This window comes from Pseudomonas sp. TH08 (genome assembly GCF_016651275.1).
GTDB lineage: Bacteria > Pseudomonadota > Gammaproteobacteria > Pseudomonadales > Pseudomonadaceae > Aquipseudomonas.
This window is the reverse complement of record NZ_JAEKEE010000001.1, coordinates 1382501-1440171: the sequence shown is the minus strand read 5'-3', so window position 1 is coordinate 1440171 and position 57671 is coordinate 1382501. Positions and strand designations below refer to the sequence as shown.

At 60.0% G+C, this 57671-nt stretch carries 30 protein-coding genes, 3 rRNA genes and 1 pseudogene (2 of these 34 running past the window's edge); 13 read left to right on the top strand and 21 right to left on the bottom strand.

Going from position 1 to position 57671, the window contains the following annotated elements:
- The 3 genes in view from JFT91_RS06710 to JFT91_RS06700 are tightly spaced (each overlapping or abutting the next) and all read right to left on the bottom strand, a layout consistent with a single transcriptional unit that may run on beyond the window.
- Positions 1-1228, bottom strand: the 5' portion of a protein-coding gene (locus tag JFT91_RS06710; protein ID WP_201231891.1) for an efflux RND transporter periplasmic adaptor subunit. It extends 869 nt beyond the left edge of the window; only the first 1228 of its 2097 coding nucleotides appear in the window; its start codon is at positions 1226-1228; its stop codon lies beyond the left edge, outside the window.
- Positions 1229-2548 carry an efflux RND transporter periplasmic adaptor subunit gene (locus tag JFT91_RS06705; RefSeq protein ID WP_201231890.1) on the bottom strand — a complete coding sequence of 440 codons (1320 nt, stop codon included), beginning with the start codon at positions 2546-2548 and terminating at the stop codon, positions 1229-1231.
- Entirely contained in the window at positions 2545-3324 is a 780-nt protein-coding gene (locus JFT91_RS06700) for an efflux RND transporter periplasmic adaptor subunit (protein ID WP_201231889.1), read from the bottom strand. Before JFT91_RS06700 ends, JFT91_RS06705 begins: the two co-directional genes overlap by 4 nt.
- 486 nt (positions 3325-3810) lie before the next feature.
- On the opposite strand from JFT91_RS06700, the gene JFT91_RS06695 reads away from it, so the two are divergent.
- Positions 3811-4500 (top strand): NYN domain-containing protein, encoded by a 690-nt coding sequence (locus JFT91_RS06695; protein WP_201231888.1) that lies wholly within the window; start codon positions 3811-3813, stop codon positions 4498-4500.
- Here JFT91_RS06695 and JFT91_RS06690 read toward each other — a convergent pair.
- From JFT91_RS06690 to JFT91_RS06640, 11 genes are all read right to left on the bottom strand, one after another.
- The gene (locus JFT91_RS06690) at positions 4481-6064 is read right to left on the bottom strand and encodes an efflux transporter outer membrane subunit (RefSeq protein WP_201231887.1); all 1584 of its coding nucleotides are present in this window, start codon (positions 6062-6064) and stop codon (positions 4481-4483) included. The genes JFT91_RS06695 and JFT91_RS06690 overlap by 20 nt on opposite strands.
- Complete coding sequence (locus JFT91_RS06685; protein WP_201231886.1) at positions 6061-7131, bottom strand: HlyD family secretion protein; 1071 nt, start codon at positions 7129-7131, stop codon at positions 6061-6063. The genes JFT91_RS06690 and JFT91_RS06685 overlap by 4 nt, the downstream gene beginning before the upstream one ends.
- A gap of 27 nt (positions 7132-7158) precedes the next feature.
- On the bottom strand, positions 7159-8697 hold the full coding sequence (locus JFT91_RS06680; protein WP_201231885.1) for an MFS transporter: 1539 nt from the start codon (positions 8695-8697) through the stop codon (positions 7159-7161).
- A 221-nt stretch (positions 8698-8918) separates the two neighbouring features.
- Positions 8919-9836 (bottom strand): LysR family transcriptional regulator, encoded by a 918-nt coding sequence (locus JFT91_RS06675; protein ID WP_201231884.1) that lies wholly within the window; start codon positions 9834-9836, stop codon positions 8919-8921.
- 200 nt (positions 9837-10036) lie between these two features.
- Positions 10037-10903, bottom strand: a complete 867-nt coding sequence (locus JFT91_RS06670) for an ABC transporter permease (protein WP_201231883.1) — start codon at positions 10901-10903, stop codon at positions 10037-10039.
- A 20-nt stretch (positions 10904-10923) separates the two neighbouring features.
- Complete coding sequence (locus JFT91_RS06665; RefSeq protein ID WP_201231882.1) at positions 10924-11784, bottom strand: ABC transporter ATP-binding protein; 861 nt, start codon at positions 11782-11784, stop codon at positions 10924-10926.
- Positions 11785-11789: 5 nt separating this feature from the next.
- The gene (locus JFT91_RS06660) at positions 11790-12815 is read right to left on the bottom strand and encodes an ABC transporter substrate-binding protein (protein WP_201231881.1); all 1026 of its coding nucleotides are present in this window, start codon (positions 12813-12815) and stop codon (positions 11790-11792) included.
- 18 nt (positions 12816-12833) lie between these two features.
- Positions 12834-13730 (bottom strand): TauD/TfdA dioxygenase family protein, encoded by an 897-nt coding sequence (locus JFT91_RS06655; protein ID WP_201231880.1) that lies wholly within the window; start codon positions 13728-13730, stop codon positions 12834-12836.
- 376 nt (positions 13731-14106) lie between these two features.
- Complete coding sequence (locus JFT91_RS06650; RefSeq protein ID WP_201147924.1) at positions 14107-15474, bottom strand: HlyD family type I secretion periplasmic adaptor subunit; 1368 nt, start codon at positions 15472-15474, stop codon at positions 14107-14109.
- Entirely contained in the window at positions 15464-17620 is a 2157-nt protein-coding gene (locus tag JFT91_RS06645; protein ID WP_201231879.1) for a type I secretion system permease/ATPase, read from the bottom strand. Before JFT91_RS06645 ends, JFT91_RS06650 begins: the two co-directional genes overlap by 11 nt.
- A 34-nt stretch (positions 17621-17654) precedes the next feature.
- Positions 17655-19007, bottom strand: coding sequence for a TolC family outer membrane protein (locus JFT91_RS06640; RefSeq protein ID WP_201231878.1), 1353 nt, complete (start codon positions 19005-19007; stop codon positions 17655-17657).
- Between the two features lie 357 nt (positions 19008-19364).
- On the opposite strand from JFT91_RS06640, the gene JFT91_RS06635 reads away from it, so the two are divergent.
- Together JFT91_RS06635 and JFT91_RS06630 are read left to right on the top strand one after the other, a co-directional pair.
- Positions 19365-36512, top strand: a complete 17148-nt coding sequence (locus tag JFT91_RS06635; protein WP_201231877.1) for an immunoglobulin-like domain-containing protein — start codon at positions 19365-19367, stop codon at positions 36510-36512.
- A gap of 148 nt (positions 36513-36660) precedes the next feature.
- Complete coding sequence (locus JFT91_RS06630) at positions 36661-36999, top strand: hypothetical protein (RefSeq protein WP_008087037.1); 339 nt, start codon at positions 36661-36663, stop codon at positions 36997-36999.
- Positions 37000-37124: 125 nt separating this feature from the next.
- Here JFT91_RS06630 and lapD read toward each other — a convergent pair whose 3' ends face one another.
- Complete coding sequence (gene lapD, locus JFT91_RS06625; protein WP_201231876.1) at positions 37125-39071, bottom strand: cyclic di-GMP receptor LapD; 1947 nt, start codon at positions 39069-39071, stop codon at positions 37125-37127.
- A gap of 14 nt (positions 39072-39085) precedes the next feature.
- Positions 39086-39778: a cysteine protease LapG gene (gene lapG, locus JFT91_RS06620; protein WP_201148189.1), complete on the bottom strand. Its 693-nt coding sequence runs from the start codon at positions 39776-39778 to the stop codon at positions 39086-39088.
- 194 nt (positions 39779-39972) lie between these two features.
- On the opposite strand from lapG, the gene JFT91_RS06615 reads away from it, so the two are divergent.
- The 5 genes from JFT91_RS06615 to JFT91_RS06595 all read left to right on the top strand — a co-directional run bounded on the left by JFT91_RS06615 (position 39973) and on the right by JFT91_RS06595 (position 47054).
- Positions 39973-40683, top strand: a complete 711-nt coding sequence (locus JFT91_RS06615; protein WP_201231875.1) for an FCD domain-containing protein — start codon at positions 39973-39975, stop codon at positions 40681-40683.
- Between the two features lie 769 nt (positions 40684-41452).
- Positions 41453-42229 (top strand): DUF3050 domain-containing protein, encoded by a 777-nt coding sequence (locus tag JFT91_RS06610; protein ID WP_201231874.1) that lies wholly within the window; start codon positions 41453-41455, stop codon positions 42227-42229.
- Positions 42226-43155, top strand: coding sequence for a diiron oxygenase (locus JFT91_RS06605; protein WP_201231873.1), 930 nt, complete (start codon positions 42226-42228; stop codon positions 43153-43155). Before JFT91_RS06610 ends, JFT91_RS06605 begins: the two co-directional genes overlap by 4 nt.
- 13 nt (positions 43156-43168) lie before the next feature.
- Positions 43169-46564 carry a non-ribosomal peptide synthetase gene (locus JFT91_RS06600; protein ID WP_201231872.1) on the top strand — a complete coding sequence of 1132 codons (3396 nt, stop codon included), beginning with the start codon at positions 43169-43171 and terminating at the stop codon, positions 46562-46564.
- 22 nt (positions 46565-46586) lie between these two features.
- Positions 46587-47054, top strand: coding sequence for an SRPBCC family protein (locus tag JFT91_RS06595; protein WP_201231871.1), 468 nt, complete (start codon positions 46587-46589; stop codon positions 47052-47054).
- A gap of 126 nt (positions 47055-47180) precedes the next feature.
- Here JFT91_RS06595 and JFT91_RS30085 read toward each other — a convergent pair whose 3' ends face one another.
- Entirely contained in the window at positions 47181-47966 is a 786-nt protein-coding gene (locus JFT91_RS30085; RefSeq protein WP_371857642.1) for a methyl-accepting chemotaxis protein, read from the bottom strand.
- A gap of 69 nt (positions 47967-48035) precedes the next feature.
- Positions 48036-49061 (bottom strand): annotated as a pseudogene (locus JFT91_RS30080) (HAMP domain-containing protein); the annotation flags it as partial.
- On the opposite strand from JFT91_RS30080, the gene JFT91_RS06585 reads away from it, so the two are divergent.
- From JFT91_RS06585 to JFT91_RS06565, 5 genes are all read left to right on the top strand, one after another.
- A complete protein-coding gene (locus JFT91_RS06585) occupies positions 49041-49319 on the top strand; it encodes a hypothetical protein (protein WP_201231870.1) in 279 nt (92 codons plus the stop codon). The pseudogene JFT91_RS30080 and the gene JFT91_RS06585 overlap by 21 nt on opposite strands.
- Positions 49320-49373: 54 nt before the next feature.
- The gene (locus JFT91_RS06580) at positions 49374-49874 is read left to right on the top strand and encodes a sigma-70 family RNA polymerase sigma factor (RefSeq protein ID WP_201199439.1); all 501 of its coding nucleotides are present in this window, start codon (positions 49374-49376) and stop codon (positions 49872-49874) included.
- Entirely contained in the window at positions 49874-50875 is a 1002-nt protein-coding gene (locus JFT91_RS06575; protein WP_201199438.1) for a FecR domain-containing protein, read from the top strand. Before JFT91_RS06580 ends, JFT91_RS06575 begins: the two co-directional genes overlap by 1 nt.
- A gap of 88 nt (positions 50876-50963) precedes the next feature.
- Positions 50964-53468 (top strand): TonB-dependent siderophore receptor, encoded by a 2505-nt coding sequence (locus JFT91_RS06570; protein WP_201199437.1) that lies wholly within the window; start codon positions 50964-50966, stop codon positions 53466-53468.
- A 76-nt stretch (positions 53469-53544) separates the two neighbouring features.
- A complete protein-coding gene (locus tag JFT91_RS06565; RefSeq protein ID WP_201229664.1) occupies positions 53545-54723 on the top strand; it encodes a PepSY-associated TM helix domain-containing protein in 1179 nt (392 codons plus the stop codon).
- 72 nt (positions 54724-54795) lie between these two features.
- On the opposite strand, the gene rrf (JFT91_RS06560) is transcribed toward JFT91_RS06565, so the two are convergent.
- From rrf (JFT91_RS06560) to JFT91_RS06550, 3 genes are all read right to left on the bottom strand, one after another.
- A 5S ribosomal RNA gene (rrf, locus tag JFT91_RS06560) occupies positions 54796-54911 on the bottom strand.
- Positions 54912-55016: 105 nt separating this feature from the next.
- A 5S ribosomal RNA gene (gene rrf / locus JFT91_RS06555) occupies positions 55017-55132 on the bottom strand.
- A gap of 157 nt (positions 55133-55289) precedes the next feature.
- A 23S ribosomal RNA gene (locus tag JFT91_RS06550) occupies positions 55290-57671 on the bottom strand (it continues 511 nt past the right edge of the window).

The window sequence follows — 57671 nt, the reverse complement described above, 5'->3', positions numbered from 1 at the left end:
GGCCGTGCGCCTGCTCTCGACGACTCCACCACTGGCGCCACTCACGCATGATCGGCAAAAAGATGAACCACACCAGCTCCACCAGCATCAGGAAGATCCCCAACACTTTGAAGAACAGGTGATAGACCGCCAACGCGATCCCGAAAAACAACGCTGCACGCCACAACCACGAGCCATACCCCCAGATCAGCAAACGCCGTTGCATCTTCGGCGACCAAGGCTCCGGCGCGGGTGCGCCATAACCGAACAAAAACTCGCGTAAACGCCAGCGACACAGGGCAAACGCCCGGCCCTGCAAGTTGTCGACTTCCCAGAAATCACTGATCAGAAAATAACCGTCAAAGCGCATGAAGGGATTGAGGTTGACCACCAGCGTGGTGATCCATGTCGCACTGGCGAGCATGAACGCCGCCGTGCGTCCCGGCCCGTCCGGCAACAACGACCATGCCAGCAACGCGATACAGGCCAACAACAATTCGGCCAGCACCCCGCCAGCACCGATCAGCAATCGCGCGCGCCGATCATTGACCCGCCACGCATCGCTGACATCGGTGTAGAACATCGGCAACAAAACCATGAACGCCACGCCCATGCTCTGCACCCGACACCCTGCGCGTTTGGCCATGAATGCATGACCGAACTCATGACAGAGCTTGGCAAAGAACAACGCCACGCCAAACGCCAACGCGCCGCCAAGGCTGAACAGGTGCGGAAACGTCCCGACAAAACGCTGCCAGTCCCGCGAGACCAGAAATACGCCCAATGCCAATGTTGCCGGCAAACCGTAGCGCAGCAGGCGCGGACCGAAGCGCTCCAGCCACGGCCATGCGCGATTGAGAAACGCGTCCGGGCGCCATAGTGGAATGCGGAAAAAAAGGTATTGATGCAGCAGGATTTGCCACAGGCTCTGCTTCTGCGCCAAAGCCTTGAGCCGGTAACTGGCGCGCTGCTGATCGTCCATGGCGCTGATCAAATCGTGACCGCGCAGAAACTCCAGCAACTGCTCAAGCTCCGTGCCGTCCAGCGGCAGGCCCGGTTCGCGATTGGCCGCGCGCAAGATTTGCTCGGCATCGCCCAGTGACCAGTGGCGCAACAGGCGCATCGCCGCCGTGCCTAGTTTGAAATAACGCCCGCGCACCGGATCGGCCAACGTCCAGCGCGGCGAGCCGTCCAATGCCGGCGCCGCGGGCGACAATTGCAGGTCGGCACGCAGGCTCGGCAGATGCATTTACAGGCCCACGCTCTGACGCAGGCCGGCCAGTGGCCGACGCAGCAGGTACAACGCCAGCGGTGCGCGATCGCCGAAGATTTTCGCCGTGCCGCGCAGGCCGATGCGCGGTGGGGCATCGGTGAAATTGGCGTCCAACCGGTACGCAAGCTGCCCGCCGGCGGTCGGTTGCGCCTCGTAGGCCGAGCGCTCCAGCGTGGCGAGGTGGCGCTTCAGCGGATCGCTGTCGAGAAACAGCGAGATTTCGGCCCCCGGTTCCAGCGAGATCGCGTCGCCCACCGCCAGTTCGATGCGCAATTCAGCCTGGTTCGGATCGGCAATTTCCATCAAACGTTCGCCGGTCTGCACCGGTTTGCCGGTCAAGCGTTCGGCATCGGCAAACACTGCGATGCCGTCGCGTTCAGCGCGCACTTCACTGCGATTGAGCAACTCGCGGGCGTAGTCGCGTTCGGCGCGTTTCTGCTCGGCGCGGGCGGCGAGCAAATCCACGCGTGAACTGGATTCGGCATCGGCAAACGAGCGCTGGGAATTGGATTTCAGTTCCGCCTCGGCCACGCCCAGTGCGCGTTCAGCGACATCGGCCTGAGCCTTGAGCGTGGTGCTTTCAAACCGCACCAGGACGTCGCCGGTTTTCACCGTCTGATTGGGTTTGACCAGAAACTCAGCGATCACTCCGTCCAGCGGCGCTGCCACCACACGACCGCCCAGCGGCACCACTTCGGCCGGCGCCAACACTGATTGGCGCACCGGAATCAACAACCCGAGCAACAGCACGGCAACCAGCGCCACCTGACGTTTGCGCGTCCAGCGCAGTCGCCACGGCTTGCGCGGTTGCAGCGCCAGCCAGGCATGGCTGTAGGTGTCGCCGAGTTGCGATAACAGCACTTGTTCGGAGGGATTCCACGGCACATCACGCGCCAGCCACAAGCCGCCGAATACCTGCGCGTCGCGATCAATCAGCGGCAGCCAGAACACCTGCGCGGCGGACAGACTGCGCCAGTCGGCCTGGAGGCTGTCGCTCAGCAATTCGGGGGCAATCACTCGCGCCTGCTGGAGCACATCCTGCTTGAACAGCTGCGCCACGGCCTGCTCGACGAATGCCACAAACGGCGCATTCGGTTCGACCGCGCTGACGCCGGTCACCGCTTGCACCTTGCCGGCAATCAACAACGCGGCATGACGAAAACCGAACAGCGACTGGCCGTCATTAACCAGACTGTAGGCCAGTTGCGCAGTATCACGGGCAGCGCGGGTCTGGCGTTCAAGATCGAGAAACCGCGCGAATACCTGCTCGGCGCCGCCGCTCACCGGGGCGTTCACTTAAGCTCCGGGAAACGTGCGGTGCCGCTCATGCCGGCCAGCAAACCTTTGGCTTCGGGGAGTGTTGCGACCAGCAACAGCGTTTGGCTGCCCTCGTCGATTCGTGCACCAAGACGCTTGACGGTGGCGTCGATCGGCTGACCGGTTTCATCGGGAACGAAGCTGAAGGTCTGACCGGGCTTGAGCCGGGCCATCCAGCGCGACGGCACCAGCAAGTGAATTTCCAGGGTGCGATTGTCGACGACATCGAGCAGCGGCGCGCCGGCCGGCACGCTTTCATAGCGCTGAACCTTGCGTTCCACCACTTGCCCATCGAACGGCGCGATCACGCTGCAGCGTTTGACCTGCACCTGATAAACCTGAGATTGCGCCTGGGTCTCGCTGACCTTGGCCTCGGCCCGCGCCACTTCGAAGCGCCCAACTGAATTGAGCGCGGCCAGTTGCTTATTGTGCGCCAGCTCTTCACCGGCACCACGATTGGCGGCCTGCGCAGCATTGAGCTGGGCCTGATAGGCCGAGCAATCGAATCGCGCCAGGGTATCGCCCTTCTTGAACGACTCACCCTCGCTGAACGGCAACTCGACAATCCGCCCGGAAAGCTCACTGGCCAGCGTCGCCTGATCGCGAGCGCGCAACACACCCCGCGCCTCACTGCTCGGCGCAGCTGCGCCGGTCGCTGCGTTATCCAGCAGCGGATCGTCTGGCCCGGGCGTTTGCGCCTGAACTGCACACGTAACTAAGGTCAATCCGACAACCCAACCACGAAAACGCTGCATAACCGCTACTCCCTGACGGATGTGCGGAGTCTACGACAGCGGAAGTTAGCGTCAAGCGAAAGGCCATCACTCCATGGAAATGTAATGTTTCAAAAGAGAGGGCTGCTCCATGGTTGTTTAAGAAAGGTAGGCAAACACCGACTTCCTACACGAGTTGAGGAAGCTACCAATTGCTCATTGCGAAAGGGGTGATAGACAAGCGACCTAAGAGAATGAACGCAGGGCAAATGTACCTCTCCCTGCAACAACCTCTAATACAGAAGCCCCTAAATGGCTTGACCCCGGTTGGTATCAGCAACCAAAACTGGCGAGCCGGTGCTGGAGATAAACCAGCGGAGTGAGCCTGCAATTATTTGGTGGTTGACCTGCATGACGCGCTCAATCTAGGATTGCCTTACTCAACCCCGTACGTAGCGATTCAGTTCGCTGGCAGTTGGGGATGAAAAAACCGGCTTAGGCCGGTTTTTTCGTTTCTGAGGATTTTTTGTGCGTACCGCATTTTTCGTTGATGGCTACAACCTGTTTTACGGCTTGCTCGCTGGTACACCCTATAAATGGTTGGACCTGCGCAGCCTGCTGACGCACATAACCTTCATAGAAAACCCTCAAAGCTCAATCGTATCGATTGACTACTTCACTTCTCCAATCAAACCCCAGTTGGCAACCCGTGGCCGCGTTTCCAAAGAGGCTCAGGATGCATACATAAGGGCTTTGCGTGCCAGCAAGGTCGCCGTGCATTTCGGAAGACATCAATTAGAGCCAGCCAAAGCGCCAAGGTTTGTAGATAAAAACACCCATGCGTCACGTCAGGACAAAGTCGATATCTGGAAGTTGGAAGAAAAAGAAACCGATGTTCATATAGCAATCAGCATGTATCGCACTGCCTGCCAGCAAGTGTTGTTCGCAATGGAAGAGCGTGTCGAACAACTCGTACTGGTTTCGAGTGACACCGATATCACCCCCGCATTGAGAGCCATACGCGCAGATTTCCCTCACCTGATCGTTGGCGTCATTCTTCCCCACAGGGCCGGTTTGAACCGGCCCACTCCAGGCTCCCTGAAAGATCACTCTCACTGGCTGCGACGAGTAATCACTGCGGAAGAATTGCTCCTTAATCAGTTTCCAAACCGAGTGCCCACGCACAAGAAACCGGCGATCAAACCGGATTACTGGTAGCAAGTTTCGCTATCGGATAAACCGACTCCCAACCTCCACCCAACGCTCGGTACAACCCTACCATCGCCAGCGAAACCCCCGTCGAGCTTTCCACCCACTGCTCCTGCGTGGCCAGCAACGCGCCTTGCACGGTGAGGACGTTGACGAAATCGACCACGCCTTCGACGTATTGCTGTTGCGCGGTGCGCAGGGCGATCTGGTTCTGCCGTACGGCTTCGGCGAGGCTGTCGCGGCGGCGTTGGCTGGCGTTGTAGGCGGTCAGTTGATCGTCGATTTCATGCCAGGCGCGCAGCACGGTTTGCTGGTAGCCGATGGCGGCTTCCTGCTGTTGGGCTTCACGCAACTGCAACATGCCGCGCAGCCGTCCGCCGTCGAACAGCGGCAAGCTGAATTGTGGGCCGATGCCGAAAGCACGCGAGCCCCAGGAGCCGAAATCACTGAGCTGCATGGCCTGCGAGCCGAGGTTGCCGGACAGCGTGATGCGCGGATAGAAATCACCTTTGGCCACGCCGATGTTGGCAGTGGCGGCGTGCAGTCGCGCTTCGGCCTGACGGATGTCGGGGCGGCGCTCGGCCAGTTGCGACGGCAGGCCGATAGCGACTTGCGGCGGCGACTGCGGCACGGCGGCGTCTGTGGATAACTCTCTGGCCAAGGCTTGCGGTGGCTCGCCCATCAACAGGCTGATCGCGTTGATCAGTTGCGATTGGCGTTGCTCCAGCGCCGGCAGCCGCGATTCGATGGCGGCGACTTGCGCGGCGGCTTCGGCGACGTCCAGATCAGTGGCCACGCCATCGTTCAGCCGCAGTTGCGAAAGCTTGAGGCTGTGGCGGGCGACGTCGAGATTCTGCTCGGTGACGGCGCGGGTGTTTTGCACGCCGCGCAGTTGAATGTAGTTCTGCGCGGTGTCGGCGAGCACAGCCAACAGCACCCCGCGACGGTCGTTTTCGGCGACTTCGAGGTTGGCGTCGGCGGCTTCGGTTTCACGGCGCACGCGTCCCCAGAAATCCAGCTCCCATGAGGCGGAGAAACCGGCGTCCCACAGATTGAAAGCGGAATCGCCGTTGTTACCGGAAGGATCGGTAAGGCCTTCGCCGCTGTTGCGTTTGCGCGCGTAGCTGCCGGTGGCGGCGGTGTTCGGGTAACGATCAGCGCTGATCACCTGACGCGCGGCGCGGCTTTGTTGCAGGCGGCTGCCGGCCAGTTGCAGGTCGAGGTTGCTCTTCACGGCGCGCTGGGTCAGGGCCGAAAGTTGCGAGTCGTTGAAGACTTCCCACCAGCGTTCGTTGAGGGGTTCGCTGACGGTTTGGCTGGGGGCGGATTTACTCGGTTTTGCCCAGTCGGCGATTTGCGTGGCTTCGGGCTTTTGGAAGTCAGGCCCCACTGTGCAGGCGCTGAGACTTATTGCGAGCAAGGCAGCCAAAATGAGTTGCTGCCATTGGCCTCTTCGCGAGCAGGCTCGCTCCCACAGGGATTGCGCAGGTTGCCCGAATTGTTTGGTCCCGCCGAGGAACCCTGTGGGAGCTGGCTTGCCAGCGATGGCGCCAGCCGATTCAACACCTTTCATCGCTGAGTTACCTCACGCACCGACGTCGCCGAACTGCGAGTATCGATACTCGCCTCCACCGACATCCCCACCCGCAGTCGCTCGGCCAGTGGCTGCCCCGGCTCCAGCACAATCTTCACCGGAATCCGCTGCACCACTTTGGTGAAGTTGCCGGTGGCGTTGTCCGGCTTCACCGCCGCAAAGGTCACGCCGGTGGCCGGAGCGATACTCTCGACGCGGCCACGCAGGGCTTCACCGCCGAGACTATCGACGTGCACTTGCACTTGCTGCCCGGGATGCACATCGGTCAATTGCGTTTCCTGAAAGTTGGCCACCACATAGGCCTGCTGCAACGGCACCACCGCCAGCAGCTTGCTGCCCGGCGTCACATAGGCGCCAACACGCACGGCACGCTCGCCGACCATGCCGTCCTGCGGCGCGGTGATGCGCGTGTAGGAGAGTTCGAAACTGGCGATTTCCAGCGCCGCTTGTGCGTGCTTCAAAGTGCCCTCGGCGGCATTACGCTGCGCGGTGAGGACTTCGACCTGCTTGCGCTCGGCGGCCAGTTTTGCGCTCGCGGTGTCCAGCCGCGCGGAGGCCTGATCGATGCGCGTACGGGCCTGTTGCGCGTTCTGCACGGTGCCGGCACCGACGCCTGCCAAATGGTTGTAGCGATTCAATTCCTGCTGGGCGAAAGCCATTTCAGCCTTGGCCGACACTACCGAAGCCTGTGCCTGAGCGATCACCGAAGTCTGGCGCTCCAGCGTCGCTTTGGCGTTCTGCAACTGCGCACGGGCGACCAGTGTCTGCGCATCAGCCGCTTCGGCGGCAGCACGCAAATCGCGGTCATCAATCAACGCCAGCAACTGCCCGGCCTTCACCCGCTGGTTGTCCTCCACCAGCACTTCCTTGATGAACCCGGCCACGCGCGGCACCACCAAGGTGAAATCAGCGGAGACGAACGCGTCATTGGTGTTCTGCTGCGTACGCTTGCCAAACAGGCCTGGCACTGCCAGATACAACAGCACGCCCACCGCCAACGCAGTGGCAACGGCCACCGCGAGTTTTTGCTTTGCTTGAGTCGTCATAAAAACCTTCATTGTTCAGTACCGCAATCAGGTCGGTGCGCGCGGTGGAAAGATCCGCGTCGGCAGCCAGAAAATCAGCAGGATCAGCGTCACTGCGACGCCAGCCATGCACACGTAGAGATCAGAAGACGTCAGCACCACGGCCTGTTCGTGCAGGCGATGAGCAAGGCCCGGATCGCTGCGGTCGGCCAACGGTGAGTTGCCGAGGCTGTCGACCAGCATGGTCGAGTGAAAATGCAGACGCGCCGTGGTCAGCGCCTCGAGCACCCCGGTGGCGACGACCGCCGCCAGACCTTTCACAGTGTTGAACCATGCCGAGGCAAACGGCCCGTCCATTGGCTGAATGCTGCCGGTCGAGAGCATCAACAGCGGCAACACCGACATCGGCTGGCCGAAAATCTGCAGCCATTGCAGGACGTAGAAATTGTCGCGAATCCATTCCGCGGTCAGCAGCGACCCGCCCAGGCAGGACAGCACCAGCATGCTCAAACCGATCCCCAGCACCCAGCGGCAATCGACCCAGCGCAAGTTGCAAAGCGCGGCCACCAGCGGCAGCGCGAGCAACTGCGGCAACGCCGCGATCAGCATGATCGGCGCGGTCTGCACCGGGCGATAACCCTGCACTTGCGCCAGATAGCTCGACGGAATCAACACCACCGCTTGCAGCACCACCAGCACGCCGGCCAGGGTCATCAGCGCGAACGAGAGGTTGCGGATGCCGAGCATCTGCATTTTGAAAAACGGAATCGGCTGCGACCACTCGTTGATCAATAAAGCCACCAACAGCAAAGATCCACAGCCGAGCAGCGCGCAGATCAGATTGGACTCAAACCAGTCCAGCCGATTGCCCTGCAACAGGCCGATCACCAGCATGCAGATCGCCGGAAAACCCAGCAGCAGCCCTTTCCAGTTAAACGTTTTGAGGCGTTCCAGGCGCAGCGGATCCTGCGGAATGCCGTAAGCCACCATGACCATGGCAATCAGGCACGGCCCGATGATTTGCCAGAACGTCCATTGCCAGCCGAAGTATTCAGTCCACAACCCGGCCAGCGGTGTGCCGAGGCCAGGGCCGAAAGTGGCCGTCAGCGCGTAACCGGCCAAGCCATAGAGTTTGAAATTCGGCGGCAGGAAGCGCAGCGCGACGGTCATCAGCATCGGCGGCAATGCACCGCCGGCCAGGCCCTGCAGGGTACGCATCAGCAGCAGGCTTTCGTAATTCGGGGCGAACGGACAGAGCACGCCGAGCAAGGTGAACAGACTGATCGCGCTGAGGGTGAAGCGGCGCAGCGAAAAGGTCACCGAGCACCACGGCGCGAAGGCCATGGCCGCGACCGACGTCGCGGCGTAAAAGGACACCAGCCAGGTGCCTTCGTCGTAACCAATGTTCAGCGCGCCGCGAATGTCGGCCAGGGCAACCTTGGTCACCATCTCGTTGAGGCCCGACACCAGCACTGCCAGCAGCACGCCGACCAGACCAACGATGATCCGCGCCCCGAACACCGGTGGCGCAGCCGCCGTCGCCGGGTTGGCCGCAGCGATGGGCGCCGTGACCGTCAGGGATGTCATGAAATAGCTACTCCGGGAAGAAAAATACCGGAGCATCTTAGTCGGGCTTTGTACTGACTAAAATTGACTTATTGGCAGTTTATAAGTGCGCCAGACACAACTATCCACTGTAGGTGTGAGCCTGCTCGCGATGGCGCTATTTCAGTCGATATTTTTGGCGACTGATACACCGCTATCGCGAGCAGGCTCACTCCTACAGGGGTTTTGTGTTGGTTCGCAGATTATGGCTGGGCGGCCAGCCAGGTTTCGTCGCAGCAAGTCTTCAGGGTTTCGCGCAGCCAACGGTGCGCCGGATCCTTGTCGAAACGCGGGTGCCAGGCCTGGGTCAACATCAACGTCGGCAACGGGATCGGCAGGTCAAACGAGCGCAGCTTCAGGCCTAACCGCCGCACGCTGAGCAACGCCTCCTTGGGCACCGGCAAGATCAGATCGGAATCAGGCAAGGCAAACATCGCTGCATGGAAACTCGGCGCAATCACCGCCACCCGCCGCTCCAGGCCCAAAGCGTTCAACGCCGTATCGATAGGGCCGCGAGCAATGCCACGGCGCGACATGCTGATGTGAGAAAACCCGGCGTAACGTTCCGCGGTGATTTCGCCGTCGAGCAGCGGATGATCCTCGCGCACCAGGCCAACGAAATGGGTGGAAAACAGATTCTGCACTTTGACTTCCGGGCTGACGGGGCGAGTGTTGCTCACGCTCAGGTCTATCCGCCCTTCACGCAGCGCTTCATCGTCGCCATCACCTTCCGGGACAAAGCGCAGCTCACAGTGCGGCGCCATTTGATCAAGGGTGTCGAACAGCTTGCCACCGTACACGCCGATGAAAAAATCGTTGGCGCGAATACTGAAGCGGCGACGCAAGGTGCTCAGATCGACCTCGTCGGCCGAACGAAACAGCAAGGCCGCCTGCTCGACCACATCACGCACTTGTTCACGCAGCTCCAAGGCCTTGGGCGTTGGCACCAGGCCACGGCCGGCGCGCACCAGAATCGGATCGCCGATGGCTTCGCGGATGCGCGTCAGGGTGCGGCTCATCGCCGCCGGGCTGAGGTTCATCCGTCTGGCGGCGCCAACCACGCTGCCCTCGTCGAGCAATGCGTCGAGGGCGACCAGAAGGTTCATGTCCGGGAGTTGCATGCTGAGCACTCGTAGCGGATCTGGATTGATCCGGACGCAATGCTAGCAAACATTCTGCAAAGTTGGCGGTGGCATGACCGACGCTATCGCGAGCAGGCTCACTCCTACATTTGATCCTCGCAGATCACAAATTTTGTACGACGCCGATCCATTGTAGGAGTGAGCCTGCTCGCGATGAGGCCAGCCGCCACGCCACACAATCAGCGCTGCATGCCCCAACGCTTCACCGTCACCCGCTCCAATGTGTCGAACACCAGGTTCTCCACCAGCAAGCCGATCAGGATCACCACCGCCAACCCGGCAAACACCTTGTCGGTGTACAGCTCATTGCGATTCTGGAAGATGTACCAACCCAGTCCACCCTTGCCGCTGGTCGCCCCGAACACCAGTTCAGCCGCGATCAACGTGCGCCAGGCGAACGCCCAGCCAATCTTCAGCCCGGCGAGAATTGACGGCAGCGCCGCCGGAATCAGGATGAACAGCACAAAGCACATGCCCTTCAGCCCATAATTGCGCCCGGCCATGCGCAAGGTTTCCGACACACCGAGAAACCCCGCGTAGGTGTTCAGCGCCAGCGCCCACAGCACCGAATGCACCAGTACAAAAATCAGACTGTTCTGCCCCAGCCCAAACCACAGCAGGGCCAGCGGCAGCAAGGCAATCGCCGGCAGCGGATTGAACATCGAAGTCAGCGTACTCAGCAGGTCCCGTCCAAACTGGGTCGAAACCGCCAGCGTGGTCAGGGCAAACGCCAACACGATACCGATCAGGTAACCCTTGAGCAGCACCACCAACGATATCCACACCTTGCCCAGCAATTCGCCGCTGAGCAGACCTTCGTACAGTGCATGACTGGTCTGTAGGAAGCTCGGTAACAGCAAATCGTTGTTCTGTACCCGGGCGACGATTTCCCAGATGACCGCCAGCAAAATCAGGATCAGGCTTTTACGCAGCCAACCCTGTTGCCACAGCCGTTGGCTCAGCGGTAACTCGCGCTCGACCGGCACGCTGGTCAGCGGCTCGAGAATCGTTTCGAACTCTTGTCGTGCAGACGATGAATGGCTCATCGGGCAATCCTCCTGGCCGCTCAATAAGCGATGCGAATGTCGTTGAAATCGTGGTCGCGCTCGGTTTCCGGCGATTGGCCTTCGTCGAACAACAGTCGATGGATGCGCCGCGCCGACGCCTGAAACGCCACACCCCCGAGGCTCTGCAGATCGTATTGATGGCTGTGCACTTCCGCCCTCACCCGCCCCGGATGCGGCGACAGCAACAGGATGCGATTGCCGACCACCAGCGCCTCTTCAATCGAGTGCGTGACGAACAACAGCGTGAAGCGCACTTCTTCCCAGAGCAGCAGCAACTCTTCCTGCATCTTGCGACGGGTCAGCGCATCCAGCGCGGCAAACGGCTCATCCATCAGGAGAATTTTCGGCTGCATTGCCAACGCCCGGGCAATCGCCACGCGCGCTTTCATGCCACCGGACAGCGTGTGCGGGTAAGCATCGGCGAACGCCGCCAGACCGACTTTTTCCAGATAGTGCAGCGCGCGCTCTTCGGCTTGTTTTTTCTTTAGGGTGCGCGAGGCGATTAGCGGAAACATCACGTTCTGCTTCACCGTTTTCCACGGTGGCAGTTGATCGAACTCCTGAAACACCACAATCCGGTCCGGCCCCGGCGCGTCGACGCGCTGACCTTGCAGACGAATCTCGCCTTCGCACGGCGCAATAAACCCTGCGACGGCTTTGAGCAACGTCGATTTGCCGCAACCGGAGGGGCCAAGGAGCACGAAGCGATCCTGCTGATCGACTTCGAAACTGACCTGGTGAGTGGCCCGCACCACCCGTTGCGGCGTGCGGTATTCAAGGCTGACTTGATCCACCGCCAGCAGCGCTTGCGCTGTGGCGATCGGGTTGCTGGCCGCGTGGCCTGGCAAAGGGGCGTTCATGTCGGTCAGCTCCCTTGCAGCGGTTTGGCATCCTGGAAGAAGTAGTCCTTCCACGACTCAGGCTTGTTCTTGATCGCGCCAACGCGGTAGAGGAACTCGGCCAGTGGATAAGTGTTTTTCGGCGTGACGCTGAATTCGAACTGCGGGTTGTCGATGATTTTCAGCAAGGCCGCGCGGTCGATCTTGGCATTGGTCACGCGGATGTAGGTGTCGGCCGCCGCACCTTTATCGTTCTGCGCGAATTGCGCGGCTTCGGTCAGCGCTTCGACGAAGGCTTTGTAGGTTTTCGGATTGTCGTTGCGGAATTTCTCGGTGGCGAACAACACGGTCGGCGAGTTCGGACCGAGCACGTCGTAGGAATTGAGCACGACATGCACGTTCGGGTTTTCCAGCGCCTGATCCTGGAACGGCGGATTGGAGAAATGCCCGGTCAACTCGGTGCCACCGGCGATCAGCGCCGCAGTGGCGTCCGGGTGCGGAACGGCGATGGTGTACTTGTCGAGGCGATTGAATTCCTTGTCGCCCCACTGCTTGGCCGCTGCGTATTGCAGGAAACGCGACTGCACGGAGACGCCCACCGCCGGCACCGCAATGCGATCCTTCTCGGTGAAGTCAGCAATGGTTTTGACCTTGGGATTGTTGCTCACCAGGTAGTAAGGAAAGTTGCCCAGCGAGGCCACGGCTTTGACGTTCTGCTTGCCATGGGTGCGATCCCAGATGGTCAGCAACGGCCCGACGCCAGCGCCGGCAATGTCGATGGAACCGGAGAGCAACGCATCGTTGACGGCGGCGCCACCTGACAGCTGCGTCCAGTCGACCTTGATATCAAGGCCTTCCTGCTTGCCGTACTTTTCGATCAGGCCCTGATCGCGCACTACGTTGAGCAATAAATAGACAATGCCGAACTGTTCGGCGATGCGGATTTCACCTTCAGCGTGGGCCACGGTCGGCGCCACCAGGCTGCCGGCGATCAGGCTGAAACCGAGACCAATGGCGGCGGCCAGCGGTGCAAATGGAAGACGTTTGGACATGATCGAATCTCCGGCGAATCAGAAAGGCGCGTCGCCCTGAATGGTCGTGCGAAACAGCTTGCGGCGCAGGTGCGCGGGGCAGCCGGCAGCGAGATGGATCAGCGAACGATTGTCCCAGAACACCATGTCGTGGGGCTGCCACTGATGGCGGTAGATGTTTTGTGGCAACACGCTGTGGGCGTAGAGCTCGGCGAGCAGTTGTTGGCTCTCGTCCTCTGGCAGGCCGACGATGCGCGTGGTGAAACCTTCACTGACGAACAGCGCCTTGCGGCCGTTTTCCGGGTGGGTACGCACGATCGGGTGCACCACTTCGGCGACTTGCGCCAACTGCTCGGGCGTCAGGGTCGGACGCCAGTTGCCCTCGAATTTGGTTTCGCTGTAGCGCGCGGTGTAGGAATGCGCGGCAGAGCGCCCTTCGACCGCTTTGCGCAGCGCTTCGGGCAGGTTGTCCCAGGCTTTGTGCATGTCAGCGAACAAGGTGTCGCCACCTTCGGATGGCAGTTCCTGCGCGTGGAGCATCGAGCCGAGACTTGGCAGCTCTTTATAAGAGAGGTCGGAGTGCCAGAATTTGCCAGCATCGCCGAGGCCGATGTTCTGGCCGTTTTCGACGATGTTGGAAACGATGAGGATTTCCGGGTGATTGGCCAGCAAGAACTGCTTGAGCACATGGATCTGCAACACGCCGAAGCGGCGGCTGAAGTCGATCTGCTGTTGCGGGGTGATGCGTTGGTCACGGAACACCACGACATGGTGATCCAGATGCGCGCGGTGAATGCGCGCAAAATCCTCGTCGCTGACCGGACGGGTCAGATCGAGGCCGATGATTTCGGCACCGACAGCACCGCTGAACGGAAGAATCTCGAAGGCTTGCGGCGCGGCGCTCGCGGCGCTTGGGGAAGCAGTAGCTGCGGACATCTTTCAATCTCCCACGCACGGCGCGCTCATGGGCGCGCGCGTCGATCAGAAACTCACGCTGGATTGCGTGTTGGTTCAGGTCGTGCGGCGCGCCGATTGGTCGGCAGGTACGCAGGGGATTGACTTTATAGCTATAAGAATTGGAAATTAAATACCGTTAGCGAATAACGATATGGCGAATGGTGAGGAATGAACTGGATGGTGAGTGACAGTTTTTGTCACTTATGGGCAGGATGTGGCGAATGGGGCGGACGCCTTCGCGAGCAAGCTCGGCTCCTACAGGGATCGCATTCCATCTGGAGAAATGCGGTTACTGTAGGAGTGAGCCGGCTCCGGGCGGCGATCCGACGATGAGGCCAGCGAATCCACTATAAAATCAACGCTCGTGAAGAGCTTCAGCGCGGGCGCGGATGATCGGCTTGAGCAGGTAGCTCAGCACCGACTTCTTGCCGGTGATGATGTCCACCGACGCAACCATCCCCGGGATGATCAGCAACGGCTTGTCATCAGTACCCAAGTGGCTGCGCTCAGTGCGTACCTTGATCACGTAGTAGGTGGTTTTCTTGTCTTCGTCGGTGATGGTGTCAGCGCCGATCTGCTCCAGCTGGGCCTTCAGCCCGCCATAAATGGTGTAGTCATACGCGGTGAATTTCACTATCGCTTCCTGCCCCGGATGCAGGAAGGCAATGTCCTGTGGACGGATCTTCGCTTCGACAAGGAGGGTGTCGTCCAGCGGGACGATTTCGACCATGTCGCTACCCGGCTGGATCACGCCGCCAATGGTGTTGACCAGCAACTTGTTGACGATGCCGCGTACCGGCGAGGTGACCAGCGTACGGCTGACACGATCTTCCAGCGCCTTGCCGGTCGCGCTGGCCTTGTTCAGGTCGGTGCGTGCTTCGTTGAGTTGGGTCAGCGCTTCACTGCGGAATTTGCCGCGGGTTTCATCAATTTTGCGCTGTACTTCCTTGATCGCCGATTCCGCACGCGGGATTGCCAGCGTAGTGGCGTCGAGCTGCCCACGGGTTTCCACTTCGGCACGCTTGAGCCGCAGCACTTCAACCGGGGACACCGCGCCCTGCGCCACCAGCGGCTCGGACATGTTGATTTCCTGACGCTGCAAGCCGAGTTGCTGACGATACTGCGCTTGCTTGGAGCCGAATTCGCGCAGCTCTTGCTGACGCTGAATCAACTGCTCCTGCAAGCCACCGATCTCGTCGTGCAGTTGCTGACGGCGGCTGATGTACAGCGATTCTTCGCTTTTCGCCTGACCCGGCACGGCTTTGAGCACGTCCTCGGGGAAATTCAGCGGACGGTCGTCGACCTCGGCGCTCAGACGCTCGACGCGCAGCAACATCGACAGCCGATCGGCTTCGGTTTCGCCGACGTTGGAGGCAAAACGCGTGTCGTCGAGACGAATCAGCGGCGCGCCGGCCTCGACGATCTGACCTTCCTTGACGAACAGCTCAGAGACGATGCCGCCCTCAAGGTTCTGGATCTTCTGAATCTTCGACGACGGAATCGCCTTGCCGTCGCCCTTGGTCACTTCGTCGATCACGGCGAAGTTGGCCCACAGCATCAGGAATACGAAGAAGCCGATGATCGCCCAGATGGTCAGGCGCACGACGCGCGGGGCGTCCTCGATCAGTGCCTTGTTGACCTCTGGTAGCGGCTGGCCCTGCAGCGAGGCAGTGCCCTTGAAGTAGCGACGGATCGAATCCTTGAAACCCGACTTAAGCAACACTGATCTGCCCCTTCTTCAACGCTTCCATCACCGCGGCTTTCGGGCCGTCAGCGAGAATCTGTCCACGGTCGATCACCAGCAGACGATCCACCAGCGACAACAGCGATGCCCGGTGCGTCACCAGCACCACGGTCTTGTTTTCGATCACCGCCGCGAGGCGTTGCTTGAGGCGTTCTTCGCCAGTGTTGTCCATGGCGCTGGTGGGCTCATCCATCAACAGGATCGGCGGGTTGAGCAACAGCGCACGGGCCAGCGCAACGTTCTGCCGCTGACCACCGGAGAGGTTCTGCCCACGCTCGCCGACTTGCAGCTCATAACCTTGCGGGTGCAGGCGGGCGAATTCATGGACGCCAGCCAGTTCGGCGGCTTGCAGGACGAGTTCGTCTTCGACATAACGCGCGCCGGAGACCAGGTTGTCACGCAGGGTGCCGGCCAGCAACTGGATGTCTTGCGGCACGTAGCCGATGTTGTAGCGCAGCTCGCTGACGTCGATCTGGCGGATATCCACACCGTCGACCAGCAACGCACCTTCGTCCGGTTGATACAGGCCGACCAGCAGTTTTGCCAGCGAACTCTTGCCCGAACCGCTGCGGCCGATGATGCCGATCTTCTCGCCGGGACGAATCACCAGGTTGATGTTCTTCAGCGCCGGGTTCTGTTGTTCCGGGTAGGTGAAATTGAGCTGGCGGCACTCGATGGCGCCTTGCAGAACCTTGCGGCTCAGCGGGCGTTCTTCGAAGTTGCGCTCTTGCGGCAGCTCCATCATCTGGTCGACCGAGGTCATGGTCACCCGCGCCTGCTGATAACGGGTCAGCAGACCCGACAGCGACGCCAGCGGACTGAGCGCGCGACCGCTGAGCATGTAGCAGGCAATCAGACCGCCCATGCTCAAGTGACCATCGATGATCTGGTACACGCCGAAGACGATCATGATCACCCCGGCCAATTGCTGAATCAGCAAGGTGATGTTCATCGCCAGGCCGGAGAGCATTTTCACCCGCAGTTCGAGGCGGCTGAGGGTGCCGATGGTCTGTTCCCACTGATATTGGCGTTCGCTCTCGGCGTTGTTGACCTTGACCGCGTCGAGGCCGGCGAGGGTTTCGATTAGGCTCGACTGGCGCTCGGCGCCGAGGGCCATGGTGCGTTCCATGGTTGCCACCAGAGGCTTCTGCAAGGCGTAGCCGATCAGCAGGGCAATCGGGAACGCCAGCACCGGAATCCACACCAGATGCCCGCCGAGAATGGCGATGACGATGAAAATCAGGATGGTGAACGGCAGGTCGATCAGGCTGGTCAGGGTCAGCGAGGCAAGGAAGTCGCGCAGGCTCTGAAACTCGTGGATGTTCTGCGCAAAGCTGCCGACCCGCGCCGGGCGGTATTTCATCGCCATGCCGACGATGCGCTCGAACAGCGTCGCGGAGATGATCAGGTCGGTTTTCTTCCCGGCCAGGTCCAAGCACAGGGCGCGCAGACTCTTTAGGATCAGGTCGAAAATGTACGCGCCAGTGATGCCCAGGGCGAGTACCCACAGGGTTGCCTCAGCCTGGTTCGGTACCACGCGGTCGTAGACGTTCATCACGAACAGCGGCGCGGCCATGGCGATGATGTTGATCAGGAAACTCGCCGCGATCGCATCGGCGTACAGCCAGCGCGAACGCTTGAGGGTGTCGCGGAACCACGAGCGCGCACGCGGAATCAGCGTGCCGTGGTTGACGTCGAATTTGTGTTGCGGCTGGGCAAAAAAGACCTTGCCGATGTAATCGTCGGCCAACAATTCACGACTGACCAGCGACTCACCACCGTCGGCTTCGCTGAGCAGAACCCGCGCTTCGTTGTCACCCTGCCAGCCGAGCAGGACGGCGCTGCGGCCATCCTTGAGCAGCAACAACGCCGGCATGGCGATCGCCGGAATTTCTTCCAGCTTGCGCTGCAACACCCGACCTTGCAGGCCGGCGCGAGCCGCCGCACGGGGCAGCAACTCGATACTCAGGCGTTGTTTGGGCAGCGGCAGGCCGGTGGTCAGCATCGCCGCGCTGGCGGGCTTCTGGTGCAGCATGCAAAGGGCGAGCAGACCATCCAGTAATGGATCGTCGTGCAACGCGCGTGGATCATGACTGAGATGAACTCGACTGACTTCTGATTCCACGCTCGACACTCTTTGACAGTTGAAAAAGGATAACTCAATTCATCCCAGGCAGCTGAACCTTGGGCTTCACGTCGTTCTGCACAACGGATGCCAACGGTGCGACCACTCCCTGGCTTCTGAGCAACTCGCCCATGGTCGCCTTGATTCGGTACTGAGTAAATAACTGAATGTTTTTGATTTCAGCCAAACGGCGCGACGCGGTGAAGAGTTCGTTTTCGCTGTCGAGCAAATCGAGCAGGGTGCGCTCGCCGAGGCTGAACTGACGCTGGTAAGCGGTGCGCACCGCGGTGCTGTGATCAACGTACTGCTGAGCAATCGGCACTTGCGCGTTAGCGTTGTTCAAGGCGTTCCAGGCCAGGCCAAGTTCTTCGTTCAACTGACGCAGGGCGTTGTTGCGGATGTCCAGCGCCTGGTTCGACAGGTACGACTTGGATTCCAGATCAGCCTTGTTGCTGCCACCCGAATACAGGTTGAAGCGCATGCGCAACATGGCCTGCCATTCATTATTGTGGCCGTTCTGACCATCCAGATCGTTGTCGGCAGTGCGGCCCAGTTCGGCGTCGAAGCGTGGGTAGAAGGTCGACTTGGCGGTTTCGTACTGCTTCTCGGCTGCAGCGATGTCGGACTCGGCCGAACGCAGGATCGGGCTGTTTTCCAGCATCTGCGTGCGAGCTTCATTCAAGTTGGCCGGCATCATCGCCATGAACGGCGCCGGACGCTCCAGTTGATCGGGCATCTGGCCAACGGCGCTGAGGAAGTTGGTTTCCGAGTCGGCCAGATTGGTCTGCTCGGTGATCAGGTTGTTACGGGCCTGGGCCATCCGCGCTTCGGCCTGATCGAGGTCGGCACCGCTGCCGACGCCGCGCTGGGTGCGCAGCTGGATCTGGTCGTAAATGCGCTGGTGGCTCTTGAGGTTTTCCTCGGCCAGACGCACGAACTCACGGCGGGTCAGCACGTCCAGATACACCTGGGCAACGGTCAGCGCGGTGCGCTCGGAGGTACCAAGCAAAGAGTAGGCACGAGAGTTAACGGTGGCTTGTTGACGCCCGACTTCGCTGGACGTGGCAAAACCGTCAAAAACCATTTGCGAGAGACGTAAACTTGACTCGCCACGGTTCAGCGTTTCGTAGTGATTGCCGCCAGCGTTAGCGCGGGTGGTCACGCTGTCGGTGCCTTCACGGCCATAACCGCCGAGCAGATCAACCTTCGGCAGGTATCCACCTTTTGCCGCTCTTAACTGATAATCCGCGGCCAAACGACTGTTGACCCCTGCCTGGATTTCCGGATGGACATCCAAGGCCTGCTGCATGGCTTCTGGTAAGGATTGTGCTTGTACGAATGAGGCGGCGAGGGCGAACGGTAGGGCCTTGAACAGGTGCAAACGCATGATAAAAATTTCCCAGAACTTCTTGTCTTGAATCACAGCAAAACGTGGCGCTGCGTCGGATGATGGCAACCAGATTGACCGTATGTCGGAAAGTTCAAAACAGGAACTGGATCACACGCTGAAGGACAGGTCGCCGCGGAAATATCAATGTGACATTAGTGGGGCGATTGTTTAGGATGGCACCCAGAAGGTCAATAGTTTGGCATAAAGTTAATAGCGAAAGAATATAGCCAAATTATTGACGAGTAACCGCGTCAAAATTGATTCGAAAATTTTTAAAGTACGTCCAGACTGAATCGGCACCCATGCCATCAGGTCCATGGAAGTCAACTGAACGTGACACCCGGAGAGTCTTCAATGAGCAGTGTTGTTGCCATCGTCAAAAGCATTGTCGGTCAGGTATTCGTGGTGTCCCCAGAGGGCGTGCGCCGCGTACTCGTTGAAGGCGATCGCCTGTTTGTCGGCGACCAGATCGACACCGGCCTCTCCGGCGCCGTGTCGCTTGAACTGGCTGATGGCCGCACCCTCGACCTGGGTCGCGAAACCCAATGGAGCGCCAACGCGCCCGACTCCAGCACTGACCTGGCCGAAGCCACCGCGCAGGCCGCGCCGTCGGTAGCAGAACTGCAGCAAGCCATTGCCGCCGGTGTCGACCCGACTACCGCCCTTGAAGCCACCGCTGCCGGCCCTGCGGCTGCGGGTACTGGCGGTGCGGCTGGTGGTGGCCACAGTTTCGTGATGCTCGATGCCACGGCTGGCCGTGTTGACCCAACCATTGGTTTCCCGACTGCTGGCATCAACTCCGGCGCACAAGCCGCGCAGAACATTACCGGTGGCCAGACCACCGATACCACCACCAACGCCCTGCGTGAGTCGACCCTGAGCCTCAGCGCCACGCCGACCATCACTGAAGCTGGCGGCGTGCTGGTGTACACCGCGACCCTGACCCAGGCACCGCTGACCGACCTGACCATCACCCTGTCCAACGGCGCCGTGATCGTGATTCCGGCCGGCTCCACCACCGGCACCGTCAACGTGCCGCTGGCACCGAACGACACCGTTTATAACGATCCGACCCAGATCGACGTGACCGTTACCGGCACCACCGGCGGCAACGGCATCACCGTGACGCCGCCGACCACGCCGGCCACGACTCAGGTCACCGACACCATCGACACCACCACCGTCACCCTGACGGCGGGGCCGAGCGTCACTGAAGGCGGCCAGATCACTTACACCGCGACCTTGACCAACCCGGCGCAAACCCCGGTCACCGTGACCCTGTCGAACGGCTCGACCATCACCATCGGCGCGGGCCAGACCACTGGCACCGTCAACGTGCCGACGCCGGCCAATGACGTCTATAACAACGGCAGCACCGTCACCACCACCATCACGGGTGCCACTGGCGGCAACTTCGAAAACCTGGTGCCGAACCCGACACCGGCGGTGACCACCATCACCGATTCGATCGATAACACCAGCCTGACCCTGACCGCCACGGGCACAGTGGTCGAAGGTGGCCAGATCACATACACCGCGACCCTGACCAATCCGGCACAAACTCCGGTCACCGTGACCCTGTCGAACGGCTCGACCATCACCATCGGCGCGGGCCAGACCAGCGGCAGCGTCAACGTGCCGACTGCACCGAATGACGTCTACAACAATGGCGGCACTGTCAGCACCACGATTACCGGTGCAACCGGCGGCAACTTCGAAAACCTGGTGCCGAACACCACGCCAGCGACCACCACCGTTACCGACTCGATCGACACCACCAGCGTCAGCCTCACCGCGACCGGCACGGTTGTCGAAGGTGGCCAGATCACCTACACCGCGACCCTGACCAACCCGGCGCAAACCCCGGTCACCATCACCCTGTCCAACGGCTCGACCATCACCATTGATGCCGGCAAGACCACCGGCAGCGTCAACGTGCCGACTGCGCCGAATGACGTCTACAACAATGGCGGCACCGTCAGCACCACGATCACTGGCACTAGCGGTGGCAACTTTGAAAACCTGGTGCCGAACACCACGCCAGCGACCACCACCGTTACCGATTCCATCGACACCACCAATCTGTCGCTGACGGCGACCGGCACTGTCGCCGAAGGTGGTTCGATCGTTTACACCGCGACGTTGACCAACGCCGCACAAACCCCGGTAACCGTGACCCTGAGCAACGGCTCGGTGATCACCATCGACGCGGGCAAGACCACTGGCACCGTGACCGTTCCGGCGCCTGCCGACGACGTCTATAAGGACGCCGGCAAAGTCGAAGTCTCCATCAAGGACGCCAGCGGCGGTAACTTCGAGAACCTTGTTCCGAGCACCATGCCAGCCGTGACCGAAGTGACCGACACCATCGACACGTCGACCGTGAAACTGAGCGCCGATACGTCGGTGGCTGAAGGCGGCACTGTCACTTACACCGCCACCGTGGGCGCGCCAGTGACCGGCTCGCCTGTCGTGGTGACGCTGGCCAATGGTCAAAGCATCACCATTGAAGTGGGTAAAACCACCGGCACCGTGACCACCACTGCGCCGAACGACGCGCTGGTCGGCAATGCACCGCTGACCAACTCGATCACTGGCGTGACCGGTGGCAACTACGAAGACCTCGTGGCCGACAAGACCCCGGTTTCGACGGCCGTTACGGACGTCGCCGACACCACCAACCTGACGCTGAGCGCGACCGGTTCTGTGGCCGAGGGCGGCTCGATCATTTACACCGCGACGCTGACCAACCCGGCCGGCACGCCGGTCACCGTGACCCTGTCGAACGGCGCCGTAATCACCATCGACGCAGGCAAAACCACTGGCACCGCAACTGTTCCAGCGCCAGCCGACGACGTCTATAAAGACGCCGGCAAAGTCGAAGTGACCATCAAGGACGCTACCGGCGGCAACTTCGAGAACCTCGTACCGAGTACTGTTCCCGCCGTTACCGACGTCACCGATACCATCGACACGACGACGGTCAAACTGACTGCCACCGAATCTGCTGCTGAAGGTGGCACCGTCACCTACACCGCCACCGTCGGCGCACCCGTTACCGGTTCGCCTGTCGTAGTGACCCTGGCCAACGGCCAGAACATCACCATCGAAGTGGGTAAAACCACTGGCACCGTGACCACCACCGCGCCCAACGATGCGTTGACCGGCCACGCCCCTTTGACCAACGCGATCACCGGCGTAAGTGGCGGCAACTACGAAGACCTGGTGGCTGACAAAACCCCGGTCAGCACCACCGTCACCGACACCGTCGACACCACCAACCTGACGCTCAGCGCCACCGGAACCGTGGCCGAAGGCGGTTCGATCGTTTACACCGCGACGCTGAGCAACCCGGCCGGCACTCCGGTCACCGTAACCCTGAGCAATGGCTCGGTGATCACCATCGAAGCGGGCAAAACCACAGGCACCGTGACCGTTGCGGCACCTGCCGATGACGTCTACAAAGACGCCGGCCCGGTTGAAGTGACCATCAAGGACGCCACCGGCGGCAACTTCGAGAACCTGGTGCCAAGCACCGTTCCGGCGGTGACTGAAGTCACTGACACCATCGACACCTCGACCGTGAAGCTGACGGCCGACACCTCGGTGGCCGAGGGCGGCACCGTTACTTACACCGCCACTGTTGGCGCCCCGGTGACTGGCTCTCCGGTCGTCGTGACTTTGGCCAATGGCCAGAACATCACCATCGAAGTCGGCAAGACTACCGGCACCGTAACCACCACTGCGCCTAACGACGCCTTGGTTGGCCAGGCACCATTGACCAACTCGATCACCGGCGTCAGCGGCGGCAACTACGAGAACTTGGTGGCAGACAAGACCCCGGTTTCGACGGCTGTTACGGACGTTGCCGACACCACCAGTCTGACGCTGAGCGCGACCGATTCTGTGGCCGAGGGCGGCTCGATCGTTTACACCGCGACCTTGACCAACGCTGCTGGTTCGCCGGTGACCGTGACGCTGAGCAACGGCTCGGTGATTACCATCGAGGCAGGTAAAACCACCGGCACTGTGACTGTTCCAGCGCCAGCCGATGACGTCTACAAAGACGCCGGCAAAGTTGAAGTGACGATCAAGGACGCCACCGGTGGCAACTTCGAGAATCTGGTACCGAGCACCGTTCCGGCCGTTACCGACGTCACTGACACCATCGACACTTCGGCCGTCAAACTGACCGCCGACACCACCGTAGCTGAAGGTGGCACCGTCACTTACACCGCTACCGTTGGCGCGCCAGTCACCGGTTCGCCTGTCGTGGTGACCTTGGCCAACGGTCAGCAGATCACCATCGAAGTGGGTAAAACTACCGGCACCGTGACCACCTACGCACCGAACGACGCGCTGACCGGCCACGCGCCGCTGAGTAATTCGATCACTGACGTCAGTGGTGGCAACTACGAAAACCTGGTGGCCGACAAGACCCCGGTTTCGACCAGCGTCACTGATACCGTCGACACCACCAACTTGTCGCTGAGCGCGACCGGTTCCGTGGCTGAGGGCGGCTCGATTGTTTACACCGCGACTCTGACCAACGCGGCTGGCTCGCCAGTCACCGTGACCCTGAGCAACGGCGCCGTCATCACCATCGAGGCTGGCAAAACCAGCGGCACCGTAACGGTTCCGGCGCCGGCGGATGACGTTTACAAGGACGCGGGCAAGGTCGAAGCGACCATTTCCACCGCGACTGGCGGCAACTTCGAGAACCTGGTGCCGAGCACCGTTCCAGCCGTCACCGAAGTCACTGACACCATCGACACCTCGACGGTGAAACTGACCGCCGACACCACGGCTGCTGAAGGTGGCACCGTCACTTACACCGCCACTGTCGGCGCGCCAGTCACCGGCTCGCCAGTGATCGTCACCTTGGCCAACGGCCAGAACATCACCATCGAAGTCGGCAAGACCTCCGGCACCGTAACCACCACCGCACCGAACGACGCGTTGAACGGCCATGCGCCGCTGACCAACGCGATTACAGAAGTGAGCGGCGGCAACTACGAAAACCTCGTCGCCGACAAAACCCCGGTCAGCACCACCGTTACCGACACCGTCGACACCACCAACCTGACGCTCAGCGCCACCGGTACTGTGGCTGAAGGCGGTTCGATCGTTTACACCGCAACCCTGACCAACCCGGCCGGCACCCCGGTGACCGTGACCCTGAGCAACGGCTCGGTGATCACCATCGAAGCCGGTAAAACCACCGGCACCGTGACCGTTGCGGCGCCAGCCGATGACGTCTACAAAGACGCCGGCAAAGTCGAAGTGACCATCAAGGACGCTACCGGCGGCAACTTCGAGAACCTGGTGCCAAGCACCGTTCCGGCCGTGACCGACGTTACTGACACCATCGACACGTCGACCGTGAAACTGAGCGCCGATACGTCGGTGGCTGAAGGCGGCACTGTCACTTACACCGCCACCGTGGGCGCGCCAGTGACCGGCTCGCCTGTCGTGGTGACGCTGGCCAATGGTCAAAGCATCACCATTGAAGTGGGTAAAACCACCGGCACCGTGACCTTCACCGCGCCAAACGACGCGCTGACCGGTCAGGCCTCGTTGGGTAACTCGATCACTAACGTCAGCGGCGGCAACTACGAGAATCTGGTGGCCGACAAGACTCCGGTTTCGACCACCGTCACCGACACCGTCGACACCACCAATATCAGCCTGAGCGCCACCGGTTCGGTCGCCGAGGGCGGCTCGATCGTCTACACCGCAACCCTGACCAACGCGGCCGGCACGCCCGTGACCGTGACCCTGAGCAACGGCTCGGTGATCACCATCGAAGCAGGCAAAACCACAGGCACCGTGACCGTTGCGGCGCCTGCCGATGACGTCTACAAAGACGCCGGCAAAGTCGAAGTGACCATCAAGGACGCCACCGGCGGCAACTTCGAGAACCTGGTGCCAAGCACCGTTCCGGCCGTGACCGACGTCACTGACACCATCGACACCTCGACGGTGAAACTGACCGCCACCGAGACTGCTGCTGAAGGTGGCACCGTCACTTACACCGCCACCGTCGGCGCGCCAGTCACCGGTTCGCCAGTGGTTGTGACCTTGGCCAACGGCCAGAACATCACCATCGAAGTCGGCAAGACCACCGGCACCGTAACCACCACCGCACCGAACGACGCGTTGAACGGCCATGCGCCGCTGACCAACGCGATTACAGAAGTGAGCGGCGGCAACTACGAAAACCTCGTCGCCGACAAAACCCCGGTCAGCACCACCGTCACCGACACCGTCGACACCACCAACCTGTCGCTGACCGCCACCGGTACTGTGGCTGAAGGCGGTTCGATCGTTTACACCGCGACCTTGACCAACGCTGCTGGTTCGCCGGTGACCGTGACGCTGTCGAACGGCGCTGTCATCACCATCGAAGCGGGCAAAACCACTGGCACCGTGACTGTCGCGGCACCGGCCGATGACGTCTACAAAGACGCGGGCAAGGTCGAAGCCACTATCACAGGCGCCACTGGCGGCAACTTCGAGAACCTCGTTCCGAGCACGGTTCCAGCCGTCACCGACGTCACCGATACCATCGACACCACCAGCGTCAAACTGACTGCCACCGAGTCTGCTGCTGAAGGTGGCACCGTCACTTACACCGCCACTGTCGGCGCGCCGGTTACCGGCACTCCAGTTGTGGTAACTCTGGCCAACGGCCAGAACATCACCATCGAAGTCGGCAAAACCACTGGCACCGTGACCACTACAGCGCCTAACGATGCGCTGACCGGTCACGCCCCACTGACCAACTCGATCACTGGCGTGACTGGCGGCAACTACGAAAACCTCGTTGCCGACAAGACTCCGGTTTCGACCACTGTCACCGACACCGTCGACACCACCAACCTGTCGCTGAGCGCTACTGATTCGGTGAACGAAGGTGGCCAGATCACTTACACCGCGACCCTGACCAACGCCGCCGGAACCCCGGTGACCGTGACGCTGAGCAATGGCGCGACCATCACCATCGACGCCGGCAAAACCACTGGCACCGTGACCGTCGACGCGCCGAAAGATGACGTCTACAAAGACGCCGGCACGGTTGAAGCGACCATCAAGGGCGCGACCGGTGGCAACTTCGAAAATCTGGTCACCAGCGGCACTCCGGCGGTGACCACCGTCAACGACACCATTGATACGTCCACCGTGTCGCTGACCGCCACCGCGAACGTCGCCGAAGGCGAAACCGTGGTCTACACCGCGACCGTGACCGCACCAGTAACCGGTTCGCCAGTCGTGGTGACCTTGTCCAACGGCCAGACCATCACCATCGCCGTGGGTGAAACCACTGGCAGCGTAAACTTCGTCGCGCCGAACAGTCCGCTGGCGGGCGGTAGCTCGCTGAGCGTGACCATCGACGGCGCCACTGGCGGCAACTACGAAAAACTGGCTGTCGACGGCAAGTCCGCCGACACCTCCGTTTCGGATACCGTCGACACTACGAACTTGAACCTGACCGCCAGTGACTCGGTGGCTGAGGGTGGCTCGATTGTTTACACCGCGACGCTGACCAACCCGGCGGGTTCGCCGGTGACCGTTACTTTGTCGAACGGCGCAGTGATCACCATCGAAGCGGGCAAAACCACTGGCACCGTGACCGTGGCGGCTCCGGCTGACGACGTTTACAAAGACGCAGGCAAAGTCGAAGCAACCATTTCGACCGCTACGGGTGGCAACTTCGAGAACCTGGTGCCAAGCACTGTTCCTGCGGTGACCAACGTCACTGACACCATCGACACCACTACCGTCAAACTGACCGCGACCGAATCGGCGGCTGAAGGTGGCACCGTCACTTACACCGCGACTGTTGGCGCGCCGGTTACCGGTTCTCCAGTTGTGGTAACGCTGGCCAATGGTCAGAACATCACCATCGAAGTCGGTAAAACCACTGGCACCGTAACTACCACGGCGCCGAATGATGCGTTGACCGGTCATGCTCCGCTGACCAACGCGATCACTGGCGTGACTGGCGGCAACTACGAAAATCTCGTTGCCGACAAAACTCCGGTTTCGACCAACGTCACCGACACCGTCGACACCACCAACCTGTCGCTGACCGCTACGAACTCGGTCGCCGAGGGTGGCTCGATTGTTTACACCGCAACCTTGACCAACGCTGCTGGTTCGCCAGTGACCGTGACTCTGTCGAACGGCGCTGTGATCACCATCGAAGCGGGCAAAACCACCGGCACCGTGACTGTTCCGGCTCCGGCTGACGACGTTTACAAAGACGCAGGCAAAGTCGAAGCAACCATTTCGACGGCCACGGGTGGCAACTTCGAGAACCTGGTGCCGAGCACTGTTCCGGCGGTGACCAACGTTACCGACACCATCGACACCACTACCGTCAAACTGACCGCAACCGAGACTGCCGCTGAAGGTGGCACCGTCACTTACACCGCGACTGTTGGCGCGCCAGTGACTGGCTCGCCGGTCGTAGTGACCTTGGCCAACGGCCAGAACATCACCATCGAAGTCGGCAAAACCACTGGCACCGTAACCACCACCGCGCCGAATGATGCGTTGACCGGTCATGCTCCGCTGACCAACGCGATCACTGGTGTAACCGGCGGCAACTACGAAAATCTCGTAGCCGACAAGACTCCGGTTTCGACCACTGTCACCGATACCGTCGACACCACCAATCTGTCGCTGACCGCTACGAATTCGGTCGCTGAGGGCGGTTCGATTGTTTACACCGCAACCCTGACCAACGCTGCTGGCTCGCCAGTGACCGTGACTCTGTCGAACGGCGCTGTGATCACCATCGAAGCGGGTAAAACCACTGGCACCGTGACCGTTCCCGCTCCGGCTGACGACGTTTACAAAGACGCAGGCAAAGTCGAAGCAACCATTTCGACGGCCACTGGTGGCAACTTCGAGAACCTGGTGCCGAGCACTGTTCCGGCCGTCACCGAAGTGACTGATACCATCGACACCTCGACGGTAAAACTCACCGCAACCGAGACTGCCGCTGAAGGCGGCACCGTCACTTACACCGCGACTGTTGGTGCGCCGGTGACTGGCTCTCCGGTCGTCGTGACTTTGGCCAATGGCCAGAACATCACCATCGAAGTCGGTAAAACCACTGGCACCGTAACCACCACCGCGCCGAATGATGCGTTGACCGGTCACGCGCCACTGACCAACGCGATCACTGGCGTGACTGGCGGTAACTACGAGAATCTCGTAGCGGATAAAACTCCGGTTTCGACCACTGTCACCGATACCGTCGACACCACCAATCTGTCGCTGACCGCTACGGGCTCGGTCGCCGAGGGCGGTTCGATTGTTTACACCGCGACGCTGACCAACGCCGCTGGTTCGCCAGTGACCGTGACTCTGTCGAACGGCGCTGTGATCACCATCGAAGCGGGCAAAACCACCGGCACCGTGACCGTTCCGGCTCCGGCTGACGACGTTTACAAAGACGCGGGCAAAGTCGAAGCAACCATTTCGACTGCCACTGGTGGCAACTTCGAGAACCTGGTGCCGAGCACTGTTCCGGCGGTGACCAACGTTACCGATACCATCGACACGACTACCGTCAAACTGACCGCGACCGAGTCGGCGGCTGAGGGTGGCACCGTCACTTACACCGCCACTGTTGGCGCGCCGGTTACCGGTTCGCCAGTTGTGGTGACCCTGGCCAACGGTCAGAACATCACTATCGAAGTCGGCAAAACCACTGGCACCGTAACCACCACCGCGCCGAATGATGCGTTGACCGGTCATGCTCCGCTGACCAATGCCATCACAGGTATAACCGGCGGCAACTACGAAAATCTCGTTGCCGACAAGACTCCAGTTTCGACCACTGTCACCGATACCGTTGACACCACCAATCTGTCGCTCAGCGCTACCAATTCGGTCGCTGAAGGTGGCTCGATCATCTACACCGCCACGCTGACCAACGCCGCTGGCTCGCCAGTGACCGTGACCCTGTCGAACGGCGCCGTGATCACCATTGAGGCTGGCAAAACTACCGGCACAGTGACCGTTCCGGCTCCGGCTGATGACGTTTACAAAGACGCGGGCAAGGTTGAAGCGACCATTTCCACTGCCACCGGTGGCAACTTCGAGAATCTGGTACCGAGCACCGTACCGGCAGTGACTAACGTCACTGACACCATCGATACCACCACGGTCAAACTGACCGCCACCGAATCGGCGGCTGAAGGCGGCACCGTTACTTACACTGCGACTGTCGGTGCTCCGGTTACCGGTTCGCCTGTCGTCGTTACCCTGTCCAACGGTCAGACCATCACCATTGGTGTTGGCCAGACCACCGGCACCGCGACCACCACTGCGCCAAACGACGCACTGACTGGCCATGCGCCGCTGACCAACTCGATCACCAACGTCACTGGCGGCAACTACGAAAACCTTGTGGCCGACAAGACACCGGTGAGCACCAACGTGACCGACACTGTCGACACCACCAACCTGTCGCTGAGTGCTACCCCATCGGTCGCTGAAGGTGGCTCGATCATCTACACCGCCACGCTGACCAACGCCGCTGGCTCGCCAGTGACCGTGACCCTGTCGAACGGCGCCGTGATCACCATTGAGGCGGGCAAAACCACTGGCACCGTGACCGTTGCTGCTCCGGCTGACGACGTTTACAAAGATGCGGGCAAAGTCGAAGCAACCATTTCGACTGCTACTGGTGGCAACTTCGAGAACCTGGTGCCGAGCACTGTTCCGGCGGTGACCAACGTCACTGACACCATCGATACCACCACGGTCAAACTGACCGCCACCGAATCGGCGGCTGAAGGCGGCACCGTCACCTACACCGCCACTGTCGGTGCAGCCGTAACCGGTTCGCCGGTTGTCGTGACGCTGGCCAACGGTCAAACCATCACCATTGGTGTTGGCCAGACCACCGGCACCGCGACCACCACTGCGCCAAACGACGCACTGACTGGCCATGCACCGCTGACCAACTCGATCACCAACGTCACTGGCGGCAACTACGAAAACCTTGTGGCCGACAAGACACCGGTGAGCACCAACGTGACCGACACTGTCGACACCACTAACTTGTCGTTGAGCGCGACTGGTTCGGTTGCTGAAGGCGGTTCGATTGTCTACACCGCAACCCTGACCAACGCCGCTGGTTCGCCAGTGACCGTGACCCTGTCGAACGGCGCCGTGATCACCATCGAGGCCGGTAAAACCACTGGCACCGTAACCGTTGCAGCGCCAGCGGACGACGTCTACAAAGATGCGGGCCCGGTGCAGGCGACGATCAGCAACGCCACCGGGGGCAACTTTGAAAACCTGGTGCCGAGCACGACTCCGGCCGTGACCAACGTCACCGATACCATCGACACCACCACCGTGAAACTGACCGCGACCGAGTCGGCGGCTGAGGGTGGCACCGTCACCTACACCGCGACTGTTGGCGCGCCGGTTACCGGTTCGCCTGTTGTCGTGACTCTGGCCAACGGTCAGAACATCACCATCGAAGTCGGCAAAACCACTGGCACCGTAACCACCACCGCGCCGAATGATGCGTTGACCGGTCATGCTCCACTGACCAATGCCATCACAGGCGTAACCGGCGGCAACTACGAAAATCTCGTTGCCGACAAGACTCCGGTTTCGACCAACGTCACTGACACCATCGACACCACCAACCTGTCGCTCAGCGCGACCGGCACCGTCGCCGAAGGCGGTCAGATCACCTACACCGCGACGCTGACCAACGCCGCTGGCTCGCCAGTCACCGTAACCCTGAGCAACGGCTCGGTGATCACCATCGACGCCGGTAAAACTACCGGCACCGTGACCGTTGCAGCGCCAGCGGACGACGTCTACAAAGACGCCGGCAACGTGCAGGCAACGATCAGCAACGCCACCGGTGGCAGCTTCGAGAAACTGGTAACCAGCACCACACCAGCCGTGACCAGCGTCACCGACACCATCGACACCACGACCGTGAAGCTCACTGCGACCACAACTGCAGCCGAGGGTGGCACCGTCACTTACACCGCGACTGTGGGTGCGCCGGTCACCGGTTCGCCTGTCGTCGTGACCTTGTCCAATGGTCAGCAGATCACCATCGAAGTCGGCAAAACCACCGGCACCGTGACCACCATTGCGCCGAACGATGCGTTGACCGGTCACGCCCCACTGACCAACGCCATCACCAACGTCAGCGGCGGCAACTACGAAAATCTCGTGGCCGACAAAACCCCGGTCAGCACCACCGTGACCGACACCATCGACACCACCAACCTGTCGCTGACCGCGACCGGCACCGTGGCCGAAGGCGGCCAGATCACCTACACCGCGACGCTGACCAACGCCGCTGGCTCGCCAGTGACCGTGACCCTGTCCAACGGCTCGGTGATCACCATCGAGGCCGGCAAAACCACCGGCACCGTGACCGTTGCAGCGCCAGCGGACGACGTCTACAAAGATGCCGGCACGGTGCAGGCGACGATCAGCAACGCCACCGGGGGCAACTTCGAAAACCTGGTGCCGAGCACGACTCCGGCCGTGACCAACGTCACCGACACCATCGACACCACCACCGTGAAGCTGACTGCCACCGGCACTGCGGCAGAAGGCGGCAACGTCGTCTACACCGCGACGGTTGGCGCGCCGGTAACGGGTTCGCCTGTCGTCGTGACTCTGGCCAATGGTCAGCAGATCACCATCGACGTCGGCAAAACCACCGGCACCGTGACCGCCATCGCGCCGAACGATGCGTTGACCGGTCACGCTCCGCTGACCAACGCCATCACCAACGTCAGCGGTGGCAACTACGAAAACCTCGTGGCCGATAAAACCCCGGTCAGCACCACCGTGACCGACACCATCGACACCACCAACCTGTCGCTGTCCGCAACCGGCACCGTGGCCGAAGGCGGTCAGATCACTTACACCGCCACCCTGACCAACGCCGCTGGTTCGCCAGTGACCGTGACCCTGTCGAACGGCGCCGTGATCACCATCGACGCCGGTAAAACTACCGGCACCGTGACCGTTGCAGCGCCAGCGGACGACGTCTACAAAGACGCCGGCAACGTCCAGGCCACGATCAAAACCGCCACCGGTGGCAACTTCGAAAGCCTGGTGACCAGCACCGCTCCGGCCGTGACCAGTGTCACCGACACCATCGACACCACCACCGTGAAGCTGACCGCGACCGGCACCGCGGCTGAAGGCGGCAACGTCGTCTACACCGCCACCGTGGGTGCAGCCGTCACCGGTTCGCCTGTCGTCGTGACCTTGGCCAATGGTCAGCAGATCACCATCGACATCGGCAAAACCACCGGCACCGTGACCGCCATTGCGCCGAACGATGCGTTGACCGGTCACGCTCCACTGACCAACGCCATCACCAACGTCAGCGGCGGCAACTACGAAAACCTCGTGGCCGATAAAACCCCGGTCAGCACCACCGTGACCGACACCATCGACACCATCGACACCACCAACCTGTCGCTGTCCGCGACCGGCACCGTGGCCGAAGGCGGCTCGATCACCTACACCGCGACGCTGACCAACGCCGCTGGCTCGCCAGTCACCGTGACCCTGAGCAACGGCTCGGTGATCACCATCGAAGCGGGCAAGACCACGGGGACCGTGACCGTTCCGGCTCCGGCTGACGACGTCTACAAAGATGCCGGCACCGTGCAGGCAACCATCACCGGCACCAACGGTGGCAACTTCGAAAACCTCGTGGCCGACAAGACACCAGCGGTGACCAACGTCACCGACACCATCGACACCACCACCGTCAGCATCACCGGCAGCACCTCGGTAACCGAAGGCCAGACCGCCAGCTACACCGTCAGCCTGAACCACCCGGCGCAAACCGAAGTGACCCTGAAAATTGTCTACAGCGGCACCGCCGCCGATGGTTCGGACTTCACCGGCGTGTACACCGTGAAGATCCCGGCAGGCGCCAGCAGCGCGCAGTTCAACGTCGCCACCATCGATGACAAGATCACCGAAGGCACCGAGAACTTCGTGGTCAAGATCGACTCGGCGACCGGTGGCAACTTCGAAAACCTCGCGGTCAGCAGCACCAATGGCAGCGTCAGCACTTCGATCATCGACAACGATGCCCCGCCGGTCATCGACCTAGACGCCAACAACTCCAGCGGCGCGACCGGTGCCGACTACAAGGTGACCTTCACCGAAAACACTCCAGGCGCGGGCGTGTCGATTGCTGACACCGACCTCACCATCACTGACCCGGACAGCACCATGCTCACCGGCGCCACCGTGATCCTGACCAACCGTCAGGATGGCGATGCGCTGAACCTGGGCAACAGCGTCAACGGCATCACGATCAATGCCAACAGCACCAACGGCACCGTGACCCTGACGCTGTCGGGCAACGCGACGCTGGCCGACTACATGCAGGCGATCAAGAACATCAGCTTCACCAACAGCAGTGAGAACCCGAGCACCGTGCCGCGGATCATCACTGTGACGGTGACCGATGGCGGCAACTACTCAAACGTGGCGACCACTACGGTCAACGTCGTGGCGGTCAACGATGCGCCGGTTGCGGCACCGACCAACGTTACCGGCACTGAAGACACACCGCTGATCCTCGGCTGGTCGACCTTCGGTGTGACCGACGTCGACAGCCCGGCCAGCAGCCTCGGCATCAAAATCACCCAACTGCCGGGTGAGGGCAAACTGCAGTATCTGGACGGCTCGACCTGGAAAGACGTCGCCAACAATCAGACCTTCAGCAAGGCGGACATCGATGCGGGCAAACTGCGCTTCATGCCGGATGCCAACGAGTCGGGCGTAAACGGTTACGGCGGCACCGGCATGGGCAACAACCAGGCCGACTACGCGCAGCTCAAGTTCCAGCCAACCGACGGCCAACTGCTGGGCAACACCGGCACCGTGAAGATCGACATCACGCCTGTGGCTGATGCACCGACCGTGAGCGTGGCCGACAACAGCGTGAAGTCCACCGGGCTGATCAAGGAAGTCTGGACCGGTCTGTCCGGTCTGGGCACCAGTGGTAGCGGTGCCGATTCCACCACGTTGAAAAACGTCATCGACGGCGCTGGCACCCCGAACTCCAGCGGTTCCGTGACCAATGTGCAGTCCGACGGTAGCGTTGCGGCAGGCACGGCGTCGAAGACTTCCGGCCTGATTTATCTGGAAGCGGGCAAGACCTACACCTTCAGCGGCATCGCCGATGACAGCTTGCTGATCACGATCGGCGGCAAGAGCGTGGCTTCGGGTACCTGGGGCGCGGGCGGCGCCATCAACGGCTCGTTCACCCCGACCACCAGCGGCTACTACACACTGGACATCTACCACCACAACCAGAGCGGCCCGGGCAGCTACGATGTGAACCTGTCGGTCAACGGCAGCACGCCGATCGACCTGAGCAGCGCCGGCGTGCCGATCTACACCGGCGTGCAGGATCTGGTGAACTCGGGCGTGACCGTCTCCGATCTGCACGGCACCAACGGCGAAGGTTATTACGACGGCTACAAGCTCAACACGGGCGCCGAAGGCACCACCGTGAAGCTGTCGGCGATCACCACGGCACTGACCGACACCGACGGCTCGGAAACCCTGAGCGTGAAGATCAGCGGCGCACCAGTCGGCTCGGTACTCAGCGATGGCGCGGGTCATACCTTCACCGTCACAGCGACCAGCGGCGACGCCAACGTCACCGGCTGGAGTCTGGGCAGCCTGACCGTGACACCACCGCCGTACTACAACGGCCAGTTCAACCTGACAGTGACCTCGACCTCCACCGAACAGGTCGGCGGTTCGGCGAGCAGCACCGCGACCATTCCGGTCACTGTGGTGCCAGCGGTCTACAACGCCATCGTCGCCACCTCGGGCGATGACACCGTCACCGGCACCGACGGCAACGACATCATCGTTGCCGACATCGGCGGTCTGACCGTCGTGCCGGGCACCAACTACAACATCGCGTTCATGGTCGACAGCTCGGGCAGCATGAGCGCCTCGTCGATCAACGCGGCGAAGGACTCGTTGACGGCGGTGTTCAACACCCTCAAACAGAGCCTGGGCGGCAGCAATTCGGGGACGGTGAACATCTTCCTGGTGGACTTCGATACCCAGGTCAACAAGTCGGTGTCGGTGAACCTCAACGACCCGAACGCGCTGACCCAGCTCAAAGCGGTGCTGGACTCGATGGCGTCCGGCGGCGGCACCAACTACGAGGACGTGTTCAAGGCAACGGCCAACTTCTTCCAGAGCACTGAAGCCGTGGCCAACACCGGCGCGAAGAACCTCACGTACTTCATCACCGATGGCCAGCCGACCTACTACCAGAGCGGCGAGCAGACCAACCCGACGCTGTACGGCAGCGTGAAGTTCGACAGCGTGGTGACCACCAGCAACTACAAGCTGGGTGATACTTTCGGCACCTACATCGACAACACGCACTACCTGAGCATCAGCGCCAACGGCACTGCCCAACTGCAGACCTACACGAGCCGCTACGGCTGGTCGACGACCAACCTGGGCACGGTTCACGCTCAGGGTGACGGCACCTACGAGTTGTCGAATCTGGCGGGCACCGGTAACAGCACCACGACGGCCACCTCCGACAACTCGGCCAGCAGCTTCGCGCTGCTCAGCGGTCTGTCGAACGTCGAAGCCATCGGCCTGAACAATGGCGTCAGCCTCAACGATCTGAAGCCATACGATTCGGATAAAACACCGCAAACCAACATCGATCCGAAGGACCTGGCCAACTCGATCATCGGTCACACCGAAGCAACACTGCCGGGTAACGACACCGTCAGCGGTGGCGACGGCAACGACATCCTGTTCGGCGATCTGGTGAGCTTCAACGGCATCGCCGGTGAGGGTTATCAGGCGATGCAGGCGTTCGTTGCGCAGCAGACCGGCGTCGACGTCAGCAAAGTCACCACCAGCAACGTGCACCAGTACATCACCGAGCACTATCAGGCGTTCGATGTGTCCGGCGCGCATGACGGCAACGACACGCTGCTGGGTGGCGCGGGCAATGACATCCTCTTCGGCTCGGGCGGCAACGACCTGCTCGATGGCGGCAAAGGCAATGACATCCTGCTCGGCGGCACCGGTAATGACACGCTGATCGGCGGTCAGGGCAACGACATCCTGATCGGTGGTTCCGGTGCCGACACCTTCGTCTGGAAGGCGGGCGACACCGGCAACGACGTGATCAAGGACTTCAAGGCCAGTGAAGGCGACCGCATCGACTTGCGTGATCTGTTGCAGGGCGAAACCGGCAGCACCATCGACAACTTCCTGAAGATCACCACGGTCGACGGCACGTCGTCGCTGCAAGTCAGCTCGACGGGCAAGTTCAACTCGGGTGACGCTGCAGCAGCGACACCGGATGTGACGATCAAACTGGAAGGCAACAACTGGTCGAGCGCCAACATCCACAACCTGATTGCCGGTAGCGATCCGACCATCAAGGTCGACCACAACAACAGCTGATGCGTGAACAAAACGGCCGCCCTTATGGGGCGGCCGTCACGTTTGCAGGCACCGAACCGGTGACGATTGCGTCGCCGCACCGCATACTCGCGCGCAGTTGGCTATGCTGCTGACAGCATGACGCTGGTTCATTTCTGAGGGATGCTCAATGTTTTACGTGCAACGCGATGCGCAAGGTCTGTTGATTCGCGTGGAAGCCGCGGCCTACGCCGAAGCCACGGAAACGCTGCCGGCCGACAGCCATGAAATCCAGGCATGGTTCGCCAACGAGGTCGTGGAAACCAGCCTGAAACAGCTCAAGCAGAGCGACTTCGAGATGATTCGGGTACTCGACGACCTGATTCAGGTGCTGACCCAAAAAGGCGTGATCCGCGTCACCGACCTGCCACCGGCGGCACAGGCCAAACTGATGGACCGGACTCAGGCGCGGGAAGCGTTGGGCGGGTTGAGTCAGTTGATTGATGATGAAGAGACAGGGTTGATCTGATCAAAGATTTTGATCGACTGTTCCGGCCTCTTCGCGAGCAGGCTCGCTCCCACATTGAAACCCGATCACAGTAGGAGCGAGCCTGCTCGCGAAGGCGGCTTAACTAACGACTCGAATTCAAAGATTTAGCTCCATGGCTTGGGCTCACCGAACAGCTGCCCCTGAACGCCATACAACCCCATCTCGCGAATCACCGCCAACTCCCCTTCCGTCTCGACCCGCTCGGCAATCAGCGGCAGATCGATGCTGTGCGCCGCACGCTGGATCGCCTCGATGAACAAACGCTTGTCACTCTCCTGATCGATCGCACGAATGTAGCTGCCATCGATCTTCAAGTACGCCAGCCCCAACCGCGCCAGGTTGCCGATCATGCTGAAACGTCCGCCGAAGCGTTGCAGGCTCAGCGAGAAGCCGAGCTCGCGCAGGCGCCGGGTCAGCTGTTCCAGCACTGCTTGCTCCGGCAACTGTTCCTCGCCGATTTCCAGGGTCAGGCGCGCGCCGAGGTTGGAATGCGCGCGCAAAATCTCGAAGACTTTGTTCAACGCCTGTGGATCGGCCAGGGTCGCTGAAGACAGGTTCAGCGCCAGCGAATCCTCGTGCTCTTTCATCTGTTCGAGCACGCGTTCGAGCATCAGGCGATCCAGCCGCGCGGTCCAGCCAAAACGCTCCAGCCACGGCAGGAAGCGCCCGGCCGGGATGGTCTGGCCCTGATCATCGAGCAAGCGCGAGAGCACTTTGTAATGCAGCACCAGTTGCGTGTCCTGCGTGGCCACCACCGGTTGGAAATACAACTCAAAGCGCTGCTGACTCAAGGCCTGATCAAGCAAGCGATGCCAGGCGTGGTGATCGTCGCCAACGCCTGCAGTGAGGCTCTGATCGAGACACGCCCAGTTCTGCTCGCCCTGGCCTTCGGCCTGCGCCAATGCCTGATCGCCAAGGCTGAGTACCGCTTGCGGCGAATCGCCATGAGCAAACGGCGCCAGACCAATCGACGCCACCGCCGCCACATCCGTCGCGCCCGTGGCGTGCAAACTGCCGAGCGCGGCGTCGAGGTTTTGCGCCAGTTGCAGCGCTTCTTCACGGACCAGCCCCGGCGCCAGCACGGCGAATTCACCGCCGCGAATACGGGTGACGAGATTCTGCGTTTCCGGGTACTTGGCGCACTCGCGCGACAGTTGTTCGCCGACCGCTTTCAACAGTTCATCGGTGCGCTGACCACCCAGACGCTGGTTGAGACCGGCCAGATCCTTGACCCGCAACAGCAGCAGATAGCCTGAACTGGCCTGCTCCGGGTTACTCACCCGATTGTTCAACTGCATCTCGAAATAGCGTCGGTTGGCCAGCCCCGTGAGGTTGTCCTGATAAGACTCGGCGCGAAGTTTTTCACTGCGTTCGGCCTGCTCCTGAAACAGCGCCTTGAGCTTCTCGACCATCTGGTTCATCGCCTGTACCACGCGCCGCAATTCCGGGGTGCGCGGCAGCTCCGGCAGGCTGAGGAATTCGCGACGGGCAATGGCGTGGGACTGCTTGACCATGTAATCCAATGGCTTCAACTGCCGGCGCAACAACAACGCGCCGAGCACCGCACTCACTGCGCCGCAGATCAGCAGCCAGCCGAGGCTGCCCAACGCGCTTTGCCACAACTTGGCCACGGCAAACATCGGGTGGCTGACCACCTCGACCCTGGCGGCCTGCTCCCAGCCACGGCTGACCAGCGCGTCGCCACCGGCCGGTTCCAGGCCAATCAGTTTGACGAACCAGTCCGGCACATTGGTGACGGCCGGAATACCGTTGCGCTCGACGATGGTCTGATCGGTCTTCAGATCGACGACGCGGATGCTCGCGTAGTAACCGCTGTCGAAAATCGAACTGACCAGCAACTCGACCATCGCCGGGTCATCGATATTCGGCGTCAACGACAGCGCCAGCGCCGTCGCGGCATCCTGAGCGTGGGAGCGCAACTGGTTGACGTACTGGGTACGCGAGCTCTCCAGACTGACCATGAAGCTGCCGGTGAAGGCAATCACCAGGAACAGACAGATAGCGATCAACAGCTGTTTGAACAAAGACATCTGAGCGCGTGCTCCTAGTTAATCGTTTCGACCGGGAAACCTTCGGCCTGCATTTTCTTCAACACATCCTGCCAGCGTGACAGGCGTTTGGTGTCACCGACCTTCTTGTTGCCTTTGGCCCCCGGCAAATACAGACCTTCAGCATTGAAAGAGTAGACCGGCAGCAAATCGGTTCGCTGCGACGCCGGCTGGATCGGATCGATCAGGCTGTCGAGCACCAGCGGCATGGCATCGGGGGTGGCATAGTAAGTCAGCACCATGTGCGCGCGGTTCTGGCGCAGTGCCTTGACGTAGGTGATGCGCAGCTTGTCACTGGAAACGCCAAGGTGACGCAGGCTGAAGTACTTGGCGATTGCATAGTCTTCGCAGTCGCCGGCGCCCTTCCACAGTGCTTCGATGGGGGTTTCCCAATAATCGACTTCGCCCCATAGATCGATGTCTTCGACGTAGCGCATCTGTTTATTGAAAAACAGGTTAACCACTTTGAGCTTTTCCATCTCGCTGACCTGTTTCTGCGTGGCCAGCAGATTCTGCCAGGCATCGATGCGCTGCTGCCCGGCGCCCAGCGGTCCGTAAAGGGCCGTGGCCTTGCGGCTGATCGCGGAAAAATCCCAATCGGCATGCAGACCGCCCAGCATGACGCCGGCCAGCAGCAGTGCGCAGCCTAGCCAGCGCAGAGTCCGGGGGATCGCGAAACGTACCGCCACAACAGGTTTCCAGGGGGCAGGAGGGAAAGCGTTTGATGGTGAAGCTTAGCCGGGTAAAAAACAATGGCACCCTGAGATCATCGGTGCCGCGCTAAACTTGTGTAATACGGTATTCCTTTACACGATTTGACAACCTGTAGATCAATCACTAGCTTCTTTGGATCCAATCAAGTCGAAAGACAGGGGGCGTATTCGTGACACAGAAGCCCAAACCGCTGCACAGCATCAAAGTCGATGGGCCGATTCCCGCACATTTGGCCCGCGCGATCATTGAAGAAACCCTGCGCGCAGCAATCCTCGACGGTCGCCTGCCATGCGGCACGGCCCTGCGCCAACAAGATCTGGCCGACCTGTTTGGCGTCAGCCGCATGCCGGTGCGTGAAGCCCTGCGCCAGCTCGAAGCGCAAGCGCTGCTGAACGTCACTGCGCACAAAGGCGCCGTGGTGGCGGCGTTGATTCAGGACGATGCAACGCAAACCTATGAGCTGCGGATCCTGCTGGAATCCGAAGCGTTGCGTCAGTCGATTCCGTTGCTTGCGGCTACCGATATCGAGCGCGCGGCCAACCTGATCGATGAACTCGAAAACCAGCAGGACTACAGCGAAATCGGCCGGCTCAATCGTTTGTTCCACATGACGCTGTACAGCAAGGCACCCAACAAGCGTCTGTTGCGCCTGGTGGAAGACGGCCTTAATGAAGAGGAGCGTTTCCTGCGCTTCAACCTTGAAGCCATGGGGCTGGGCAAGATTTCTCAGGATGACCACCGCGCCATGCTGCAAACGGTGATCGAGCGCGATGTCGACCACGCCGTCGCACTGCTCAAACAACACCTCAACCGCGGTGTCGAGGTCATCACCCGCTACCTCGCAAGCCCGGCCGCACAACAGCGCAAAGCCGCGCACTGAACCCTGTACGCCGGGCCAGGACCAGTGCGTCTGCCCGGCGAATAACCCGCTTACAAATCCCTCCTGACGACAGCCACGAATCCGCTGGCATATCCCCGTGTTCGCTCTACCCTCCCTGCGCCGATCAGCCCGAAAATTGCACTCCTGCAATGAACAATCGGTAATAGCCGTGGCGGCCAATTACCCGCACTCTTCAACAGCCAACCGAAAAAGAACGGGCGACGCACCGCACCGCCGGCGCAGTCCCCGCAACAGGAACCTACGGAAGGAGCCTTGTCACGGGAAAAGGAAAGAATCGGCGTCGTTCCGGGCCAACTTTCATCCCCTCAAACAACTTCAGTCTTTTTATTAAAAAGTTGCTTCGAGTGAGGCATTCACTCTGTTTATTCGATTTTGGCCTTAATTAGCCGAAAGGAGCAACTTCGCCCAAATAAAACTTAATCCAATAGTTTTATTGGGCACTCTCACATTTAAAAAACCGACAACTAAAAATAATCAAAATTACACTTGTTAAGTTGTTTGTCGATGTATTAGTTTTTCTCCGCCGAGCTTGAACTCCAAGACCCAGGCAGGCACCGGCCAACGGCAAGGGTACGAACGGGCAGTAAAGCGCCTGAGCCGCCCTGCAATAGCGCCCATGCATTTAATTCAACTTCAATGATTTGTATGCGGCCGTCGCTCGCCTGGAAAAAGAATAACAAGCCGCTGTTCCATTGATTGCGAAGTTGAAATAACACAGCCATTTCATATCAAGGATAAAGGCCCCGTCATGTCTCAAACAAAGCAGCAACTCGCCCTGAAGAAAGCCGAACTCAGCGCTCACCCGATCTTCGCCGAAATCAATTCAATGACTGTCTTGCGCCGCTTCATGGAAACCCATGTGTTTGCCGTGTGGGATTTCATGTCGCTGACCAAGCGCCTGCAGCAGGAACTGACCTGCACCCGTCTGCCATGGCTGCCGCCGCGTGATCCGCATGCAGCCCGACTGATCAACGAAATTGTCCTCGGTGAGGAGTCCGATGACCGCTTGGACCACGGTCATTACAGCCATTTCGAACTGTATCTGGATGCCATGCGCGAAGTCGGTGCGAGCACCGCAGCAGCGGAACGCTTCGTCGCGCTGCAACAGGAAGGCGTGAGTTATGACGTCGCGCTGCAAAGTGTCGAAGTCGATCCGGCCGCCGCGCAGTTTGTCCGAGACACTTTGCGCACCGCCCTGCATGCACCGGGGCACAGCGTCGCCGCCGCGTTTTTGCATGGCCGCGAAAGTGTGATCCCGACCATGTTCCAGCGCATCCTCGACGACTGGGGCATCGGCATCGAACAGGCGCCGATCTTTCGCTATTACCTGGAGCGGCACATCGAGGTCGATTCCGAGGATCACGGCCCGGCGGCAGAGCAACTGCTGAAGCGTCTGGTCGATGGCGACCCGCAGCGCGAAGCCGAGGTTTACGCCAGCGCCATTGCCGCCGTGGAAAGCCGCATCGCGCTGTGGGATGGCCTGCGCGTAAGCATGCGCGAACCGTTGGCGGAGGTGGCCCAATGAACGCCGCCGACTACCAATCCTTCGCCGATGCCTGGGAAAGCCGCGCGACCATCCGCACCCGTCCGCGGCGGATGCTGGAAAACGACGAGCGCCTGATCTATCCGCTCAGCCGGCAACCGCTGGTGCTCAGCGACACCTTCCTGCGGGAGTGCCCGCAGCAGCGTGATTTCGCCCTGGTGCAGACGCTGTACAAGTTCATCAACGACGTGGTGATTTTCGAGACGGAAATCGTCGACAAGACCGCGCGCAGCATCGCCAAGGATCGCTTCGCCGTGGCGTTTCCTTTTGCCTGTCGCTACGACGCGATGACGGTGGTGGTAGACGAGGATTACCACGCGCTGGTGGCGATGGACTTCATGCAGCAAACGGTGGCCATGACCGGCATCGAGCCGATTCAACTGCCCAACGAAATCGAGCTCAGCCGGGCCATCCCTGCCGCCGTCGCACGGGCCCCGGAACACTTGCGCAGTGCCGTCGAATTGATCTGTGTGGCCATCGCCGAGAACACCGTAACCGGCGATGTCGCGGCGTTCGCCCGCGACGACACGGTCAAGCCGTCGATCAAAGGGCTGATGGCCGACCACTTGCTTGATGAGGGTCGCCATTCGAGCTTCTGGGCGCGGATGGTGCGCATCTATTGGCACACCGCGAGTGAGGCGGATCGCGAAACCATCGCGCAGATCCTGCCGGTATTCATCGGCCACTACCTGACCAACGACATCCAGAAATCCTTCGACCTGCGCCTGATCGATGCCCTGCCGGTCGGCGAGACCACACGCCATTCGCTGAGGGAGGAAATGGCCGGACTGGCATTTCCGATCAATCGCCACCATCCGCTGGTGGGCAACATCGTCAAGTTCTTCCACAACAGTTCGCTGCTCGACACACCGTGCGTGCAGCACGCCCTGCACGACTACCTGGTTTGATGAGGAGGCCGACATGAAACGTCTCGACATTTTGCTGATTGGCGTCAGCCAGGCCATGACCGACCTGGCGCATGAACTTGAACAACATGGACACACATTGGCGCGCAGCGGCGCCGCGCAACCGACGGTGGATCTGATCATCGACGAAGGCTTCATCGGCGCCGGCGATTTCTGCGCCATCCCCCACCTGCATCTGCGTTTGGGTGTCGGGGCGCTAAGCCTTGCAGGTCTGCCGTCACTCGACCTGCTGTGCTTCCTCGGTTCAACACTGATCAGCCGCGTACCAATCGCCGATGAGCCGTCTGGCAACGGCCAGGCATTGCGACAAAGGGTACTGACGCAAGTGGTGGACGAAGTGTCGCTGCTGGTCAGCCGCTACTCCCGCGATGCGGAATATTTTCAACAGGCCGCTGCGGTGACTGCGCCGGATTTTGAACGGATGGAAAACCTGCTGTTCCTCGACAGCCTGGCTTACGTCCATCGCCTCAACGACACGGCGCATGCGTCGCTGCTGCAACAAGCGCAGATCCCGCTGATAGAGCGTCTGCAACAGAGCCTGATCCAGCACGCTGACCGTCCGGCGCTGCACCTCGCCGAGCAGTCGATCAGCTATCGCCAGTTGCATGCGCACAGTCGGGCGATTCAACAGCGCTTGCAGCCTCTGCTCGACCAGCATCCGCAGCCATGGGTTGTCGGCATCTGCCTGCCGAAAAGCCCCGCGCTGTTCGCCTCGATTCTGGCGATTCTCGGCAGCGGTGCGGTGTACCTGCCGCTGGAGCCGAGCCATCCGTTGCAGCGCCAGCAATACATCCTGCAAAACGCCGGCGCGTTGCTGTTGCTGCACGACGGTCTACATCCGCTCAGCGAGTCGATACCCGGGCTCGACGTCAGTCGCATCGATAGTCTTGATGCCGACCTCGCAACCCCGTTGATGCGCCAGCGTCCCGAACTCGATGCGCCGTGCATGGCGCTCTACACCTCAGGCACCACCGGGCATCCGAAAGGTGTGCTGCTCAGCCAGACCAACCTGGCGCACTTCACCGCGTGGTACGCAGATTACGTGCAGTTGCGCGCCGAGAGTCGGGTGTTGCAGTTCTCTTCGCTGAGTTTCGATTCGTCACTGATCGACATCTTCCCGAGCCTGCTCACCGGCGCCGAACTGGTGGTGCCCGACGACACGCAGCGGCGCGATCCACTGCAATTGGTGGCGCTGATCCGCCGCCGCCAACTGACCCACGCCTTCCTGCCGCCGGCACTGTTGAGCATCCTGCCGCTGGAACAACTGCAGGGTGTGCAACAGGTGATGACGGGCGGCGATGTCTGCGAGCCGTTTGTCATCGAGCAACTGACCCGACAAGGCAAACTGCACAACCTCTATGGTCCCACCGAAGCCACGGTGCTGATCACTGCCCGGCAACTGAAACCCGGCGACAGCAACCGCAGTCTCGGCGCGCCGATCGCCAACAGCCAGGTGCTGATTCTCGATGACGACCTGCAACCGGTAGCCGAGCAGACCGTCGGCGAGTTGTTCATCGTCGGCCCCGGTGTCTGCCTCGGTTACCTGAACAATCCACAGCAGACCGCCGAGCGCTATCTGACCCTTGAATTGCCGGACGGCCAACAGCTGCGCGCCTACCGCAGTGGCGACATGGCCAAGTGGGGCGAGCAGGGCATCGAGCTGTGCGGACGGCGCGACAATCAAGTGAAGATCCGCGGTTTTCGAGTCGAGCCGGAAGAGATCGAGCGTTGCCTGCGCGAGAGCAAGTTGTATCGGCAAATCGCCGTGGTGATCGACAGTCAGCGACGGATTCTGGCGTTCCTCGCCCAGCCTCAATCGGACACCGCCCGCGATGCACTGAAGGCCCATGCCCAGCAATTTTTGCCGGACTACATGCAACCGGTGGCATGGACCGAACTGCCGAACATGCCGTTCGCCAGCAACGGCAAGGTCGACCGCAAAGCGCTATTGGCATTGCCGGTGAGCGTGCAGGACAGCGGGCCGAAATGCCTGCCGGCCAATGAGGACGAAGCGCTGCTGCTGCAGATCTGGGCGGAATTGCTGGAGCTGCCGACCAGCGACATTTCCACCGACGAAAGCTTCTTCAATCTCGGTGGTCACTCGATTTTGCTGTCACGGATGTTGCTGCGCTTGCGCGAGGAATTCGGCCGCAGCATCTCGATCAACCGGTTCATCGAACAGCCGACCATCGTCAAACTCGCGACCTTGGTACGCGGCACCGATGACAGCGCCGTGCTCAGCGCCCAGGCCATGGCCGACGCTGAACGGGCGCTGGATATCGAGCCGCTGCCGATCAGCCGCATGGGCAACGTGCACAAGGTGATTGTAACGGGCGCGAACAGTTTTGTCGGCGTGCACATCGTCGAGGCGCTGCTCGGTTGGGGCGCCAGCGAAGTGGCGTGTCTGGTGCGCGACGGCGGCGGGCAAACGGCGGCGCAACGCTTCGCTCAGGCACTGCGCGAGAACCGGCTCGAACATCTCGATCTGAGTCGGGTGCGCGTTTATGCGGCTGATATCTGCCGCCCGCAACTGGGGCTGACCGACGCCGATTATCAACGGCTGGATCACGAGTTCGGTGCGCTGGTGCACAACGCCGCCAACGTCAATCACGTCCTCGATTACGAGTCGCTGGCAGCGGACAACGTCGAGCCGATTTTCGAACTGCTGCGCCTGTGTGAAGGGCATAGCAAAAAGGTCTTAAATTTCGTCTCGACGCTGTCGGCTTCCAGCACCGTTGACGCTGAGGGTCGCGTGCTGGAATTGCCCGCCGCAACGACGCCACCGATCTACATTCGCAACGGCTACAACCTGTCGAAGTGGGTGGGTGAGCGCATCCTGGAACGGGCGCGCGAGCGCGGTGTGCGAGTCAATTTGTATCGCCCCGGCAACATCAGTTTCAACAGTCTCAGCGGCGTCTGCCAGCCACACAAAAATCGTTTGATGCTGATGCTCAAAGGCTCGATCCAGCTCGGTCAGGTGCCGGCCTTCGCGCTGAATTTCGACCTGATGCCGGTGGACTTTCTCGCCCGTTTCATCGCCTTCCACGCCAGCCGTTATTCGCCCGAGCGAGCGGTGTTCAATCTGCACAACCCCGAACCGCTGAGCTGGGACGCCTACGTCGCTTCGTTCCGCGAAACCGGCAGCGAGTTCTCGCTGGTCAGCGTTGCCGACTGGCAGCAGCAATTGGGGCGCGTCGATGCCGACAACGCGCTGTTTGGCGTGCTCGGTTTCTATCTCAACGGCTTCGAAGAAGACATCGGCGACATCTCCCTGATCGGTCACGCCAACGCGCAAGCCGGCGTGCAGCAGATGGGCGCGCACTACCCGCAGAAATCCGCGGCGCTGCTGCGTCGCGGCTGCGATTACCTGAAACAAATCAACTTCATCTAGTTCATCAACAAGGAGCAACACCATGAGCACTCTGCAACCTGACACCCTGATCAAAAACCCTCACGGCTGCCACGTGGCTTCTTCGGTAGAAGTGCCGGCGGACGCGGCGCAGGTCTGGGCGGTGGTCGGCAATTTTGCCGGCTTCGATCAATTCATTCCGGCGCTGTCGCATATCGAAATGACCGGCGAGGGCGTGTCCTCGCTGCGCAAGAAGTTCTTCAAGGATGGCAACGTGGTGGTCGAGCAACTCAACTCCCGCGATGAGCAGGCGCGGAGCATGACCTGGACCACGATCTACAACACCTTGGGCGTGGCCAATCTGTGGGCGGCGATGAATGTCGAATCGTTGGGAGAAGGCAAGGCGCGGGCGACGTGGACGATCATTGCCGAACCGGCCAGCGGGGGCGCCGAGGCGCTGCCGGGGTTCAAGGATTTTGTGCAGGGGTTTGCCGATGATGCGATGGGGAATGTGCTGAAGCTGTTTGTGTAAGGCTTCAGTTCCGCGGTGATGTTCAGACCGCTATCGCGAGCAGGCTCACTCCTACAGTTGGAATGCGTTCCCCTGTAGGCGTGAGCCTGCTCGCGATGAACGAAAACGCGGTCTCGCGTTTGAAAATCAGATCTTGAAGCTGTCCACCAACTGCTTCAGGCGATTGGCCTGTTGCGACAACGCATCACAATCCTTCAACGTTTCGTTGAGATTGGCCACGCTCTGCTGGTTCAACAGGTTGATCTGATTAACGTCGACGTTGAGGGTTTCCACCACCGCGGTCTGCTCTTCGGTCGCTGCAGCCACCGACTGGTTCATGCCGTCGATTTCGCCGATGCGCTGGGTCACGCTGACCAGACGCAAACCGGCCTGGTTGGCCACTTCAACGCTCTGCTCGCTGGACGCCTGACTGGCGTTCATGGTGCTCACCGCTTCACGCGAACCGACCTGCAAGGACGTGATCATCTTGTGGATCTCTTCCGCCGATTCCTGCGTGCGATGAGCAAGATTACGCACCTCGTCCGCCACTACCGCAAAACCACGACCGGCTTCACCGGCACGCGCCGCTTCGATCGCTGCGTTGAGCGCCAGCAGGTTGGTCTGCTGAGAGATGCCTTTGATCACATCAAGAATGTGGCCGATGTTGTCAGTGCTCGCATTCAGCGTTTCGATCTGGGTGCACGACAGGCTGATCTTCTGCGACAACTCGGTCATCGCCAGAATGGTTTGCTCAACCACCTGACGGCCGTCATCGGCCTGTTCGCTGGCGCCGCTGGCGTGCTGCGAAGCGTCGGCGGCGTTGCGGGCGATTTCCTGAGTGGCAGCACCCAGTTCGTTGATCGCGGCTGCGACGCTGTTGGTGCGCGCACTTTGCTCGTCCGAACCAACGATGGAGGCGTTGGACGAAGCCATCACGCGTTGCGACAGATCATGAACCTGACGAGTTGCCGAAGACACCTCGCTGATCGATGCGTGAATACGCTCAACGAACTGGTTGAACGAGCTCCCCAATTCAGCGAACTCATCTTTGCCTTCCACGACCAGACGACGGGTAAGATCACCTTCGCCCTGAGCAATGTCCTGCATCGCACGACCCATGGTGGTCAGCGGACGCATCAACACCGTGATCAGCAGGCTCAGGAACACGGCAATGGCGGCTACCGCCACGAACATCGCAATCAGCGCCGAGGTACGGAACTGGCTGAGTGCCGCGTAGGCTTTGTCGCGATCAATCGACAGACCGATGTACCACTCGGCATTCGGCAGACCGGTGACCGGGGTGAACGACAGGATGCGTTCCTGGCCATTGAGCACCACGTTCTGGTTGCCCTTTTCTATGCGCACGCTGGAGTTCGGGTAGATGTCCTTGAGGTTCTTCATGACCTGATCCTTGTCCGGGCTGACGATCACCTGACCGTCAGCGCTGACCAGGAACGCATGGCCGAGGCCACCGAAGTCCACCGAGTTGATGATCTTCACCAGAGTTTCCAGGCTCAGGTCACCCCCCACCACACCCAGCAACTCGCCGTTCTTTTTCACCGGCATGGCGATGGTCACCACCAGGCCACCGACCGCAGCCATGTAAGGCGGAGTCAGCATGGTTTTGTCGGCGACTACCGCTTGCTTGTACCAAGGGCGCTGACGTGGGTCATAACCATCCGGCATCTTCGCGTCAGGACGCTGGGTGAACACACCGTTGGCTTGACCGACGTAAGTGAACTGAAAGTTCGAGGTAAAGGCCGGTTGATCGACCAGGCCCGGGAAGTCGGCGTCCTTGCCCTGATGAGCAACGTTCTGCGCGAGGTTTTCCAGTACCAGAATTCGCCCGCTCATCCAGTTCTGCACGCTGCTGGCGGTCAGATCACCGGCCTGCTGCACAGAAGACTGAAGGTTCTGGCGAATGGTGTTTCGCTGCAGATAGTCGTTGTAGAGGGTGAACAGCGCGAACGCCAGGACCACGACGCCCGAGGCGGCCAACAGGATTTTATGGCTGAACTTGAGATTCATTTCATGGGACTTCTTATGCCAAAAGTGGGGATGCGTTCCGGATGCAACATTCCATGTACAGCGCAGGCAGCGTTCTTCAGGCCGCTCTACTTTGGTGCACGCATGTCTCACCAGTCTGTCGGCACGTTGGCGGGAAAACTTAGGGCTGCGATTCAAATGCACGGTATTTCTCGCAGATTCCCGCCGAACGGTGATCTAGAGCATCCGCGGCCTGATTTTTTAGGACTGATGTTCGAGCGGCAGTTGCAAATCCTGTAACCCTTGATAACAATGCGACTAATTATCATTTGTGACGTTCGGGCTGTCGCGTTCATGTCCTCTCCTGAGTTTGCAGTGCAGGCGCTCTACAGTAATCATCACGGCTGGCTCAATGCCTGGCTGCGCGCCCGGCTGGGTAATGCCGCGGATGCGGCTGATCTGGCGCAGGACACTTTCGTGCGTCTGCTGCAACGCACCGAACGCCTCGAACTCAAAGCGCCCCGCGCCTTTCTGCGAACCATTGCTCGCGGCCTGGTAATCGATCACTGGCGCCGCGAAGAGATCGAACGCGCCTATCTGGAAACCATCGCTCACTTGCCCGAAGCCGAGACGCCAAGCGCCGAATCCCGAGCCCTGGTGATCGAATTGCTGGAAAACATCGCGCGTATGCTTGAAGGACTGAAGCCGAAGGTGCGTCAGGCATTTCTGTTGGCGCAGTGCGAAGGTTTGAGCCACAGGCAGATTGCCGAGCAGATGAGCGTTTCCTTGCGCACGGTGGAGCGTTACGTCGCCGATGCGCTGTATCACTGCTATGTGCTGCGGTATGAAAGCTGATGCCTGTGGATAACCTCTCACTCGGCCGACGCGCCGAACCGCAGCAAAAAGTGGTCAAGCAGGCCATTCACTGGTTGCTGCGCCTGCGTAATAACCACGGCAATACACGGCTCAATCGTCAGTGTGAACAGTGGCGCGCCGAACATCATGAGCATGAGTTGGCCTGGCAACGGGTGCAGTCGTTGCAGGCAGAATTGAGCAATAACCTGCGCGCAGTGCCCGGTGCGCAAGTAGCGTTCAACACTTTGGAAAACAGCGCTCAGGGCTTGGGTCGTCGTCAGGCCTTGAAGCTGCTGTCCGGGGCATTGCTGATGGGCTCGGCCGCCTGGCTAGCGAAAGACACTGCTGCCTGGCAGCAGTGGAGCGCCGATTACGCCACGGCAACCGGCGAGCGGCGCAGTTTCCAGTTACCGGACGGCACGCGGATCGAGCTCAATACCGCCAGTGCGGTGGATCTGGATTACACCGCGCAACAACGGCTGATCAAACTGACCCGTGGCGAAATCATCGTCACTTGTGGCGGCGCAGATGAGGGCGCCTCGTTCGACCGACCGCTGCGCGTACAAAGTCGCCACGGCATCTACGAGCCGCAAGACGCGCGGTTCATCCTGCGTCAGCAAAGCGATTGCACGCGGCTCAGCGTCACCAGTGGCCAAGTGGCCATTCACGCCGGCGGGACTTCCATCGAGGCACTCGCCGGGCAGAGTTATCTGATCGATCACCATCAAATACGCCCGGCGCCGGCGCTGGATATGGATGTCGGCGCGTGGGTCGATGGCATGATCGTCACACGCAATATGCGTCTCGGCGATTTTCTCAATGAAGTCGGGCGTTATCGTCAGGGCTTTCTGAACTGTGCGGCGAACGCCGCTGACTTGCGCCTGTCCGGCGTATTTCGGCTGGAGGACACCGATAAGCTTTTGGCGATTCTGCCGCAGACCTTGCCGGTGCAACTGCGCTATCGCACCCGCTGGTGGGTGAGCCTGGAACGTACGGTTTGAAATTTTTTTGGCGGGTTTTTGCAGTCGGTCCGGCTTAGTCAGTAAGCACTTCAACTCAAGCGTTTGCGACTTCCTACGGAAACCTACAATGACTGTCCGCGCCACCGGTAAGAACCCTCTGAATTTCAATGTCGAATCGGGCTTGTTGCGCCACGCCGTCCGGGCTGCGCTGTTTTCCACCGCACTGGGCGTCGGTGTGCTGCCGAGCCTGAGCCTCGCGGCCCCTACCAATGCCAGTGAATTGAGCCATCGCTACAACATCGTTGCCGGGCCGTTGGCTGAGGCGCTGAATCAGTTCGCGCGCCAGGCGGGCATTACCTTGTCGATGACGCCGCAGCAGACGCAGGGCCGGCAGTCGCCGGGTGTACAGGGGGAATACTCGACTGATCAGGCACTAAGCCATTTGCTCGGAGGTTCCGGTCTGGAGGCAATCAGTCAGGATGGCAGCAGCTATATCCTGCGTCCGCTCGCCGAAACCGAGGCGCTGGCCTTGCCGACCACCGACATCAGAGGCTTCGCCCTCGGCAATGCGTTGGGCAGCATGGACGGCTACAACGCGACACACAGTCAGATCGCCACCAAAACCAGTACCGCACTGCTGGAAACCTCGCAAAGCGTGTCCGTGGTGACGCGCGAGCAAATGGACGATCAAGGCTCGCAAACCGTTTCACAAGCGATGCGTTATACCCCTGGCGTGCTGACCAATCCGTATGGCGCCACGCACCGTTACGACTATGTGGCGATGCGCGGTTTCAACGACGGTTCGGTGGATAACATCTACCTCGACGGCCTCAAGTCGATGGGCGATAGCGGCACCTACAGCACCATGCAGGTCGACCCGTATTTCCTCGAGCGCGTAGATATTCTCAAGGGCCCATCGTCGGTGTTGTATGGCCGCAGTTCACCGGGTGGTCTGGTCGCACTGACCAGCAAGAAGCCTTTGTATGAGGCCTACCATCAGGTTCAGGCTACAGTCGGCACGCAGGGGCAGCGCGGGGTCGGTTTTGACTTCAGCGGCCCCGTCGATGACGACAAGCGGATCGCCTATCGCCTGATCGGTTTGACGGATCAGTCCGACACGCAATTCGACCACAATAAAGAAAAGCGCTTTGCACTGGCGCCGACCGTCAGCATCGATTTCAACGAAGATACTTCGCTGACACTGCAGGCCTATCTGCAACACGATCCGGATGGCGGCTACCACGGCGGCGTGCCGGCAGATGGCACGGTCCATCAACGCAATGGCAACCGAATCTCGCCGCACTTCTTCGAGGGTGAGCCGAGCATTGATGGCTACTCGCGTGATCAGCAGTCGTTCGGTTATCAATTCGAACACCGCTTCAACGACGTCTTCACCGCGCGGCAGAACTTCCGTTACCTGGACTCCAAAGTGAGCATGGATCAGGTCTACGCCTATGGCTGGACCACGCCAACCAGCAACGAGCTGAATCGCTACTACACCGGCGGTGATGAGCGTCTTCATGCGTTCATCGTCGACAACATGCTCCAGGCGGAATTTTTTACCGGCGCGACCAAACACACGGTACTGATGGGCGCGGACTATCAGCGGCGTAAAACCGTGGTTGACTGGACCAGCGGCGGCCTCGCACCGATCAACGCGTTCAACCCGGTGTATGGCAATTCGGCAATTGATATGTATGGCGAGACCAGCTATCTGCGTCGCCTGGAGCAGACCGGGGTGTACCTGCAAGACCTGATCGAAATGGACAAATGGCGCTTCTCGCTCGGCCTGCGCCAGGACTGGGTCGAGACGTCGGATGAAAACCGCATCGCCGAAGCGGGCCGTCCGGTCGGTACCGAGATCAACGACCGTCGCACCAAATTGACCGGCCGCGCCGGAGCTTTGTATCTGTTCGATAACGGCTTGGCGCCTTACATCAGTTACTCCGAGTCGTTCAACCCGAACTCGTACGCCGACAGCGCTGGTAATCCGTTGGCGCCGACCGATGGTACGCAGTGGGAAGCGGGCCTTAAATACCAGCCGCCGGGCACTGACAATCTGTTCACCGCCTCTGTGTTCCGCATTGATCAGGAAAACCTGGCGACCAAACTGCCGCAGGAAAACTTCTATCGCGCTGTCGGCGCTGTGCGCTCCCAGGGGCTGGAACTGGAAGCGCACATGCAGTTGACCGACAACCTGAAAGTCCTCGGCAGCTACACCTTCACCGACATCGAATATTCGAAGTCGATGGTCAGTACGCTGAGCACCGCGACCGATGTGATCGAAAACAAAGGCAACTCGCCGACGCAGGCGCCGCGACACATGGCGTCATTGTGGGCGGACTACAAGTTCGACAGCGCAGCGCTGGATGGCCTGCGTCTGGGCGGCGGCGTGCGCTATGTCGGCTACAGCTGGGCGGATGCGGAAAACACCCTGAAAGTACCGTCTTACACACTGTTCGACGCCTCGATCGGCTATGACCTGGGCAAGGTTGGTTTGAAGGGCGTGGACGTACGCCTGAATGCGAACAACCTGACCAACGAGTCTTATGTGGCTTCCTGCGCCAGTCTGAACTTCTGCTACATGGGTGAAGAGCGCAATGTCGCGGCAACGGTCAGCTACCAGTTCTAAACGTTTGTCCTGTGCATAAAAAAGCCAGCCCCTGAAGTTCGGGGGCTGGCTTTGTCGTCTCTGTGGGGAAATTTTCATGCGCGCGTTTTTAGTGTTGTTGCATCGCTATATCGGCTTGGCGACCGCGGTGTTTTTGTTGCTGGCCGGAATCACCGGAAGCATTCTTGCTTTCAATCATGAGCTGGATGAATGGTTGAATCCGCAGTTCTACTCAGCGCCTGCTCAGGGATCACGATTGCCACCGGGCGAACTGGTTGATGCGGTGCAGTCCGCGCATCCGAAGTTGCAGGTCTGGTACATGGAGTATCCGCATGAGGCTGGCCATACGGCGCTGCTGGCAGCGGTGCCGCGTAATGATCCAGCAACTGGCAAGCCGTTTGATGAGCGTAATCAGGTGTTCTATCTGGACCCGGTGAATGCGCAGCAGAAAGGTCAGCGTTACTGGGGTGAGTGCTGTTTTCAGCGGGAGAATTTCGTCCCGTTCATTCTTGAGTTTCATTACAACCTGACATTGCCGGGCAACTGGGGATTGTGGTTGATGGGGTTGGTTGCCATCGCTTGGGTGATCGATTGCTTTGTAGCGTTATGGCTGACGCTACCGCGTGGAAAGCCGTTCTGGAAGAAGTGGTCGACGGCGTGGAAGGTCAAGGGCGGGCATGCTTATAGGCTTAACTTCGACCTGCATCGTGCGGGGGGATTGTGGTTGTGGCTGTTGTTGCTGCCGATCGCCATCAGCAGTGTGGCGATGAACCTGCCGAGTCAGGTGTTCAAGCCTGCTGTGTCGCTGTTTTCACCGATTGAGCCGAGCGTGTATGAGGCCCGAGGACGAATGCCTCCTGCGGAGTTAGGCGTGACGCAATTGAGTTATCAACAAGCATACGAGAGGGCGTTACAGGAGGGGAGACGATTAGGACTGACAGCGGCAATCGGGGAGTTGTATTACAGCTTTGAGTACAACTTCTACGGTGCCGGATTTGGCCAACACGATACGGATGCGCATGGCAAATCCTGGTTGTTCTTTCACGGCACGGACGGTCGGTTGTTAGGGCAGGAAATCGCAGGACAGGGAACGTTGGGGGAGCAGTTCTATCGGTTGCAGTTACCGATACATGGAGGACGGATCATTGGCGTTGCAGGGCAAGTAATGATCGCGGTGTTAGGTATTTTGATTGCGGGATTGTCAGGGACTGGCGTCTACATCTGGTGGCGCAAATGGCAGGCTCGACGTATCAGCAAGGCACGCAAAGCAGTTTGATGATGGATTTATACAGGCCCTGAAATGACAAAACCCCTGTCTGCGTTAGCAGACAGGGGTCTCGGAATTTAATCTTGACGATGACCTACTCTCACATGGGGAAACCCCACACTACCATCGGCGATGCATCGTTTCACTACTGAGTTCGGGATGGGATCAGGTGGTTCCAACGCTCTATGGTCGTCAAGAAATTCTGTATCTGGCTCGTCAACACGGTAACAAGCCAGCAAAAACGGTTACTTCTACTAAAACAAAACCCCAACTGCTTTCGCAATTGGGGTTTCGGAATTTAATCTTGACGATGACCTACTCTCACATGGGGAAACCCCACACTACCATCGGCGATGCATCGTTTCACTGCTGAGTTCGGGATGGGATCAGGTGGTTCCAACGCTCTATGGTCGTCAAGAAATTCGGGTACCGAATCGTGGCCAGATGGCCTCGCTTCAGCAAATTGGGTATGGGATAGTTTTCGGTGTTTTGTGAACATCAAACTTTCGGTTCGTTTCGTCTTCACACACCGCAATCTGATGCTCTTTCGAGTACTCAAATTGCTTGGGTGTTATATGGTCAAGCCTCACGGGCAATTAGTATTGGTTAGCTCAACGCCTCACAGCGCTTACACACCCAACCTATCAACGTCGTAGTCTTCGACGGCCCTTCAGGGAACTCAAGGTTCCAGTGAGATCTCATCTTGAGGCAAGTTTCCCGCTTAGATGCTTTCAGCGGTTATCTTTTCCGAACATAGCTACCCGGCAATGCCACTGGCGTGACAACCGGAACACCAGAGGTTCGTCCACTCCGGTCCTCTCGTACTAGGAGCAGCCCCTCTCAAATCTCAAACGTCCACGGCAGATAGGGACCGAACTGTCTCACGACGTTCTAAACCCAGCTCGCGTACCACTTTAAATGGCGAACAGCCATACCCTTGGGACCGGCTTCAGCCCCAGGATGTGATGAGCCGACATCGAGGTGCCAAACACCGCCGTCGATATGAACTCTTGGGCGGTATCAGCCTGTTATCCCCGGAGTACCTTTTATCCGTTGAGCGATGGCCCTTCCATACAGAACCACCGGATCACTAAGACCTACTTTCGTACCTGCTCGACGTGTCTGTCTCGCAGTCAAGCGCGCTTTTGCCTTTATACTCTACGACCGATTTCCGACCGGTCTGAGCGCACCTTCGTACTCCTCCGTTACTCTTTAGGAGGAGACCGCCCCAGTCAAACTACCCACCATACACTGTCCTCGATCCGGATAACGGACCTGAGTTAGAACCTCAAAGTTGCCAGGGTGGTATTTCAAGGTTGGCTCCACGCAGACTGGCGTCCACGCTTCAAAGCCTCCCACCTATCCTACACAAGCAAATTCAAAGTCCAGTGCAAAGCTATAGTAAAGGTTCACGGGGTCTTTCCGTCTAGCCGCGGATACACTGCATCTTCACAGCGATTTCAATTTCACTGAGTCTCGGGTGGAGACAGCGCCGCCATCGTTACGCCATTCGTGCAGGTCGGAACTTACCCGACAAGGAATTTCGCTACCTTAGGACCGTTATAGTTACGGCCGCCGTTTACCGGGGCTTCGATCAAGAGCTTCGCGTTAGCTAACCCCATCAATTAACCTTCCGGCACCGGGCAGGCGTCACACCCTATACGTCCACTTTCGTGTTTGCAGAGTGCTGTGTTTTTAATAAACAGTCGCAGCGGCCTGGTATCTTCGACCGGCATGAGCTTACGGAGCAAGTCCTTCACCCTCACCGGCGCACCTTCTCCCGAAGTTACGGTGCCATTTTGCCTAGTTCCTTCACCCGAGTTCTCTCAAGCGCCTTGGTATTCTCTACCCAACCACCTGTGTCGGTTTGGGGTACGGTTCCTGGTTACCTGAAGCTTAGAAGCTTTTCTTGGAAGCATGGCATCAACCACTTCGTCATCTAAAAGATAACTCGTCATCAGCTCTCGGCCTTAAGATCCCGGATTTACCTAAGATCTCAGCCTACCACCTTAAACTTGGACAACCAACGCCAAGCTGGCCTAGCCTTCTCCGTCCCTCCATCGCAATAACCAGAAGTACAGGAATATTAACCTGTTTTCCATCGACTACGCTTTTCAGCCTCGCCTTAGGGACCGACTAACCCTGCGTCGATTAACGTTGCGCAGGAAACCTTGGTCTTTCGGCGTGGGTGTTTTTCACACCCATTGTCGTTACTCATGTCAGCATTCGCACTTCTGATACCTCCAGCAAGCTTCTCAACTCACCTTCACAGGCTTACAGAACGCTCCTCTACCGCATCATCCGAAGATGATACCCGTAGCTTCGGTGTATGGTTTGAGCCCCGTTACATCTTCCGCGCAGGCCGACTCGACTAGTGAGCTATTACGCTTTCTTTAAAGGGTGGCTGCTTCTAAGCCAACCTCCTAGCTGTCTAAGCCTTCCCACATCGTTTCCCACTTAACCATAACTTTGGGACCTTAGCTGACGGTCTGGGTTGTTTCCCTTTTCACGACGGACGTTAGCACCCGCCGTGTGTCTCCCATGCTCGGCACTTGTAGGTATTCGGAGTTTGCATCGGTTTGGTAAGTCGGGATGACCCCCTAGCCGAAACAGTGCTCTACCCCCTACAGTGATACATGAGGCGCTACCTAAATAGCTTTCGAGGAGAACCAGCTATCTCCGAGCTTGATTAGCCTTTCACTCCGATCCACAGGTCATCCGCTAACTTTTCAACGGTAGTCGGTTCGGTCCTCCAGTTAGTGTTACCCAACCTTCAACCTGCCCATGGATAGATCGCCCGGTTTCGGGTCTATTCCCAGCGACTAGACGCCCTATTAAGACTCGCTTTCGCTACGCCTCCCCTATTCGGTTAAGCTCGCCACTGAAAATAAGTCGCTGACCCATTATACAAAAGGTACGCAGTCACAGAACAAGTCTGCTCCCACTGCTTGTACGCA

Bases quoted from the DNA above. Each gene is read 5' to 3' on its own strand.
- JFT91_RS06605 (WP_201231873.1), top strand. From the start codon at position 42,226: ATGAACGCCGCCGACTACCAATCCTTCGCCGATGCCTGGGAAAGCCGC.
- JFT91_RS06690 (WP_201231887.1), bottom strand. From the start codon at position 6,064: ATGAAAGGTGTTGAATCGGCTGGCGCCATCGCTGGCAAGCCAGCTCCC.
- JFT91_RS06675 (WP_201231884.1), bottom strand. From the start codon at position 9,836: ATGCAACTCCCGGACATGAACCTTCTGGTCGCCCTCGACGCATTGCTC.
- JFT91_RS06580 (WP_201199439.1), top strand. From the start codon at position 49,374: ATGTCCTCTCCTGAGTTTGCAGTGCAGGCGCTCTACAGTAATCATCAC.
- JFT91_RS06635 (WP_201231877.1), top strand. From the start codon at position 19,365: ATGAGCAGTGTTGTTGCCATCGTCAAAAGCATTGTCGGTCAGGTATTC.
- JFT91_RS06665 (WP_201231882.1), bottom strand. From the start codon at position 11,784: ATGAACGCCCCTTTGCCAGGCCACGCGGCCAGCAACCCGATCGCCACA.
- JFT91_RS06670 (WP_201231883.1), bottom strand. From the start codon at position 10,903: ATGAGCCATTCATCGTCTGCACGACAAGAGTTCGAAACGATTCTCGAG.
- JFT91_RS06630 (WP_008087037.1), top strand. From the start codon at position 36,661: ATGTTTTACGTGCAACGCGATGCGCAAGGTCTGTTGATTCGCGTGGAA.
- lapD (WP_201231876.1), bottom strand. From the start codon at position 39,071: ATGTCTTTGTTCAAACAGCTGTTGATCGCTATCTGTCTGTTCCTGGTG.
- JFT91_RS30085 (WP_371857642.1), bottom strand. From the start codon at position 47,966: ATGGCTTCGTCCAACGCCTCCATCGTTGGTTCGGACGAGCAAAGTGCG.
- JFT91_RS06660 (WP_201231881.1), bottom strand. From the start codon at position 12,815: ATGTCCAAACGTCTTCCATTTGCACCGCTGGCCGCCGCCATTGGTCTC.
- JFT91_RS06610 (WP_201231874.1), top strand. From the start codon at position 41,453: ATGTCTCAAACAAAGCAGCAACTCGCCCTGAAGAAAGCCGAACTCAGC.
- JFT91_RS06640 (WP_201231878.1), bottom strand. From the start codon at position 19,007: ATGCGTTTGCACCTGTTCAAGGCCCTACCGTTCGCCCTCGCCGCCTCA.
- JFT91_RS06595 (WP_201231871.1), top strand. From the start codon at position 46,587: ATGAGCACTCTGCAACCTGACACCCTGATCAAAAACCCTCACGGCTGC.
- JFT91_RS06700 (WP_201231889.1), bottom strand. From the start codon at position 3,324: ATGCAGCGTTTTCGTGGTTGGGTTGTCGGATTGACCTTAGTTACGTGT.
- JFT91_RS06685 (WP_201231886.1), bottom strand. From the start codon at position 7,131: ATGACGACTCAAGCAAAGCAAAAACTCGCGGTGGCCGTTGCCACTGCG.
- JFT91_RS06655 (WP_201231880.1), bottom strand. From the start codon at position 13,730: ATGTCCGCAGCTACTGCTTCCCCAAGCGCCGCGAGCGCCGCGCCGCAA.
- JFT91_RS06585 (WP_201231870.1), top strand. From the start codon at position 49,041: ATGGCTGAACTTGAGATTCATTTCATGGGACTTCTTATGCCAAAAGTG.
- JFT91_RS06565 (WP_201229664.1), top strand. From the start codon at position 53,545: ATGCGCGCGTTTTTAGTGTTGTTGCATCGCTATATCGGCTTGGCGACC.
- JFT91_RS06575 (WP_201199438.1), top strand. From the start codon at position 49,874: ATGCCTGTGGATAACCTCTCACTCGGCCGACGCGCCGAACCGCAGCAA.
- JFT91_RS06600 (WP_201231872.1), top strand. From the start codon at position 43,169: ATGAAACGTCTCGACATTTTGCTGATTGGCGTCAGCCAGGCCATGACC.
- JFT91_RS06570 (WP_201199437.1), top strand. From the start codon at position 50,964: ATGACTGTCCGCGCCACCGGTAAGAACCCTCTGAATTTCAATGTCGAA.
- JFT91_RS06680 (WP_201231885.1), bottom strand. From the start codon at position 8,697: ATGACATCCCTGACGGTCACGGCGCCCATCGCTGCGGCCAACCCGGCG.